At 59.3% G+C, this 49,440-nt stretch carries 57 protein-coding genes and 7 pseudogenes; 32 read left to right on the top strand and 32 right to left on the bottom strand.

What is annotated here, in order from left to right; all coding sequences use genetic code 11:
- Positions 1–225: 225 nt before the first annotated feature.
- The 10 genes and pseudogenes from NUV89_RS29810 to NUV89_RS05845 all read right to left on the bottom strand — a co-directional run.
- Positions 226–438 (bottom strand): annotated as a pseudogene (locus tag NUV89_RS29810) (DUF3330 domain-containing protein); the annotation flags it as partial.
- Positions 439–572: 134 nt separating this feature from the next.
- Positions 573–809, bottom strand: coding sequence for a broad-spectrum mercury transporter MerE (gene merE, locus NUV89_RS05880; protein WP_017849613.1), 237 nt, complete (start codon positions 807–809; stop codon positions 573–575).
- Positions 802–1,128 (bottom strand): annotated as a pseudogene (gene merD, locus NUV89_RS05875) (mercuric resistance transcriptional repressor MerD); the annotation flags it as partial. The gene merE and the pseudogene merD, both read right to left, overlap by 8 nt.
- 151 nt (positions 1,129–1,279) lie before the next feature.
- Positions 1,280–2,149, bottom strand: coding sequence for an HD-GYP domain-containing protein (locus tag NUV89_RS05870; RefSeq protein ID WP_223198360.1), 870 nt, complete (start codon positions 2,147–2,149; stop codon positions 1,280–1,282).
- Between the two features lie 91 nt (positions 2,150–2,240).
- Positions 2,241–2,507 carry a DUF3391 domain-containing protein gene (locus tag NUV89_RS29805; protein ID WP_306419109.1) on the bottom strand — a complete coding sequence of 89 codons (267 nt, stop codon included), beginning with the start codon at positions 2,505–2,507 and terminating at the stop codon, positions 2,241–2,243.
- Positions 2,508–2,663: 156 nt separating this feature from the next.
- Positions 2,664–3,044, bottom strand: coding sequence for a hypothetical protein (locus NUV89_RS05865; RefSeq protein ID WP_001054412.1), 381 nt, complete (start codon positions 3,042–3,044; stop codon positions 2,664–2,666).
- A complete protein-coding gene (locus NUV89_RS05860) occupies positions 3,041–3,367 on the bottom strand; it encodes a hypothetical protein (protein WP_000091614.1) in 327 nt (108 codons plus the stop codon). Before NUV89_RS05860 ends, NUV89_RS05865 begins: the two co-directional genes overlap by 4 nt.
- 23 nt (positions 3,368–3,390) lie before the next feature.
- Positions 3,391–3,726, bottom strand: coding sequence for a hypothetical protein (locus NUV89_RS05855; protein ID WP_000741275.1), 336 nt, complete (start codon positions 3,724–3,726; stop codon positions 3,391–3,393).
- A 14-nt stretch (positions 3,727–3,740) separates the two neighbouring features.
- Entirely contained in the window at positions 3,741–4,076 is a 336-nt protein-coding gene (locus NUV89_RS05850) for a helix-turn-helix domain-containing protein (RefSeq protein ID WP_001172026.1), read from the bottom strand.
- Positions 4,057–4,434 carry a type II toxin-antitoxin system RelE/ParE family toxin gene (locus tag NUV89_RS05845; RefSeq protein ID WP_003151133.1) on the bottom strand — a complete coding sequence of 126 codons (378 nt, stop codon included), beginning with the start codon at positions 4,432–4,434 and terminating at the stop codon, positions 4,057–4,059. Before NUV89_RS05845 ends, NUV89_RS05850 begins: the two co-directional genes overlap by 20 nt.
- 191 nt (positions 4,435–4,625) lie before the next feature.
- Here NUV89_RS05845 and NUV89_RS05840 point away from each other — a divergent pair, with 191 nt between their 5' ends.
- The 6 genes from NUV89_RS05840 to NUV89_RS05815 all read left to right on the top strand — a co-directional run bounded on the left by NUV89_RS05840 (position 4,626) and on the right by NUV89_RS05815 (position 11,347).
- Positions 4,626–5,228: a recombinase family protein gene (locus NUV89_RS05840; protein ID WP_010465829.1), complete on the top strand. Its 603-nt coding sequence runs from the start codon at positions 4,626–4,628 to the stop codon at positions 5,226–5,228.
- Complete coding sequence (locus tag NUV89_RS05835; protein ID WP_065761565.1) at positions 5,212–8,241, top strand: Tn3 family transposase; 3,030 nt, start codon at positions 5,212–5,214, stop codon at positions 8,239–8,241. Before NUV89_RS05840 ends, NUV89_RS05835 begins: the two co-directional genes overlap by 17 nt.
- Before the next feature lie 311 nt (positions 8,242–8,552).
- Positions 8,553–8,996: a peptide-methionine (R)-S-oxide reductase MsrB gene (msrB, locus tag NUV89_RS05830; RefSeq protein WP_003464965.1), complete on the top strand. Its 444-nt coding sequence runs from the start codon at positions 8,553–8,555 to the stop codon at positions 8,994–8,996.
- Between the two features lies 1 nt (position 8,997).
- Positions 8,998–9,537, top strand: a complete 540-nt coding sequence (gene msrA / locus NUV89_RS05825; RefSeq protein ID WP_003464967.1) for a peptide-methionine (S)-S-oxide reductase MsrA — start codon at positions 8,998–9,000, stop codon at positions 9,535–9,537.
- Between the two features lie 140 nt (positions 9,538–9,677).
- A complete protein-coding gene (locus tag NUV89_RS05820; protein ID WP_003464969.1) occupies positions 9,678–10,382 on the top strand; it encodes a glutathione S-transferase N-terminal domain-containing protein in 705 nt (234 codons plus the stop codon).
- On the top strand, positions 10,379–11,347 hold the full coding sequence (locus tag NUV89_RS05815; protein ID WP_003464971.1) for a magnesium and cobalt transport protein CorA: 969 nt from the start codon (positions 10,379–10,381) through the stop codon (positions 11,345–11,347). Before NUV89_RS05820 ends, NUV89_RS05815 begins: the two co-directional genes overlap by 4 nt.
- A 354-nt stretch (positions 11,348–11,701) precedes the next feature.
- On the opposite strand, the pseudogene NUV89_RS29885 reads toward NUV89_RS05815, so the two are convergent.
- A pseudogene (locus tag NUV89_RS29885) lies at positions 11,702–14,838 on the bottom strand (Tn3 family transposase).
- Positions 14,839–14,996: 158 nt separating this feature from the next.
- Here NUV89_RS29885 and NUV89_RS05795 point away from each other — a divergent pair.
- The 10 genes from NUV89_RS05795 (at position 14,997) to NUV89_RS05750 (ending at position 20,294) form a co-directional block, all read left to right on the top strand.
- Positions 14,997–15,287, top strand: coding sequence for a nucleotidyltransferase family protein (locus NUV89_RS05795; protein WP_001247892.1), 291 nt, complete (start codon positions 14,997–14,999; stop codon positions 15,285–15,287).
- Positions 15,284–15,670 (top strand): DUF86 domain-containing protein, encoded by a 387-nt coding sequence (locus tag NUV89_RS05790; RefSeq protein ID WP_003100872.1) that lies wholly within the window; start codon positions 15,284–15,286, stop codon positions 15,668–15,670. Before NUV89_RS05795 ends, NUV89_RS05790 begins: the two co-directional genes overlap by 4 nt.
- A 236-nt stretch (positions 15,671–15,906) precedes the next feature.
- Positions 15,907–16,263 (top strand): cupin domain-containing protein, encoded by a 357-nt coding sequence (locus NUV89_RS05785; protein ID WP_003465043.1) that lies wholly within the window; start codon positions 15,907–15,909, stop codon positions 16,261–16,263.
- A gap of 254 nt (positions 16,264–16,517) precedes the next feature.
- Positions 16,518–16,844 carry a hypothetical protein gene (locus tag NUV89_RS05780; protein ID WP_003100858.1) on the top strand — a complete coding sequence of 109 codons (327 nt, stop codon included), beginning with the start codon at positions 16,518–16,520 and terminating at the stop codon, positions 16,842–16,844.
- Positions 16,841–17,341 carry a hypothetical protein gene (locus tag NUV89_RS05775; protein ID WP_003100856.1) on the top strand — a complete coding sequence of 167 codons (501 nt, stop codon included), beginning with the start codon at positions 16,841–16,843 and terminating at the stop codon, positions 17,339–17,341. Before NUV89_RS05780 ends, NUV89_RS05775 begins: the two co-directional genes overlap by 4 nt.
- Entirely contained in the window at positions 17,338–17,709 is a 372-nt protein-coding gene (locus NUV89_RS05770; RefSeq protein ID WP_003100853.1) for a hypothetical protein, read from the top strand. Before NUV89_RS05775 ends, NUV89_RS05770 begins: the two co-directional genes overlap by 4 nt.
- Positions 17,703–18,260 carry a recombinase family protein gene (locus NUV89_RS05765; protein ID WP_003100847.1) on the top strand — a complete coding sequence of 186 codons (558 nt, stop codon included), beginning with the start codon at positions 17,703–17,705 and terminating at the stop codon, positions 18,258–18,260. The genes NUV89_RS05770 and NUV89_RS05765 overlap by 7 nt, the downstream gene beginning before the upstream one ends.
- Before the next feature lie 164 nt (positions 18,261–18,424).
- Entirely contained in the window at positions 18,425–19,438 is a 1,014-nt protein-coding gene (locus NUV89_RS05760) for a zinc-binding alcohol dehydrogenase family protein (RefSeq protein ID WP_002118279.1), read from the top strand.
- A 72-nt stretch (positions 19,439–19,510) separates the two neighbouring features.
- A complete protein-coding gene (locus NUV89_RS05755) occupies positions 19,511–19,942 on the top strand; it encodes a heme-binding protein (protein WP_005006001.1) in 432 nt (143 codons plus the stop codon).
- A gap of 58 nt (positions 19,943–20,000) precedes the next feature.
- The gene (locus NUV89_RS05750; protein WP_010591688.1) at positions 20,001–20,294 is read left to right on the top strand and encodes a DUF1330 domain-containing protein; all 294 of its coding nucleotides are present in this window, start codon (positions 20,001–20,003) and stop codon (positions 20,292–20,294) included.
- A gap of 325 nt (positions 20,295–20,619) precedes the next feature.
- Here the strand turns inward: NUV89_RS05750 and NUV89_RS05745 are convergent, their stop codons facing one another.
- Entirely contained in the window at positions 20,620–21,090 is a 471-nt protein-coding gene (locus NUV89_RS05745; protein ID WP_003464979.1) for a hypothetical protein, read from the bottom strand.
- Between the two features lie 467 nt (positions 21,091–21,557).
- Between NUV89_RS05745 and NUV89_RS05740 the strand changes: the two genes are divergently transcribed.
- The 5 genes from NUV89_RS05740 (at position 21,558) to NUV89_RS05720 (ending at position 24,410) form a co-directional block, all read left to right on the top strand.
- A complete protein-coding gene (locus NUV89_RS05740; protein WP_003464980.1) occupies positions 21,558–22,160 on the top strand; it encodes a sulfite oxidase-like oxidoreductase in 603 nt (200 codons plus the stop codon).
- Positions 22,153–22,899 (top strand): ferredoxin reductase, encoded by a 747-nt coding sequence (locus NUV89_RS05735; RefSeq protein ID WP_002118292.1) that lies wholly within the window; start codon positions 22,153–22,155, stop codon positions 22,897–22,899. Before NUV89_RS05740 ends, NUV89_RS05735 begins: the two co-directional genes overlap by 8 nt.
- Before the next feature lie 453 nt (positions 22,900–23,352).
- The gene (grxC, locus tag NUV89_RS05730; protein ID WP_005005995.1) at positions 23,353–23,625 is read left to right on the top strand and encodes a glutaredoxin 3; all 273 of its coding nucleotides are present in this window, start codon (positions 23,353–23,355) and stop codon (positions 23,623–23,625) included.
- Between the two features lie 67 nt (positions 23,626–23,692).
- Positions 23,693–23,974, top strand: a complete 282-nt coding sequence (locus tag NUV89_RS05725) for a DUF427 domain-containing protein (protein WP_003464986.1) — start codon at positions 23,693–23,695, stop codon at positions 23,972–23,974.
- A 169-nt stretch (positions 23,975–24,143) separates the two neighbouring features.
- Positions 24,144–24,410, top strand: a complete 267-nt coding sequence (locus NUV89_RS05720; protein WP_003464988.1) for a hypothetical protein — start codon at positions 24,144–24,146, stop codon at positions 24,408–24,410.
- A gap of 860 nt (positions 24,411–25,270) precedes the next feature.
- Here the strand turns inward: NUV89_RS05720 and sdhC are convergent.
- A complete protein-coding gene (sdhC, locus tag NUV89_RS05715; RefSeq protein WP_005005993.1) occupies positions 25,271–25,645 on the bottom strand; it encodes a succinate dehydrogenase, cytochrome b556 subunit in 375 nt (124 codons plus the stop codon).
- A gap of 730 nt (positions 25,646–26,375) precedes the next feature.
- Between sdhC and NUV89_RS05710 the strand changes: the two genes are divergently transcribed.
- Positions 26,376–26,894 (top strand): YkgB family protein, encoded by a 519-nt coding sequence (locus tag NUV89_RS05710; protein ID WP_003464991.1) that lies wholly within the window; start codon positions 26,376–26,378, stop codon positions 26,892–26,894.
- Positions 26,895–26,923: 29 nt separating this feature from the next.
- On the opposite strand, the gene NUV89_RS05705 is transcribed toward NUV89_RS05710, so the two are convergent.
- From NUV89_RS05705 to NUV89_RS05685, 5 genes are all read right to left on the bottom strand, one after another.
- Positions 26,924–27,769 carry an AraC family transcriptional regulator gene (locus tag NUV89_RS05705; RefSeq protein ID WP_003464995.1) on the bottom strand — a complete coding sequence of 282 codons (846 nt, stop codon included), beginning with the start codon at positions 27,767–27,769 and terminating at the stop codon, positions 26,924–26,926.
- A gap of 314 nt (positions 27,770–28,083) precedes the next feature.
- On the bottom strand, positions 28,084–29,355 hold the full coding sequence (locus NUV89_RS05700) for an IS4-like element ISPa1635 family transposase (protein WP_023082049.1): 1,272 nt from the start codon (positions 29,353–29,355) through the stop codon (positions 28,084–28,086).
- Positions 29,356–29,654: 299 nt separating this feature from the next.
- The gene (ccmI, locus tag NUV89_RS05695; protein ID WP_012080656.1) at positions 29,655–30,866 is read right to left on the bottom strand and encodes a c-type cytochrome biogenesis protein CcmI; all 1,212 of its coding nucleotides are present in this window, start codon (positions 30,864–30,866) and stop codon (positions 29,655–29,657) included.
- Positions 30,859–31,332: a cytochrome c-type biogenesis protein gene (locus NUV89_RS05690; RefSeq protein ID WP_012080655.1), complete on the bottom strand. Its 474-nt coding sequence runs from the start codon at positions 31,330–31,332 to the stop codon at positions 30,859–30,861. The genes ccmI and NUV89_RS05690 overlap by 8 nt, the downstream gene beginning before the upstream one ends.
- Entirely contained in the window at positions 31,329–31,838 is a 510-nt protein-coding gene (locus NUV89_RS05685; RefSeq protein ID WP_255260239.1) for a DsbE family thiol:disulfide interchange protein, read from the bottom strand. The genes NUV89_RS05690 and NUV89_RS05685 overlap by 4 nt, the downstream gene beginning before the upstream one ends.
- A gap of 118 nt (positions 31,839–31,956) precedes the next feature.
- Here NUV89_RS05685 and istA point away from each other — a divergent pair, with 118 nt between their 5' ends.
- The 3 genes and pseudogenes from istA to NUV89_RS05670 all read left to right on the top strand — a co-directional run.
- Positions 31,957–33,456 carry an IS21 family transposase gene (gene istA, locus NUV89_RS05680; RefSeq protein WP_101509640.1) on the top strand — a complete coding sequence of 500 codons (1,500 nt, stop codon included), beginning with the start codon at positions 31,957–31,959 and terminating at the stop codon, positions 33,454–33,456.
- Complete coding sequence (istB, locus tag NUV89_RS05675; protein WP_054882055.1) at positions 33,449–34,252, top strand: IS21-like element ISPst3 family helper ATPase IstB; 804 nt, start codon at positions 33,449–33,451, stop codon at positions 34,250–34,252. Before istA ends, istB begins: the two co-directional genes overlap by 8 nt.
- Positions 34,253–34,441: 189 nt before the next feature.
- A pseudogene (locus NUV89_RS05670) lies at positions 34,442–34,690 on the top strand (Tn3 family transposase); the annotation flags it as partial.
- Here NUV89_RS05670 and NUV89_RS05665 read toward each other — a convergent pair.
- The 7 genes and pseudogenes from NUV89_RS05665 to merR all read right to left on the bottom strand — a co-directional run bounded on the left by NUV89_RS05665 (position 34,687) and on the right by merR (position 38,894).
- On the bottom strand, positions 34,687–35,436 hold the full coding sequence (locus NUV89_RS05665) for an ABC transporter substrate-binding protein (RefSeq protein ID WP_134612791.1): 750 nt from the start codon (positions 35,434–35,436) through the stop codon (positions 34,687–34,689). The pseudogene NUV89_RS05670 and the gene NUV89_RS05665 sit on opposite strands and share 4 nt — an antisense overlap.
- 280 nt (positions 35,437–35,716) lie before the next feature.
- The gene (locus NUV89_RS05660; RefSeq protein ID WP_003465037.1) at positions 35,717–35,941 is read right to left on the bottom strand and encodes a DUF2798 domain-containing protein; all 225 of its coding nucleotides are present in this window, start codon (positions 35,939–35,941) and stop codon (positions 35,717–35,719) included.
- Positions 35,942–35,995: 54 nt separating this feature from the next.
- Entirely contained in the window at positions 35,996–36,697 is a 702-nt protein-coding gene (locus tag NUV89_RS05655; RefSeq protein ID WP_003465039.1) for a cysteine hydrolase family protein, read from the bottom strand.
- Positions 36,698–36,787: 90 nt separating this feature from the next.
- Entirely contained in the window at positions 36,788–37,378 is a 591-nt protein-coding gene (locus NUV89_RS05650; protein WP_003465041.1) for a TetR/AcrR family transcriptional regulator, read from the bottom strand.
- Positions 37,379–37,459: 81 nt separating this feature from the next.
- The gene (locus tag NUV89_RS05645) at positions 37,460–38,137 is read right to left on the bottom strand and encodes a GntR family transcriptional regulator (protein WP_016487046.1); all 678 of its coding nucleotides are present in this window, start codon (positions 38,135–38,137) and stop codon (positions 37,460–37,462) included.
- A 69-nt stretch (positions 38,138–38,206) separates the two neighbouring features.
- Positions 38,207–38,404: pseudogene (locus tag NUV89_RS05640) on the bottom strand (SDR family oxidoreductase); the annotation flags it as partial.
- A gap of 91 nt (positions 38,405–38,495) precedes the next feature.
- Positions 38,496–38,894 (bottom strand): Hg(II)-responsive transcriptional regulator, encoded by a 399-nt coding sequence (gene merR, locus NUV89_RS05635; protein ID WP_003089120.1) that lies wholly within the window; start codon positions 38,892–38,894, stop codon positions 38,496–38,498.
- A 74-nt stretch (positions 38,895–38,968) separates the two neighbouring features.
- Between merR and NUV89_RS05630 the strand changes: the two genes are divergently transcribed.
- Genes NUV89_RS05630 through NUV89_RS05620 form a run of 3 tightly spaced genes read left to right on the top strand, consistent with a single transcriptional unit; the run spans position 38,969 to position 39,827 of the window.
- On the top strand, positions 38,969–39,319 hold the full coding sequence (locus tag NUV89_RS05630) for a mercuric transporter MerT family protein (RefSeq protein WP_003089115.1): 351 nt from the start codon (positions 38,969–38,971) through the stop codon (positions 39,317–39,319).
- A gap of 12 nt (positions 39,320–39,331) precedes the next feature.
- Positions 39,332–39,607, top strand: coding sequence for a mercury resistance system periplasmic binding protein MerP (gene merP, locus NUV89_RS05625; RefSeq protein WP_003150552.1), 276 nt, complete (start codon positions 39,332–39,334; stop codon positions 39,605–39,607).
- 7 nt (positions 39,608–39,614) lie between these two features.
- Positions 39,615–39,827 carry a GDCCVxC domain-containing (seleno)protein gene (locus NUV89_RS05620; protein ID WP_003089113.1) on the top strand — a complete coding sequence of 71 codons (213 nt, stop codon included), beginning with the start codon at positions 39,615–39,617 and terminating at the stop codon, positions 39,825–39,827.
- Between the two features lie 12 nt (positions 39,828–39,839).
- Here the strand turns inward: NUV89_RS05620 and NUV89_RS05615 are convergent, their stop codons facing one another.
- The 3 genes from NUV89_RS05615 to NUV89_RS05605 are packed head-to-tail and all read right to left on the bottom strand — an operon-like array spanning position 39,840 to position 43,486.
- A complete protein-coding gene (locus NUV89_RS05615; RefSeq protein ID WP_257780593.1) occupies positions 39,840–42,833 on the bottom strand; it encodes a Tn3 family transposase in 2,994 nt (997 codons plus the stop codon).
- Positions 42,834–42,836: 3 nt separating this feature from the next.
- Positions 42,837–43,247, bottom strand: a complete 411-nt coding sequence (locus tag NUV89_RS05610) for a putative toxin-antitoxin system toxin component, PIN family (RefSeq protein WP_003150546.1) — start codon at positions 43,245–43,247, stop codon at positions 42,837–42,839.
- A complete protein-coding gene (locus NUV89_RS05605) occupies positions 43,247–43,486 on the bottom strand; it encodes a ribbon-helix-helix domain-containing protein (protein ID WP_003089107.1) in 240 nt (79 codons plus the stop codon). Before NUV89_RS05605 ends, NUV89_RS05610 begins: the two co-directional genes overlap by 1 nt.
- 201 nt (positions 43,487–43,687) lie before the next feature.
- On the opposite strand from NUV89_RS05605, the gene NUV89_RS05600 reads away from it, so the two are divergent.
- Positions 43,688–44,617: a recombinase family protein gene (locus NUV89_RS05600; RefSeq protein WP_003150544.1), complete on the top strand. Its 930-nt coding sequence runs from the start codon at positions 43,688–43,690 to the stop codon at positions 44,615–44,617.
- Between the two features lie 39 nt (positions 44,618–44,656).
- Here the strand turns inward: NUV89_RS05600 and NUV89_RS05595 are convergent.
- Positions 44,657–45,151, bottom strand: a pseudogene (locus tag NUV89_RS05595) (DUF4158 domain-containing protein); the annotation flags it as partial.
- A 350-nt stretch (positions 45,152–45,501) separates the two neighbouring features.
- Positions 45,502–46,344 (bottom strand): AraC family transcriptional regulator, encoded by an 843-nt coding sequence (locus NUV89_RS05590; protein ID WP_047306875.1) that lies wholly within the window; start codon positions 46,342–46,344, stop codon positions 45,502–45,504.
- A 117-nt stretch (positions 46,345–46,461) separates the two neighbouring features.
- On the opposite strand from NUV89_RS05590, the gene NUV89_RS05585 reads away from it, so the two are divergent.
- The 3 genes from NUV89_RS05585 (at position 46,462) to NUV89_RS05575 (ending at position 48,012) form a co-directional block, all read left to right on the top strand.
- Positions 46,462–46,995, top strand: a complete 534-nt coding sequence (locus NUV89_RS05585) for a carboxymuconolactone decarboxylase family protein (RefSeq protein WP_020309197.1) — start codon at positions 46,462–46,464, stop codon at positions 46,993–46,995.
- 27 nt (positions 46,996–47,022) lie between these two features.
- Entirely contained in the window at positions 47,023–47,145 is a 123-nt protein-coding gene (locus NUV89_RS05580; protein ID WP_256213827.1) for a hypothetical protein, read from the top strand.
- 58 nt (positions 47,146–47,203) lie between these two features.
- Positions 47,204–48,012 (top strand): IS5 family transposase gene (locus tag NUV89_RS05575; RefSeq protein ID WP_099421609.1). Its coding sequence is split into 2 segments (ribosomal slippage): positions 47,204–47,534 and positions 47,534–48,012, totalling 810 coding nucleotides; the frame shifts between segments, so codons are not numbered across the junction.
- Positions 48,013–48,049: 37 nt separating this feature from the next.
- Here NUV89_RS05575 and NUV89_RS05570 read toward each other — a convergent pair.
- Positions 48,050–48,664, bottom strand: a complete 615-nt coding sequence (locus NUV89_RS05570) for a recombinase family protein (RefSeq protein ID WP_047306878.1) — start codon at positions 48,662–48,664, stop codon at positions 48,050–48,052.
- A gap of 605 nt (positions 48,665–49,269) precedes the next feature.
- Positions 49,270–49,386: pseudogene (locus tag NUV89_RS05565) on the bottom strand (type II toxin-antitoxin system RelE/ParE family toxin); the annotation flags it as partial.
- Between the last annotated feature and the right edge of the window lie 54 nt (positions 49,387–49,440).

Raw genomic sequence — 49,440 nt, 5'->3', positions numbered from 1 at the left:
GGGGGTTGGGGAGCAATGGAACTGAAAACCAACGTAAGCCGAATTAGAGTTCGTTTTACTCGTCAGCGACTGCGAATTAACGAACTTTGATTCGTGAGAAAGGTTTATTGCACTGATTTTCGGGTGTTGGTGACCTTTCCTCGCGATAGCGGAAACGGTTTCATAAAACGGTCGTTTTTCGAAACTATCCAGACGTTGCAAGGGTTTGCGGGGCAGCGACTGAGCTTAAGTGCACTTTCTGTTCCGTTGCTCCCCCAACCCCTTATCCGCGCGCGATATGAAGCGCTGATAGCATTCAAGGCCACAGAAGTGCACGACGTACTCGGTACCTTCCGGCGTCAGTGCGGCGTCAAGGGAAATTTCCTTGCAACATTCGCAGCAACTGATAGTGGGGGTGTCGTTTGCGTTCATGATGGGGTTTCTCCATCGTCCAAGAAAACCTAGTAACTCTTCCACACCTGCGATCGAACCTGCGCGCAGATCGACCTGCGGCTGGCAGTGCAGCAACAATTCCCAACGCTCCCAAGCCTGCCGCAACTCGGCAGCGGAGACCGCGCCGTGCTCCGAGCGGGTCACGCCCGCTTCCGAAAGGCCCGTAGAGCCGCTCTCAGGAAGAGGACGAAGAGAACCGTCAGCACGAGCGTCGCGAGGCTCCAATGCTCGCTGACGAAGGCCCCGGCCGCAGTCCCCGAGAGCAGTAATGCCAGCACCGGCAGATGGCAGGGGCAAGTGAGCGCGGCGAGCACACCCCACGTGTAGGCGTGCCAGCGGGGCATCTTGATTGATTCGGATTGGTTGGTATTACGCATGGGTGTGACCTTCGATGGCACGATGAGTCAGCCCGGCCAACTCCGTTTTCACTGCGTCTAAAGCTGCCAGCCGGGTCGCGATTTGCCCAAGCAAGCGGTCGATACACCCGATCACATCGGTACTATCGTCTGCATCGAGCGCTCGACAGAGCCGCGCCAATTCGTCGAGCCCGATACCGGACTCAAAGGCGGCACGTACGAAGCACAGCCGCGCCAGGGACCGCTCATCGAAAATGCCGTAACCGCTTTCCGTGCGCCGCGCGGGGTGCAGCAAGCCGCGCAGCATATAATCTCGGACTATATGGGGATGTAAGCCGGAACCCCAGAAATTTCCGTCACCCTAGTTGGGTGGGCTCAACACTCGTGTCACCAGCTACCTTCTGGAGAATCGAGCTCGGCCATCCCTCCCTGGACGGGCATCGCTCGACGATGTTCAACGGCTCCCTCACGGGGCCGTCGTTTTGTGGGGGCTATTCCATCCACAAGTCGTCGAGGTTCTTGAAGTTCCAGAGCGTCGGGTCTTCGGGGCCAGTGATACTGTCCTTGCAACTCGTGGCCGCCAGGTCGATGGTCTGCATCGGGATCGGCTCTCTCGAGCGTAGCGAGAAGAACACGCGAACCTTGGGAGTCAGCAGTGATTCCATTCCCGGCTCAACGACAACGGCCAGACGCTGAGAGGACAGGCGAACCAAGGAGCCGACGGGGTAGATGCCCACGGCCTTGACGAAGGCGTGGAAGATGCGTTTGTCGAAATGGCCCTCCCACTTGGCCATCTGCCGCATCGCCGCGGACGGGTCCCACGGCTTTTTGTAGGCTCGCTCCGACGTCACGGCATCATAGACGTCGCAGATTGCGCCCATGCGGGCCAGGAGTGAAATGGCGTCACCGGCCAAGCGATCCGGGTAGCCGGTTCCGTCGATCTTCTCGTGATGGTGCAGGGCAATGTCCACCACCCCGGGCTCGGCCCCGCCTGCGCGCAGCATCTTTGCGCCCTCCACAGGGTGGCGCTTCATGATGGCGAACTCGGCATCGGTGAGCTTGCCTGGTTTGTTAAGCACTTCCAGCGGCATCGCGGCCTTGCCTAGGTCGTGCATCAGTCCGCCGATGCCAGCCAGGCGCGTTTGCTCCTCGTCTAGATCGAGATGCCGGGCCAGCGATAGCATCAGGGCGCAGACGGCAACCGAGTGCAGGTAGGTGTAATCGTCGTGCGTTTTGATGCGTGCGACGCTGATGAGGGCATGAGGTTGGCGCAGCACCGAGGCAGCGATTTCTCCGACCAGCGGCAACGTCGTGCTTGGGTCGACGGCCTTGCCAAGCCGGGCTTCCTGGAACATGTCCATGACTTGGGACTTGGCCGCAAGACAGAGTTTCCGTGCATAACACATTTCGCTCTCCATTGAGGTTGCGCCGTCACTTTTCTTGCTTAGTGGACTAGACGGCAGAGATTGCTCCTCCGACAATTCTCTGGGCTCTGGGCTCTGGGCTCTGGGCTCTGGGCTCTGGGCTCTGGGCTCTGGGCTCTGGGCTCTCTGGGCTCTCTGGGCTCTCTGGGTCGACTTGGCTTTTGGCCAAGTCGACCCAGACCTCCCCGACGCCACATTCTCGAATGGCAGAGAGATCCTGAGGCTCGGTCAGCAGGAAGCTGCCGCGCCAGAATGGGTGTCGAACCCAAGAGCCGGCGAGCTTGTGGATGTACATGCCGAGACGAAGCTCGGATACGGGAATGCGTTTTACCAACTTATTTTCCTTTCTGAGTTGGGTGGTTAGGCGTGCGCCGAGGCTGGCACCCAGCGGTAGAGCGGAGGTAAGGTCACGCCAAGATTCTTGGATCAGCCGGAACCGCCGAAATTTCCGTCAGCCGATCAACATGGCTTTGTCTCGCGCTCGGTCGATGCGTTCCTGCATCGCCTGCATGACTTCTTCGTGGGTGTACGACTTGGCGTTGGGGTCGTCGGCCTCTCGGAGAGCTTCCTCGACCTCGCGGGTCATCCGCGCATATTCTTCCGGCCACAGCGCTTGCTCCATGCGCAGCGACGCCTGCCCAAGCAGGTGCAGCAGGCCGAACAGCCGCATGTCATTGGTGGCGACGACGTGCTCTCGAATCCGCTCCTGGATCACCTCGCAGGCCCGATGCGCCTCTGGCGTCGCCGTGCCCTCGTAGCCGGCTGGGAGTTCTGCTTCTTCAGCGATTCGCGCCCAAGCGATAGCCAGCGCCTCGATGGTGGACAGGTTCATTTGCTCATCCACTTGCGCAGCAGACGCTTTTTCAGGGAGGCGCGCTCTTGCGGATTGCGTCCCTTGTGGTTGGCAATGCGATCCGCCGTGGCGGCCTGGCGCTTGATGGGCCAGTAGGAGCGGCCATCCTTACCCATCGACCAGACGTTGCTGACCTGGTTTTCCAGTAGAGGCAGATGGGCGCATAGAGCTTCCGGCGACGCGCTGGCCAGCGCGGTGCGCTCGTGGGTTCGCCAGCGCTGATGCCAGAGTTTCTTGTCCTCGCGCTCGCTACGGCAGGTCGTGTGCCCAACGATGGGCGTTTTGCGGCGGCTGCGGCTCATGATGTGGTTGTCTCCAAGAACATTCAGGACAGGCTTTCTGGGTAGAGCGCCGTCAACCGGGACAGGGTTTCTTGCACTTGTTCCAGCGAGGTCATCAGATGATCAACCTGATCCTGAAGATCCACGGCGAGATCAAATAGCTCAGCCACTCGGCTGCGTGATCCCTCGTTGAACGCGGCCATTGCCAGTTGATGCAGCTTCAACAGGTCGGTGCGCAGTTGCGGAGGTGCGCCGTCTGCGCTGTCATTCAAATCGCCGCGCAGCACGTCCACGGCATCGACTGCACGCAGCAGTGCCGTGGTATCGAAATTCTCGGGAGTCAGTTCGTCCCATTCGTCGTCGGTGATGCGGGCTGCCATCAGGAGAGCTCCGATTAAGCGGTTGCGAGCGTTAGATGCCCGATCGGCTCGGCTGCTGGCCGTACCTTGATTTCGATGTCGTAGCCGAGGCGATTCAGACAATCCATCAGCTTGCGTTCGGATAGATTGGTGAAGTCGCCGCGCATCATGCCCGACACCTTCGGTTGCGGGATGCCCATGCGTTTGGCCGCCGCTTGTTGAGTCAGCCCAAGGGCGCGCATGGCCCTCCTGATCTCGACCACCAGGCCGGTCTTGATCTTGAGCTTTTCAGCGTCAGGCAGTCCAAGGTCGGCAAAGACGTTGCCCGAGCTGCGCTGAACCTCGACGCCTTCAATGATTCGTTTTTGCATTTCGTAGCTCCTGTGCCAATACCTCGGCCACCTTCAGCCGAGCGCGGATGATGTCCATGTCGGCCTTTGGCGTGGCGATTCCGCTCTTGCTCTTCTTCTGGAAGCAGTGCAGGACGAACACCGCTTCCGCAAACTTGACCGTGTATACCGCTCGATAGGTGCCGCCGGCATCGTCTTCGACGACCTCCAGCACGCCGGCACCACCGAACCCCTTGAGCACCTTTGCTGCGTCATCCTGATCGCCTATCTGCGCCAACGAGAGCGCGTAACCGAAACGGCGACGCACGTCGGACGGCAACGCCATCAAATCCTTGTGGCTGCTCGCGATCCATTCGAGCGGTTTTTCTTTGTTTGTCATGACGGAATTTTATACCTGTTCAGGTAATGATGTAAACGCGGCAACCTCAAGGAGGTGTCGTAAAACATTTGTTTTGCGACAGGCTGTCAGCCGCCGCTGTGCTACCTGTGCAACACCCCCTCAAAAATGTACGGAAAACTCTATCGCTATTCACTATTATGCGGAAACCTGTTTTTGATGGTTATCCGCCTATGTTGGTTGGCTACATGCGCGTGTCGTCGGACTCCGACCGCCAGAGCACGGACTTGCAGCGCGACGCGCTGCTCGCCGCCGGCGTCGATCCGCGTCACCTGTTTGAGGATCGTGCCTCTGGCGCGAAGGATGACCGTGCCGGCTTGGCGCGGGCGCTTGAGTTCGTTCGAGCCGGCGATGTGCTGGTGGTGTGGAAACTCGACCGGCTCGGTCGCTCGCTGTCGCACCTGCTCGCCATTGTGACTTCGCTCAAGGACAAGCGGGTGGCGTTCCGCTCGCTGACAGAGAACCTGGACACTACGACGCCCTCGGGCGAATTCCTGTTCCAGGTGTTCGGTGCGCTCGCGCAGTACGAGCGCGCCTTGATTCAGGAGCGCGTCGTCGCGGGCTTGGCCGCCGCACGCAAACGCGGCCGGATCGGCGGCCGGCCGCAGGCGATCACTGGTGAGAAGCTGGACGCCATCGTCGCCGCGCTCGATGGCGGCATGTCTAAGGCGGCGGTGTGCCGCAACTTCAATGTCAAGCGCACTACGTTGATCGAAACATTGACGCGAGCAGGTTGGCGTGGTGCGGGAAGGACGGTCGATGAGCAACAAGAATAAGCTACTCACCGTCTTTTCTGACGCAGAGCAGGAAGCCTTGTACGGCCTACCGGACTTCGACGATGCTCAGCGGCTGGAATACCTGGCGTTGGCCGAATCTGAACTGGCGTTCGCCAGCAGCCGGCCTAGCCTGCAGGCCCAAGTCTATTGCGTCTTGCAGATCGGCTACTTCAAGGCCAAGCATGCTTTCTTCCGCTTCGATTGGCATGAGGTCGAGGACGATTGCGCCTTCGTGCTGAGTCGCTATTTCCACGGCGAAGCGTTCGAACGCAAGGCGATCACCAAGCATGAGCACTACAGCCAGAGGGGTCAGATCGCCGAACTGTTCGGCTACCGGTCGTGGGCGGCTAGCTTCCTGCCGCAACTGGCACAGCAGGCTGAACAGATCGTGCGGCGCGACGTAATGCCAGGATTCGTGGCCGCCGAACTGATCGTTTGGCTCAGCGAGCACAAAATCATCCGGCCCGGCCACACCACCTTACAAGAGCTGGTCAGTGAAGCCCTGTCCACCGAACGCAGGCGCTTGGGCGGCTTGCTGGCAGAAGTGTTGGACGAATCGGCCAAAGCTGCGCTGGGCCAGCTCCTGGTGCGTGACGACACCCTGTCTCAACTGGCAGCGCTCAAGCAGGACGCTAAAGATTTCGGCTGGCGTCAGATGGCAGGGGAGCGCGAGAAGCGCGCCACGCTGAAGTCCTTGCACGGGATCGCCAAGGCGCTGCTGCCCAAGCTCGGCATCTCGCAGCAGAACCTGCTGTACTACGCGAGCCTGGCGAACTTCTATACCGTCCATGACCTGCGCCACCTGAAGGCGGAGCAGACCCGGCTCTACCTGCTGTGCTATGCCTGGGTACGTTACCGGCAGCTCACCGACAACCTGGTCGACGCGATGGCCTTCCACATGAAAAAACTTGAGGACGAGAGCCGCACGGGTGCGAAACAGTCCTTTGTCGCCGAACAGCTGCGACGCCATCAGGAAACGCCGCAGGTTGGCCGCCTGCTGTCGCTGTACGTGGACGACAGCGTGGCCGATCCGACGCCGTTCGGCGAGGTGCGCCAACGCGCCTACAAAATCATGTCCAGGGAATTGCTGCAAAACACGGCGCAGCGCATGAGCGTCAAGCCACTGAACAAACTGGCGCTGCACTGGCAGGCGGTGGACGGCCTGGCCGAACGCATTCGACGCCATCTACGGCCGCTGTACGTCGCGCTCGACTTCGCCGGCACGGCCCCCGATAACCCATGGCTCGCGGCGCTGACTTGGGCCAAGAGCGTGTTCGCCAAGCAGCAGCGCCTATCACAACGGCCACTCGACGAATGTCCGGCGGCAACGCTGCCGAAACGCTTGCGTCCGTACCTGCTGATGTTCGATGCCGAAGGCACGCCGACAGGCCTGCATGCCGATCGTTACGAATTCTGGCTTTACCGTCAGGTCAGGAAACGCTTCCAGGCGGGCGAGCTCTACATTGACGATAGCTTGCAGCACCGGCATTTGTCCGACGAGTTGGTTTCGATGGACGAGAAAGCCGCCGTGCTCGCGCAGATGGACATCCCCTTCCTGCGGCAGCCGGTCAGTGCCCAGCTCGATGCACTGGCGGCCGAGTTGCGTGCGCAATGGGTGGCGTTCAATCGCGAGCTGAAACAGGGCAAGCTGACGCACCTGGAATACGACAAGGACACGCAGAGACTGACCTGGCGCAAGCCCAAGGGGGAGAACCAGAAGGCGCGCGAGCAAGCTCTCTACGAGCAACTGCCATACTGCGATGTCGCCGACGTGTTTCGCTTCGTCAACGGCCAGTGCCAGTTCCTGTCGGCGCTGACACCATTGCAGCCACGCTATGCGAAGAAGGTAGCCGACGCCGACAGTCTGATGGCGGTGATCATTGCCCAAGCCATGAACCACGGCAACCAGGTTATGGCACGTACCAGCGACATCCCGTACCACGTCCTGGAGAGTACCTACCAGCAGTACCTGCGCCAGGCGACGCTACATGTGGCCAACGATTGCATCAGCAACGCCATCGCCGCACTGCCGATCTTCCCGCATTACTCGTTCGACCTCGATTCGTTGTACGGTGCCGTTGATGGGCAGAAATTCGGCGTCGAGCGACCAACTGTGAAGGCGCGCTACTCGCGCAAATATTTCGGCCGCGGCAAGGGCGTCGTCGCCTACACGCTGCTGTGCAATCACGTGCCGTTGAACGGCTACCTGATAGGCGCACACGAGTACGAGGCTCACCACGTGTTCGACATCTGGTACCGCAACACGTCGGACATCGTGCCGAGCGCGATCACCGGCGACATGCACAGCATCAACAAGGCCAACTTCGCCATCCTGCACTGGTTCGGACTTCGTTTCGAGCCGCGCTTCACCGACCTCGACGACCAGTTGCAGGAGCTGTATTGCGCCGATGATCTGGCATTGTACGAGAAATGCCTGATCCGGCCGGCTGGCCAGATCGACCGGCAACTCATCGTCGGTGAGAAGGCGAACATCGACCGAATCGTCGCCACACTGGGCCTGAAGGAAATGACGCAGGGCACGCTGATCCGCAAGCTGTGCACCTATACGGCGCCGAACCCGACGCGGCGCGCAATCTTCGAGTTCGACAAGCTCATCCGCAGTATCTACACACTGCGCTACCTGCGCGACCCGCAACTGGAGCGTAATGTTCACCGCTCGCAGAACCGCATTGAGTCCTATCACCAGCTACGCTCGACCATCGCCCAAGTCGGTGGGAAGAAGGAATTGACCGGCCGCACCGACATCGAAATCGAGATCAGCAACCAGTGCGCCAGGCTGATCGGCAACGCGATCATCTTCTACAACTCGGCGATCCTGTCCCTGCTGCTGACGAAGTACGAGGCAGCTGGCAATGCCAAGGCGCTGGCGTTGATCACGCAGATGTCGCCAGCGGCCTGGCGGCACATCCTGCTGAACGGGCATTACACCTTCCAGACTGACGGCAAGTTCATCGACCTGGATGCGCTCGTGGCGGGACTGGAGCTGGGCTGACGGAAATTTCTGGGATTCCGGCGTACAACCCCATCTACCAGCATCTAAACAGGCGTTGTTGATTATCATAAAACACTGACACTGTATTATATAATCGTGCTTTTGTGTTATTTTTTTAATATTTACTGATTACGTACTTGCTTAACCACTCAGTTGCGCTAGAACTAATAGACGCGAAATTTAAATCTCTAATTTTCCAACACTTAGTAAAACCTCGTTTGCCATCCCACTACCATTGTAGGAGCAAATCAGGAGACATAAAAAATTAGCGGTAGCGTGCCTGGCCCTCTAGATAAGTATTGGAGACTGTAATGAAGTTTGAAAAGTCACAGACAGCAATCGACCACCTGACTCCCGAGCAACACCGAATTACCCAGGAGGCGGGCACCGAAAGGCCCTTCACGGGCGAGTACAACGACAACAAGGAGCCTGGCATCTACGTCGACATAGTGTCGGGAGAGCCACTGTTCGCTTCGACGGACAAGTTCGATTCGGGTACTGGCTGGCCCAGCTTCACCAAGCCGATCGTTTCGGCAAACGTGAACGAGGTGCGGGACAGCGCACACGGCATGGTCCGGACGGAGGTCAGGTCAGTACACGCAGACAGTCATCTCGGCCATGTGTTCCCCGATGGTCCTTCCGACCGCGGCGGTCTGCGGTACTGCATCAACTCAGCGTCCCTTCGCTTCATCCCGCGCGACGAGATGGAGTCCGAGGGATACGGTGAATATCTCGATCAAGTAGAGGAGGCTTAACATGCATCAGCGCGCTGTTCTCGCAGGAGGATGTTTCTGGGGCATGCAGGATCTGATCCGCAAGCGGCCCGGCATCATCTCGACCCGTGTGGGTTACACGGGCGGCGATATTCCGAACGCCACGTATCGTAATCACGGCACGCATGCCGAGGGGATCGAGATTGTCTTCGACCCGACAGTGACGAGCTACCGGAACATCCTGGAATTCTTCTTCCAGATCCACGATCCGACGACGCTGAACCGCCAGGGCAATGATCGTGGGCTCTCCTACCGGTCGGGCATCTATTATGTCGACGAGGAGCAGAAGCGCGTCGCCGAGGATACGATCGCCGATGTGGATGCCTCGGGGCTGTGGGATGGCAAAGTGGTGACCGAGGTCCAGCCGGTCGGCGAGTTCTGGGAGGCCGAGCCCGATCACCAGGATTATCTGGAGAAGCGCCCGGGCGGCTACACCTGCCACTTCGTCCGTCCCGGCTGGGTGCTTCCGAAGCGCCAAAAGGTTGACGACGTACAGCCAGCGGCCGGGACCGCGGCGGAATAGGCTTCACTGCCGTTGCCACTGCGCCGATCCGGTCCGCAATCTTCGTGACCGCGTCGTTCAGCGACGCGGTCATCGAACCCTACTTCAGAGTGACGGCTCGTTCCAGTCAGTCGCCATCGCAACACCAGGATCGCAGATTTATGCCAGACCTCTCGTCCTTTCCGATCACGCAGCGCTGGCCGGCATCTCATCCCGATCGCCTGCAACTCTACGCAGCCCCTACGCCCAATGGCGTCAAGGTCTCGATCATGCTTGAGGAGACTGGCCTGGCGTACGAGCCCCACCTGATCGACATCTCGAACAACGAGTCGAAGGATCCGGCGTTCGTGTCGCTGAACCCGAACGGACGCATACCGGCGATCATCGATCCGGCTGGCCCTGACGGTAGACCCATCGCCTTATGGGAATCCGGTGCGATCCTCCTCTATCTGGCCGACAAGACGGGTCAGTTCATCTCCACCGAACCAGGCCAGCGTTACGAGACCCTAGCGTGGGTGTTCTTTCAGATGTCGGCCATCGGGCCGATGTTCGGTCAGCTCGGCTTCTTCCTGCGATTTGGCGGCAAGGACTATGAGGACAAGCGGCCGCAACAGCGCTTTATCGACGAATCCACGCGTCTGCTGGGGATTCTGGATCGCCGGCTGGAAGGCCGCGACTGGATCGTCGACGACTATTCGATCGCGGACATCGCGACGCTCGGCTGGGTGAATGCGCTGGTGGAATTCTACGCTGCGGGTGACATCCTTGGCCTCAGCAGCTTTTCGAACGTCCGCGCATGGCTTGGACGCGGGCTGGCTCGACCGGCCGTCCAGCGTGGCCTCCACATTCCCGCGAGGCCAGCATGAGCATCATCGCCGCCTATTATTACAACGAAGGCAAGCGAGTTCGCGAAATCGCGCTCGATGAGCACGTCAAGTTGGGCGAGAGTCGCTCGGGCTTCTGCTGGATCGCGCTTAGCGAACCCACCCCCGAGGAACTACTCGCGATCCAAAGGACATATAATCTTCATCCGTTGGCGATCGACAACGCGATGCACCCGCTGTGCCCGCCCAAGCTCGAGGTCTACAACGATGAGTTGTACGTCGTCGCGCAGACCGCCGAGCTGGTCGGCGACCGGATCAGCTACGGCAAGATGGCGATCTTCACCGGTCACAATCACCTTATCACCGTGCGGCACGGCAATGCCGGAGCGCTGGGCAAACTTCGGGAGCAACTCGAGGCATCGCCGACGCAGTTCGGCAAGGGTGTCGACTATGTGCTGCACGCGATCTTGCATCGCGTGGTCGACCAGTATCTGCCCATCTTCGAAATGATCGAGGACGACGTCCTGGCGATGGAGCGACGGTCGCTGCACGATTTCCTCGGGCCAGAAGAGGTGGCGCGAATCTTCGAACTAAGGTCCGAACTCACGCGGTTCCAGCGCACGCTCGGGGCTATGGCCGAGCTGGTGCGAAAGCTCGTTCGCGGCCACTTTCCCTGCATCAGCGCCGAAATGACACCATATTTCCACGACGTCGCGGACCATGTCCACCGCGTGCAGTCCATGGTCGACGGCCTCCTGCTTGTCCTGTCCACGGTCTTTGAGGCCAGCAGCCTTCTTGAAGCGCAAAGGACGGGGGTGATCACCCGCCAGCTGGCGGCTTGGGCGGCAATACTGGCAGTCCCGACGGCGATCGCTGGAATATACGGCATGAACTTTAAGCACATGCCGGAGCTGGACACGGCCTACGGATACTTTGTCGTGCTCGGAGTGATAGCGATATCGTGCGTTTTCCTATTTGTGCGCTTCAAGAAGGCTAAGTGGCTGTGAATACTGCCCATCGTTTTCTTCGCCGTCATCTGACGGTTACAGCGGGCCTTATACGGAAGCTTGTCCAATCCAACTCAAGATGAAGGTGCGTCCATGACATAGCAGCTGACCGACGCTCTACAAGCAGTTCAGTCCTTCATCGCCAAGGGCTAAGACCGCGAATAGCGCGTCAAGGACAGCAATCTCGTCGATCTCGAGCCAGGATCAACCATCGGTCCGTGCGGCATCTGCGTCGACGCGGCGTTTCGCCTCGGAAGCGGTGATGATGGCGATAACGCCTCCACCCTCTACGCGATCACCGATCCGGCGACCGAGCATAAGGGGGTCGTCTCAGAAAACGGAAAATAAAGCACGCTAAGCCGGTTGCAGCGGCCGTAGCGGCCTGAACTTGCCCGCGCCGATCTTGGCGCTGCTGCGCCAGAGGTAATCGCCGGTCAGGTTGATGTGCTCCCAGCCGAGCGGCGACAGGTACTGCAACAGGCCGTCATCGACGGCTTGACCGTGGCCACGCAAGGCGTTCGCGGCCCGCTCCAGATAGACCGTGTTCCATAGCACGATGGCCGCCGTCACCAGGTTGAGGCCGCTGGCCCGGTAGCGCTGCTGCTCGAAGCTGCGGTCGCGGATTTCCCCCAGGCGGTTGAAGAACACGGCGCGGGCCAGCGCGTTGCGCGCCTCGCCTTTGTTCAGCCCGGCATGCACGCGGCGGCGCAGCTCGACGCTTTGCAGCCAGTCCAGGATGAACAGTGTGCGCTCGATGCGTCCCAGCTCACGCAGGGCGACGGCCAGGCCGTTCTGGCGCGGGTAGCTGCCAAGCTTCCTGAGCATCAGCGAGGCCGTCGCCGTGCCCTGCTTGATCGAGGTGGCCATCCGCAGGATTTCATCCCAATGGGCGCGGACGTGCTTGATGTTGAGCGTGCCGCCGATCATCGGTTTCAACGCCTCGTAGGTGGCATCGCCCTTCGGGATGTAGAGCTTGGTGTCGCCCAGGTCACGAATGCGCGGGGCGAAGCGGAAGCCCAGCAGGTGCATCAACGCGAAGACGTGGTCCGTGAACCCTGCCGTGTCGGTGTAGTGCTCCTCGATCCGCAGGTCGGATTCGTGATACAGCAGGCCGTCGAGCACGTAGGTCGAGTCGCGCACGCCGACGTTCACGACCTTGGTGTGGAACGGCGCGTACTGGTCGGAGATATGGGTGTAGAACGTCCGCCCTGGGCTGCTGCCGTATTTCGGATTGATGTGGCCGGTGCTCTCGGCCTTGCTGCCGGTGCGGAAGTTCTGGCCGTCCGACGATGACGTGGTGCCGTCGCCCCAATGCTCGGCGAAGGGATGTCGGAACTGCGCGTTGACCAGCTCGGCCAGTGCCGCCCCGTAGGTTTCGTCGCGGATGTGCCAGGCTTGCAGCCAGGCCAGCTTGGCGTAGGTCGTGCCGGGGCACGATTCCGCCATCTTGGTCAGGCCCAGGTTGATCGCGTCGGCGAGGATCGTGGTCAGCAACAGGTTTTTGTCCTTGGCCAGGTCGCCTGACTTCAGGTGGGCGAAGTGCCGGGTGAAGCCCGTCCATTCGTCTACCTCCAGCAGCAATTCGGTGATCTTGACGTGCGGTAGGATCATCGCCGTCTGGTCGATCAGGGCCTGTGCGGTATCGGGCACCGCCGCATCGAGCGGCGTGATCTTCAGGCCCGACTCCGTGATGATGGCGTCCGGCAGCTCGTTGGCCAGCGCCATGCGGTTGACGGTGGCGAGCTGCGTTTCCAGCAGCGTCAGCCGGTCATGCAGGTACTGGTCGCAATCGGTGGCCACGGCCAGCGGCAATTCGCTGGCCTGCTTGAGGCTGGCGAATTTCGCGGGCGGCACCAGGTAGTTGTAGCGGCTCGCGTTTGAAAACGGGCGTGCTCGCATTCGACGCCGCTTTCGGCTCGAATTAACTGCAACTGACGGCGCGCTGATGCTCACGCTATCTGCAAACGAGCTTGCAATCGACGGCGGCGGCTCGCATTTCATGGCGGCGTGCTCGAATTAATTGCAAGTGAAATGCCGGGTTCCAAGCTATCCAAAATCAATAGATGCAGTGCCGGCTGCCCGCTAACGCCTCTGAGCGGTCAGACGGGGATTGACCTACGCCGCCTCTCGCACGAGACGGATATCGACTTCTCTGTCAACGTACTTCCATTCCTCTGTTGCACGCAGTTCGGAAAGCAATGCGTTGAACTCAGCCTCATGGGTTGGCGCGAACTCGAACCAATTGAGAAAATCGAACGGTTCATTTTCAGAGAGGTCGCGGCAGTGGTGGAGCTTGCGCGCTACTGCAGGCAAGTAGTTGAGCCCGATTTGGATGTGCTTTGACTTTTCGAAAACGCTCCGGCGCTCGTCTTGCGTGAATTCCCACCAAGCTGCGTTTTTTCGGATCGGTATCAACGCAGCGCAAGTTGCTTCTGGGCGCGCTAGCCCTTGCTGCTTCACCACAATTTCGTTCTTCTCTTCGCGCATGACATACCGTTCATTGCTTGTTATTCCGCGAAGTACCCAGGGTGCATTGGTTTCGGGCTGCAACTCTGAGGCAGATATTACGTTGAGCCTTTTGGCTTCAGGCAGTGACTTGCCAACTATGGTTTCGGTTCCAACGATCCGCCAAAGACCGCTGTCTCCGCCGACGAATGCAAATAATCGTGTATCCATTTCACCCCCTTCATGTGAGTGTGTTAACTTTTTTACAGCCTCAAAAAACCTATCTGCCCATCCCATGCTTGTGCATCATCGTCTCGCCTCGCTTAGCGTAGTATTGCATTACGCTTACCAGCGCCCCCAGTTAAATTGTAAATATAGCATCGAATTGGTCTGTGATACAACCGCCAGAAAATAGCCGTTTGTCGCCATTTCAAAAATTAATTGTACCGTATCGGTACGCCCTAACTAGGCGTCAGGCCGGAACCTTGGGCCGCGTCAGGATAGGGCCGATTCCAGCATTTTCTGACGCCTCGCCGGCAACCTCTAGGGCCTCAACCTGACAGGCCGTACGCTTAACGTACGATTTTTTCCGTTTTCTCTATCGTCCCCATCAAGGCTCTGGCCAGCACGATGCCCTTGTCGGTTTGCATGGCCAGCTCGGTCAGCAACTGGACAGCCTGCCGGTAGTGGCCAATCGTGAACGGCTGGAAGCCGAACACCGTTTGCAGCTCGACCAGGTGCTCGCGTCGGGTCTGCTCACGCTGCCCGTACTCGTCCCAGCTTTCGATGCCGACCTTGAGCTGGTTGGCGACCAGTCTCAGCAATGGCGGGAACGGTGGCTCATCAGCGCCAAGGATGACGCCGGGAAAGCGCAGGTAGCAGAGCTGCACCGCGAAGCCCAGCCGATTGGCCGGGCCGCGCCGCTGCCGGATGATGGAGAGGTCGCTTTCGCTGAACGTGTAGTGACGGATCAACTCATCCTTGGTGTCCGGCAACGCCAGCAGGCTTTCGCGCTCGGCGGCGGAGAGGATCGAACGGCGGGGCATGCGGTTTCCTTCTTCTTGAAAACGTAGGTTTGTGACAAGCCCGCCAAGGCAACCGGCGCGGCACGGGAATCAAGGCATTGCGATTCTCGAAAATAGTTCTTGAAATTCTATTCTTGATTGCATATCATCTCAACGAGTTTCGATAAGAAAGGATGCGCATGCGACCGTCTGTTGTGCTTGACATGAAGCGAAGCGCAGTGCGTGAAGCGGTAGGCCGCTTTCGCGCCGCGAACCCGCGCGTCTTCGGCTCGGTGCTGCATGGCACCGACCGGGATGGCAGCGACCTCGACCTGTTGGTCGATGCGCTGCCCGGTGCCACGTTGTTGGACTTGGGCGATTTGGAAGAAGAACTGAAATCGCTGCTCGGCGTTGACGTCGATCTGCTGACTCCCGGCGACCTGCCGCCGAAGTTCCGGGCCAAGGTGCTCGCGGAGGCGCAACCGATATGAGCGAGAACCGCCTGCCCGATTACCTCGACCACATTCAGCAGGCCGCAACCGATGCGCGCAGCTTCGTGGAAGGGATGGCCAAGGACGACTTCTTGGCCGACAAGCGCACCCAGCAGGCCGTCATCATGAGCCTGATCGTCATCGGCGAGGCGGCCACAAAGGTGATGGATGGCTACGTCGAGTTCACCCAGGCGCATGCCGACGTGCCGTGGCGCAGCATGCGCAATATGCGTAATCGCATGGCTCACGGCTATTTCGACATCAACCTCGATGTGGTGTGGGAGACGGTACAGGAATGGCTGCCGGCGTTGCTCCAGCAATTGCCCGCCGTGCGTCAGGATGCCGACGATGAAGACCGTAACGACAAAGGCATGGAGCCATGACCAATCAAGCCGCCGATGTTCGGCCCCTCTGGCGTGTTCGATCCCGCGACCTATGAGCCGCGCTCGGGCAAGACCTTCTGGATGGCCGCAACGGACGTGAGTTCGCTGGTGGGCAAGGAGGCAGCAGCCGACACGCTCATCGGCAACTGCACGACCGCACGACCAGCCTCCCGTTCAAATTCGAGTTAGAACTCATATCCAGCCTGTCTGGGGGCACTGTGAAAGAGGGATCTCCGATGACTGTTGAATCGAGAATATTTTCTGTAGCCGAGTATGTTCAGCCGTCCGAAGGCGAGCCTATTCGTTCCGTTGTGCTTGAAACCCGAGACTCAATTATCGTGGTTTGGCATGTCCATCCCGGGCAGGAAATTGCGGCTCACATTCATCCTCACGGCCAAGACACGTGGACTGTTTTGTCGGGAATGGCTGATTACTTTCAGGGCAATGGGATTGTTCGTGCCCTCAGGGAAGGTGAGATAGCCGTGGCAAGACCGGGCCAAGTGCACGGGGCGCGAAATACAGGTACCGAGCCATTTGTGTTCGTCTCGGTTGTGGCATCAGCCAATGCCGGTTTCGTATTGGCTGAGCGATAGAGCCCAATCTCTGGAGTTGGTCCAATGAGCGGTCGGGGAGATAGGTAACAGACATGCAGCGGACACGGCTGCTAAACCAGGTCGCAAACCTCCTTGCGTCGCAGCGTGCCGCAAGCGACGCGATCAATCGAATGGGGTCGGCATGAGACTGAACACCATCCAGTTCCCGACCGCGTAGCCGCCTGTCCTGCCGATCAGGTCTTGACCATCGACGCCTGGGATCAGTCCTGAATGTTCTTGGAGACCACTACGTTATGAGCCGCAGCCGCCGCAAAACACCCATCGTCGGGCACACGACCTGCGGCAGCGAGCGCGAGGACAAGAAGCTCTGGCATCAGCGCTGGCGCACCCGTGAGCGCACGGCGCTGACCAGCGCGTCGCCCGAAGCCCTGAGCGCCCATCTGCCCCTGCTGGAAAACCAGGCCAGCAGCGTCTGGTCGATGGGCAAGGATGGCCGCTCCTACTGGCCCGTCAAGCGCCAGGCCGCCACGGCGGATCGCATCGCCAATCACAAGGGACGCAACCCGCAAGAACGCGCCTCCCTGAAAAAGCGCCTGCTGCGCAAGTGGATGAGCAAATGAAGCTCTCCTTCCATCAGCACATTGCGCTGTTCTGGATGATCGGTGCTCCGGGCGTCTTCGCGCCCGTGATCGAGAACGCCAAGCGGCCCGATGCCGGCGCCGTCATGGCGTGGGGTGTCGCGATCGTGGCGGTGATGATCCTCTTCACCCCTTTGCTGCTGCGCTGTCCACCATTCCGGCGCTGGTATGGCCGGACGGATGCGCTGTCGGAGCGGCAGCGCCAGGCGCTTGCCGAGCGCGGCCTGCGCCGCTACTACCAGACCGCTTTCGATGACGGCTACGTGCCCCGCGTGATGCCCTACGTGTGGCGCATCATCTGGACGGTCGGCGGGTTGATGGCTGTGACCGCCGTACTGCCTACCAACACCGGACGGCCAGCCTTCGATGCCTTGGTGGTCTTCTCGACCTGGTATCCGATAGGCGTGATGCTGCTGGTTTTCGCGTCGAGGCCCCTTGGCCGGTTGATTCGCCAAAGAGCACAGGAGCGGCGGAAATGAGCACGTCAACCATCGAGGCGCTGGCCAGCGCCTGGGCAAGGATTGCCGAGGAAGCGGAATTCCCCGCTGACTACGAGGGGACTGCCACACCACAAGCGCATCGGGCTAGCGAAGCTATTCAGGAGCAGATTCGGGAGCGCATCGTCGCCACCAACGACATGCGGCTGTTCAGCCTGCTGCACCTGCTGGGTCAGGCGTCGCTGCGCATGGAGCAAGCGCTGTGGCCGGAGGATTACGAGCGGATGACGCGCGAGGTTGAGGAAGCCCTGCGGCAAGCCACCGACGCCAACGCCAGATCGTACACCCACGAAGAAGTGATGCAGGCGATGCAGGAACGCATCGACCGGGCGCGAGACAAGCCATGTTGATTGGCTATGCGCGCGTCTCGACGCAGGATCAGAACCTGGAGCTGCAACGCGAAGCCTTGAGCAAGGCCGGATGTAAAAAGGTCTTCGAGGACAAGGTGAGTGGCACGCGGGCAGACCGGCCTGGCTTGGCCAAGACGCTCGAAATGCTGCGCGAAGGCGATACTTTGGTCGTCTGGAAGCTCGACCGGCTGGGCCGGTCGGTCAAGCAACTGGTCGATCTGGTCGGCGATCTGCACAAGCACGGTGTCCAGTTCAGGAGCCTCACCGACTCCATCGACACCGGCACACCATCCGGGCGGTTCTTCTTCCACGTCATGGCGAGCCTTGCCGAAATGGAGCGCGAGCTGACCGTCGAGCGCACCCGCGCCGGGCTGGAAGTCGCCAAGCAGCTCGGCCGCAAAGGCGGCCGCAAGCCGAAGATGACCGACAGCAAGATCGAGTCGGCCAAGAAGCTGCTGGCCAGCGGGGTGCCGCCCAAGGACGTGGCCAAGAACCTCGGCGTGTCCATTCCGACGCTGTACCGCTGGGTGCCAGCCTCCACGCACGCTTAGCGTGCTTTATTTTCCGTTTTCTGAGACGACCCCATAAGGGCCTGTTGATCGACGTGTTCGATGAAATCTGCTACCGCGACCCAGTTCAAGAGTCGGGACCTCAATGTAGAAGAAGTTGACTAACGAGCATTCGCGTCATCCGATCAAGCAAGCTGGAGACATTTATGAAAGCCATTGGTTACAAGGTTCCGGGACCCATCGCCGCGGATGCCGCGCTGGTCGACATCAATCTGCCTCGGCCTGTCGCTGCAGGATACGATATCCTGGTTGAGGTGAAGGCCGTCTCGGTCAACCCGGTCGACTACAAGGTCCGCAACAGCACGCCGCCGGCAGATGGCGATTGGAAGGTGCTGGGATGGGATGCCGCCGGGATTGTGCGCGAGGTCGGCCCCGACGTCACGCAGTTCGAGTTAGGCGACGAGGTCTATTATGCCGGATCGATCACACGGCCCGGTACCAATGCGGAGTTCCATCTCGTCGACGCCCGGATTGTCGGTCACAAACCTGCGTCGCTCTCCTGGGCGGAAGCGGCGGCGCTGCCGCTGACGACGTTGACGGCCTGGGAGGCGATGTTCGACCGCCTGGACGTGGCGAAGCCCGTACCCGGTGCGGCGGAGGCGATCCTCATCATCGGTGGCGCGGGCGGGGTTGGGTCGATCGCCGTCCAGATCGCGCGACAGCGCACGGACCTCACCGTCATCGCCACAGCCTCTCGACCGGAAACCCAAGAGTGGGTAAGAGGGCTTGGAGCTCACCACGTCATCGACCATTCTCGTCCGCTCGCGCCACAGATCGCCGAACTCGGCATCGGTGCTCCCGCTTTCGTCTTTTCGACCACACATACCGAGCAACATGTCGCCGACATCGCCGAACTGATCGCCCCACAAGGACGGTTCGGACTGATCGACGATCCCAAGGCATTCGATATCATGGTTTTCAAGCGCAAGGCGGTGTCGATCCACCACGAGCTGATGTTCACGCGGTCGATCTACGGCACGCCCGACATGAATGAGCAGGGCGAGATTCTGGATGCGATGGCAGCGCTGGTTGACGACGGCAAAATCCGCACGACGCTGACCCGGCGACTGTCGCCGATCAATGCCGCCAATCTGAAGACGGTGCATGCACTGATCGAAAGTGGCGCGGCTAAAGGCAAGATCGTCCTCGAAGGCTTCTAACGACCGCGATCGCCAAACATCTTGTCCAACCTCAAAAAGCCGAACGGGTTATGCCCCAGCGATGAGAATCCCATGACCAAATCTATTGCCACCGCCTCGATCAACCGCGAAACCGCAGTCGCCCTCATCGACGCGGCGCTCGCTGCGGCCCGTGCCATCGGCATCCCGGCTGCCGTCGCCGTCGTCGACGCCACCGGTAACCTGCGCGCGTTCGAGCGCACCGACGATGCGCCGTTCCTTACCGTCGATGTTGCCATCGACAAGGCCTGGAGTTCCGCCTCGTTTGGGTTCCCGACCCATGTCTGGAACGACTATGTGACCAACGATCCAAAAGTGGCGCCGCTAGCCTATCGCCCTCGGATGGTCGCTGTCGGCGGCGGTTATCCGATTCTGGAGGATGGGAAGTTGATCGGCGGCATAGGCATCTCCGGAGGCAACTATCAGCAGGATCAGGATGCGTGCGTCGAGGCACTCATGAAAATCGGGTTCCAGTTGCCAGCCTGACGACTGTGAGGCCATCACCGGTGGTAATGGCCAACAGATCCAACCTTTGAGAGGCCTAATGATGGAAGCGTTCGTCGTCTTTACGCGGGAAGAAACCAGCGACCCACATGCACTCGCAACCTATTCTGCAGGCGTCGGACCATCGTTCGATGGTCACGACGTTACCTTTCTCGCCGCTTATGGCGCGATCCAGCATTTGGAGGGGCCGCCCATCGAAGGGGCCGTAATCTTGCGTTTCCCGACGATGCAGGCCGCTCGCGACTGGTATGACAGTCCCGCCTACCAAACCATCGCTGCTCAACGCTTTGCCGGTTCCCGTTACCGCGCCTTTATCATTGAAGGGCGGCGGTGACATACCGACAGAAGCACTTCGGCGCTGACCACGAGGTATCGGCGTGTGAACTCGCATCTTGGGAATCTGTGGGGGGGACCAAGACAGCGGCGCTAGGGGCTCATATCGTCGATCGGATCAGAGAGTTGCTCGGCGAGAATGGGTTATCTATTGCCGAGCTGACGGAGCGGAGCCGCCCTCTCCCAACGGATTGATTCAATCGTTGACGCTCCTCCTATCCGGATCCGGGTTTTCGCACGCTGATCAACAGAGTTACAGCGCGCAACGCCTGTAGTGGGCATCAGGGGATGGGTGGCAATCAGGATGATTGCCCACCTTCCAACGATTAACCTTGCTCAAGTTGCTTCACTAGTCGCTCCGCGTCGAGATGGAAGTCCGAGAAAACAATGCTACCGCCAGCGTCGATAACCGTAAACCACGGAGTTCCTCGTGTGCGGTAGTCTTCCATGAAGGTTGGAAACGGCGAGCCGGTCGGTTGCTCGTCGTGACCGAAAACGATAGGAAGCTCATACTTGAGCTGGTTCACGCGCAACTTCTCGAAGGTATTCTCATGCGTTCCTTCGAAGACGGTCTGGATCACTGCGAACCCCACGTCTTTTGAGCTCAACGCTGCATGCAACTTTTGTAGCGTCGGAAACCCATGCAAATGGCAACCTTGGCACCAATGCTGGAAGGCAAACAAGATTTTCGGGCCGGGCCCGATATCTGACAGTTTGAACGGCGCGATACTTTCCCCATCTTTGCCAATCCATTTTTGCACCCGCAGCTCAGGCGCTTGTCGTTCGATCTCGTTCATCTGATCCTCCAACCCCGATACAGAAGCTTAGTGGATGATCGCGCGTCGCGACGGTGCGCGAACGTCCGACCTTATTTTCCCTATTTCCTGAAGCCAGAATAGATCAGATCGACATTTCGTCCTTAATATACTCAAGCTGCCGGCGAGCGCGAACTGGGCAACCATGCGCTGGTGAGCCTTGAGCTTTGCACGCTGCCCATCCGTTTGAGAGCGAACCTGCAACTTCCGCTCCGCATACCGCAGATCAGCGTACGCAGCCTTGGGGTTATCTACCCTATAGCCATTGGGTATTGGGAATCATGCTGGCCTGACGCTATGTTCGATACGCGATTTTTTACGATGATAGAGCATCTGTATCTGATTTTTAGTCGATTGGCTTATTCGGCGGATGTGCGGGCAAATGCTTTACGCAGAGTACTGAAATGAAGGCCGGCTTCGGTCTGCCGTATCGAGCAAGAGGGGTCACTATGGTCACCAGAGGTTTCACCGGTCGCGGTTCAGGCGACCAGTCCGATCGGATTCCGCCAGGTCAGCATCTGGTGGAGGATTTCCCTGTTCTGTCGGCCGGCCCTACGCCGAGGGTAGAGCCCTCCGACTGGAAATTCACAGTCAAAATTGGTCCGAAGCCCGTCAAAACGTGGAATTGGGGCGAATTCAACACTCTACCAAAGACCCAGGTGACAAAGGATATTCACTGCGTCACCTCTTGGTCCAAACTGGATACCGTTTGGGAGGGTGTACTCATTGAAGACATCCTTGCAGATGCAGAGCTTGATCGGCCTACCGATTTCGTCTTGGCGCACTGCTACGATAATTATTCGACAAACGTCCCTCTGACGGATCTGCTTTCCGGGAAAGCGATGGTCGCCCTCAGTTATGCGGGCAAGCCACTTTCCCGCGATCATGGGGGGCCGGCGCGTCTTCTAGTGCCGCACCTTTACTTCTGGAAATCCGCCAAATGGGTGAATGCGCTGCAATTCACGACGCGTGACGAGGCCGGCTTTTGGGAGCTGCACGGCTATCACATCTACGGCGATCCGTGGCGCGAACAACGATACACCCATGACTGAAAACGAAGCGCAAGTCCGTTCGTGGCAATCATGCGTGATCGACGACATCATCCAGCAAACACCGAGTATCAAGAGCTTCTTCCTTCGGTTGAGCAAGCCGTTCGCGCACACCGCAGGTCAGCACGTCGATATCCGGCTGACCGCGCCCGACGGCTACAGTGCAATGCGCAGCTACTCGATCGCGTCATCGGCAGTTTCGACCCCGATCGTCGAGATAGCTATCGAGCGCATGCCGGATGCCGAAGTTTCGCCGTTTTTTCACGACATCGCGGCGATTGGTGACGAAATCGAAGTTCGCGGTCCGCTCGGTGGCCATTTCCTTTGGCCTGAGCCTGCCATAGATCCGGTTCTGTTGATCGGGGGAGGCTCCGGCCTCGTGCCGTTGATGGCAATGATCCGGCAGCGCCGCGCATTGGCCCAAGCCGTTCCGACAGCGTTGCTCCTGTCCGCACGAACCGCCGAGGACGTTCTCTTCTCAGAAGAACTTCATTGCATCGAAATCAGCGATCCGGCGTTCGTCCTGGCGCTCGCGATTACGCGCGAGAAACCGGTTCGCGCATCGGACTTTGCGCGACGGATCGACGGCATGATGGTCCAAGAAATTCTAACCAGGCTTCAGGGAAAGCCGACGCAAGTGTTCGTCTGCGGGTCTAACGGATTCGTCAACATCGCAACCGATAGCGCGCTGCTGGCGGGCTTGGACGCCTCCATCATCAAGACGGAGCGCTACGGGGGCTAGCGGCGCGAGCTATCTCACGTCGCGCCGATCGTAGACGTGCGCCCTGGGAAGCTTTGGCGATCAACGTGAACCGTTTTGCCGAACACAGTCTTCGTACCCCCCGGCCTCTAGAACGCCTTCGCTCGCGATACCTGGCTCGACATCAAGCTCAATTTGAAAGTTCCTGCACTATCCGTCGTCCTGATATGCTCGACCAGCATGATGGGCGATTCGAGCGGGACCGCTTCCGTCCCAATCGAGGCTCGGTTACCTTAGAGCATCGGCTCGGCGCTACAGGAGGCGCGTGCGGCCTCTGCCTGGCGGTGAAAGCACTTTGGGCCATGTCGCCTGGATAGCGGCCAATCGTCAGCATCTGCTCCGATGTCGGCCAAGGTGCAGTCGCCATCTTTGAACGCCGCGAATTGGAGATCAACGCCATGACAGCGATCCGCGTGCAACTGCCGGAGATGCAATATGACAACTGATGTATTGCTGTACACCACGAATTGGTGCCCGTTCTGCCGCCGAGCGAAGGCGCTCCTCAAGGAAAAGGGCGTGCGATGGAAGGAGCTCGATATTGAGGCGGATCCGGCTCACCGGCAGGCCATGGCGGAAGCGTCGGGGCGAAGCTCCGTGCCGCAGATCTTCATCAATGGCACCCTTATCGGTGGCTCCGATGAGCTATTCGCGCTCGATGTCAGAGGCGAGCTCGACAAACTTCTCGGGCGCAACCCGCCTGCCACCTGAGGAGGTGCGGCTTGGGGCAGCCAGCCCGCGAGCCTTCGCCGGTTGATGAATACAAAAGGAGAGTCCGTTGGTCTCAGCCATCTGGAAAGACACTACTATCGCCACAAGCGACGAAACAGTCATCGTCGAGGGAAATCACTACTTCCCACCGTCAGGAGTCGACCTGAGCCTGCTTGAGATGAGCCCGCACACATCTGTCTGTCCGATCAAAGGCGCCGCGCGCTTCTTTCATGTTCGCGCGGGTGACGCGCTCAACGTGAACGCCGCTTGGACCTATCCCGCCCCCACTCCGGATGCCGAGGGTATCCGGGATTACATCGCTTTCTGGAAAGGCGTGGACGTTGCCTAGCAGACTGGACGGACGACTTCGCTGATAGCCATGCGGGCGCCGACATCTCAATTATCCTGCCCACCCCGGGCCTCGTCGGCTGCAGGAATCTGCCCGGCACCTTAGCGCGACCCGGCACTGGCGGTCTCGCACCCGCCGCGCCTCTGTTCTATCAATAAGGATGGATGACATGGAGCATTCCGAGTTCGATGCCGCTTTCGCGAAGCTTGCGGAGGGATACAGAGAAGGGACTTATGAAGGCCGGCGTTTCAGCTTGATCGTCCGGCGATCTGGGGACGGACGTCGCAACAGTCTGTTCGCCAGGGAGTTGGACGGGACTGACATTGTCAGCTTCAACCTCTTCCGCGTTACATCAGATAGGACATTGTTGAAGCCGTGCGAAATGTCCGCCGAAAAGGTCGTAGCGTTCGTGCTGGAGTTCCGACCGGACACCTGACGGGCAGAAGAAGATCCCGGCCAACCGGCGCGCCTGCGACGGCCGGCTATCTAAGGCTGCGCAAGCCTATAGCCGCAGCTCATTGCACTTCGTCTGGCGAGGAATTCAACATCGATACGTCGCCATCCGCGGGGATATCGGTACAGGCGCCCGTGTAAGCCAGATTGAGAAATCCTAAGCGATGACTAACACCAATGACGCCACCCTTCCGACACATTCTATTCTTGAGGAATGCACAGCGATGGCTGTCGTCAACGCTCTGAAGATTATTCTGAAGAACAGCTACGCGATCTACCTTAAGACAAAAAATGCCACTCGGGCGCATCCCGCCCCTACTTCAGGGACTTTCACTTGCTTCTCGCTCTGTCACTCACAGCATCGGCACGCCCATGACGCATGGTATCCAGGCCTCATAATTTTCCCATATAACCTTCTTGTCTTTTGCGCACCCAGAAAGACTCGAGGCTTTAACTGGACAGATGAGCCCTCGAGGGTAGTGTTCACCTGATTGGCTTTCTCATATCTGATGTTGATTCGCACAGTGTGCCAACCAGGTGATAGTTTCAAAAAACCTGCGCTTCAGAGCGAATTAGACGATCTTCGATAAGAGCGATCCGCCTCAAAATCCAAAACATCTAACATTGTCCTAGAGCCATATTTGTACCTAGTACTATGGCGCTCCCATTAACACATTTGATGATGCACAGAAAACTTAGCTCATGATAGCTTTCAGCTAACAGCTATTCGGAAGCCCGAAAGGATTCAACCGTTTAAGCGTGAACCGTCGATTATAAATACTTTCGTAAGTTAGCTTTAAAGGACGCTTTTAGTCCTTGTAAATACGCATTACGACTCCACAGCTACCAAATCCATACGGCGCCAGCAACCATTAAAACACCCGACACTACTAAAACAATAGTAGAGGCGCGATTGCTGCCTTTCAAAGTATGACCAACACCCACATCCATAACTAGGTGTCGAATTCCGGCTACGAGATGATAAATAAATGAAGAGTATACCAACCAGAAACTAACTTTGCCGAAAGGTGAAGAAAAAATCTCCTTGACTTCATTAAAACCCTTTTCTGACTCCAACGATTTGCTCAGCATATACAGTATCAGTCCCAGAAAAATAAAGAGCATAATTCCTGAAATCCGGTGCAGAATCGATGTAAGCGCCGTGAGAGGAAGCTGAATGGTTCGAATATCAAGATTAACCGGCCGCTTTTTATTCATTTTGACTCCAGTCAACAATTCTAGTGGGGGATTTCAGTTTTCGATCTCATTCATCATAGCAGCTGTAACTAAGGCTGGCGGCGACAATAATGGAGATATTCGGGGCTTACGTTGCATTTTGAGGTCGCAAGTGCATGTGCGTAAATTGAAGCAAATTGCAAGGTTATGCCCAATAGGTAGCTAGCTTATTAATTTAACAAAAGTGACGTGTGTCGTTCTGCAGGGCATGCTGTTCCCCAACCCTGGAAAACCTATCCTCTTTAACACGTCAAAGTCGATTGATAGGCTTGCTGCAACAGCTATCTGCCCGGTTGAAGTCGAAGATCGATGTATCTGTAGGGTTTGGAAATAAATGCGGGCGCCCACCGCACTCACGGCTCAGTTACCATTCTTTGTGCATCGCGGCCGCGCGGCTAGTTGGTAGCTGTTCTAAGCCTAGTCAGTGCCGCCCTTCGCCCCAAGCCCCATAGTCAGATTTGAGAAATGACAGTAGGCGATGCCGCAACGCGCTTCATCGACCTATGTAAAACGACTCCTTTATCGAAATAGTGCACTCATCGCTCTCCACGGCGATCCCTTCATCGCGAATTGCACCGCCCAAGACGATCTGCACTGAAATCAATACTTTCTGATGCCTCTTGATTAGAGATGCCAGCCATAATAATCTCATCGCCAACGCATACGGCGTTCGGCAGCCAACACACTCTCACTCACTACTGGAAGCTCAGACATGAAAACCATAGGCATTGAAAACTCGAAGTCCAGCGTACAGGCCCACTTAACGCTTGGAACCAAAACTATGGGGCTAGGTATCTATGGCGCGTACTTGGCTCTCGCTATTATTTACTTCTGGTTCGGCGGCATGAAATTTACCCACTACGAGGCCGAGGGCCTGGTTCCACTGGTGAGCAACAGCCCGCTTTTGGGATGGGTGTATAGCATTTTTTCGGTCGACATGTTCTCCAGCCTGCTCGGCATACTAGAGATTTCGATCGGCACTCTGATCGCAGGCCGCATGCTGTCGCCCAAACTATCCGTGGTAGGAGGCGCTCTGTCTGCAGGCCTGTTCTTCACAACCCTTAGCTTTATGTTTTCCACTCCGGGCGTCATTGAGCCTAGTTTAGGGTTTCCGGCGATTTCCGTTGCGCCAGGTCAGTTTCTGCTTAAAGACTTAGGGTTGCTTGCTGTTTCGATATTTGTGGCAGGCCATTCGCTGGTTGAACTGGAAAAACGTAAAATTAATGCATAATTTTTTCAATGGCTTAAGGCAGTAATGCCTTAGGCCTTTTTGCCATCATTTTCCCCCGCCAGATCTTTCAACCAGTCACGAGGGCTCAACCCCGTCTTGCGTCTAAATGCGCGAGACAGCGCCGAAGGACTTTCGTAGCCGACTTGAGCTGCAATCAGCGTAATCGAGCGCCCTTCTCGCATCAGCTTCTGAGCCAGGCTAACTCGCCAACTCAACAAATAATCAGCAGGCGTCTGTCCGATGACACTCTTGAAATGCACGGCATACGCAGCGCGTGACATATTTGACTCACTGGCCAGCTCTGCTATTGACCAGGCATGTTCCGGGGAGTTGTGCATCTGTAAAAGCGATCGGGCAAGCCGCATGTCGGCCAGTCCAGCCATCATTCCGGTGCGCAACTGGTGATGATCGAGCAGGTAACGGAGCAACAGAATGATTAGGAGCTCAAATAAGCGCTCAAGCGCGGCTTCCCTTCCACAATGCACATTTGCCGCCTCGGCAAACATCCACTCCAACGTGTCTGCCAGCATGGGCAGATCATCGAGTGCGAGCACCAAACAGTCCGGTAATGAAGCCGACAAAGGATTATCAATTCCGCCCTCAAACTCCATGGAAGCACACAACAACTTTGCGCCATCGGACTCACCCGCAAACAATTGATGCTTGGCGGGGCGTGGCATAAAAATCAAGCTAGGGCGAGTGAGCTGCAAATCCTTGCGATCGGGACCAAGCAACGTCACGCTGCCGGCCTGAAGCAGATGGATATAACCTCGCCGCTCGGCGCCATCGTAAGATGCAGAGCCGCATAGGTCGCCGTCATAGAACAGATTGGCCCGCACGCCGAACCGCGAGAGCAAATTAGACAAACGATCCATTGGCCGATCCTTGACGAGTCAGAACGCACAGACCATACCATCTGCGTTGTCGTTCAGTGCCTGTAGCGAACACAATGTCATCAACCTAAGCTGCAGCCCTGCCCAAGGCAAGCCCCCCGAAGCAGCCAGCCGCCATGGCCGTCGGGCGATGACCAGGCCTCTGCCGCTCAATCAGGCGGTCTAACTGGGCTGGCGGTGATGTGATCATCGTCTGTTCCGGCTGTCTAGGCGAGATTTCTCGTTCTCCGGACGAGCCTATGCCGACCGCTTGTGGCCAGCTTTTTTTTGCACGGAGGTTGGGCGGTGGTGTTTCTTCAGCGCGTCGGTTTGTAGCCCTCACAACCTCGGCTGGCTGCGCGTTTGCGTTGGCGCGCAAAGCTACGGCCTGAGCGTACGGCACTGAGGCTTTTAGCCATCAAGGCCAGCACATTGCTCAGCCCCTGAGCACAGTGCCGCACCAGCAGCTCGACCAGGGTATTTTTGAGCCGTGACACGCCTTGGGTGAAGTTGACTTTCCATCGCAGCTTGCGACCTTTGTGGCGCTGTTCGATGACCGGCTGTAGCAGGTGCTGCATCAACAGCGCCAGGTTCTTCAACAGTTGAGCGGCATGAAAGTCCTGCTTTACAGCAGTCACGCTGCGGCCGCTGAAGTTGTCCAGCGTCAGGGTTTGTTTGAGGCGACGGAAGTCGGTTTCGATGCCCCAGCGGCGGTGGTAAAGCTCGGCAAACACCTCAGCGGGAAAGGCTTCTCGATCCAGCAACGAGGTCAGCAATACCTCGCTTTCGCCGTTGGCCAACTCGACCCGGATCAGTCTCAGCTCGATCTGGCTGGCAGGATCAACGCCAGCCTCGGAGCAGAACAGACGTGCTTCAGGATGGTTGGCCACGAAAAGCTGTGTGTCTTCAACTTGGCCAGAGTATAGAAACGCTTTGACCTGGGCGTTATAGCCACAGGGCAGGCGCATCAGAAAGTGCCGCTGTTGCTGCGCGAACAGCGCGAATAACCAGTGCCCAGGGTAACCACGGTCAAACAGCGTCAGGCTGTCAGCCGGCAGGTGCTCAAGGTGCAGATGGGCACAGTCGCGCTCGCCGACGGTCAGGGGCACGATCAGGCTATGCAGGGTTTGACCGTCAGCGACTTCGTAGAGTGTGGACAAGCGAGCCATGGGAAAGCCAGAGTGACTGCCAAAGAAGGTCGCCATGGTCGACTCCAGGGGTAAATGCACGGTCGAGCCATCCACCGCGAGCACCCTCAGCCCACGCCACTTCTGACGCAGCCCGAAGCAGTCAATTTGTTGCTGCAGGAGGTGATTGAGACTTTCAAATACCTCGGGGTTGAGCTTTTTGCGCGCTTTGCAGAAGGCCTGCGCAGTGACCATTTGCGTCTCAGTCGACGCCTGATTGAGTACGCGATAGAACTGATCGAGTTCGGTTTGCAGGGCCGTGCGCGGCTGATTGAGCAGGAACAGGACGAGGTTCTTGAAGGTGAGCTGGCGTCGGCGGGTAAAGTCTTGAGGATTCTGGCGGTGGGCGGCGATGAAGGCGGGACAATCGAGCGGACTGGTTATTTTTTGTACAATTTTCAAACCAGGGCTTGGCTGGCGGTGTCAAGCGATGCGGTATAGGTAGTCAAAAGGGCTTCTCCCATGCACTGATTTGAGCGCTAATTATATGATATTTATGGATAATTTCCAAAGTTGATGACATTGGTAGCGAACATGCCGGCGTAAATCAGCCAACGGATAAAGTGATCACTGAGCAGCTCAGCCTCCCTTTCCAGTTCGGCTGTTAAAAAAACAACACCGTTGTTTGAAAGCACCAGCAAATCAAGTGCTCACTCTTCTATTTTACAGTACCTGGCAACAGCACTTTGCGGTGCAGTCGATCAGATATCCGGAAGGTTGATCGTAAGCTTCAGCCTAGCGCTCTTCGAATTTAATGTCGTCGAGCTTCGGCCCAACCATTCCCCCGACCTACTCTTCCCTCCCCTAGAGACCCTAGCAGTCACTTGAATCGCGGCTGTCTGCGATAAGGTGTTGCTGGTAACTATTGCATCAGCGCCTGAAAACTCCACCTCGGCCGGCAGACTTGAGACCTTAAGTCGTATGGTAGCGAGAGGTACCTTGGAGCCCGATAGCGTCTGTACGAAAACGAACACACTGTCATCCAAAGCGACCTTTTCGAAAATTTCCGGGGAAATGTCCACCCGTACCTTGAGCGGTGTTGGTGGCAAGCCAGCAACATGGTTAATCGTCAAATTGTTGTTTTTTTCATCCGCTGAAAGACCGTTTCTTGCCTTTCCAATGGCCTGTACTAAAGCAGCGTGTGACGGATGGTCGGAACCCATCTCTGCTAATGCGTGATGCCAATATTTTAAAGCATCTTGGTAACGATGCTCTTCAAACGCAGCCAGACCTATGAGACTCAAGCTCTGGAGCTCACCCGGATTTCCATTTAAAGCTTCATCTGTCAGCGCCTTGATTGGCGGAGACCACATTTTGTTGTTAGAGAAATACAATGCTTTAGCCCACTCGCCTAATAACTCCGGTCGGCGACCGGCCAGTGACACCGTTCGTTCGAACATTCTAGCGGCATCGTCGGGCCTCCCTTGAGCCATGTAGTTTTGGGCCAGGTTATAAGCGTTCTCAGCTGACTCCGGTTGGGCGTTAACCGCGCGTTCCAGACGGTCGTTCATTTGCGCGAGTGAACCGGGAGGCTGGGCGAACTCACGAACCAGCTCGACTTTGTCGCTGGCGCCAAAATGCAGGTACAGCGCGAGCCCCAGCGCCGGTATCAAGAAAGCCACGAATACTGGTAGCGGCTTGCCTGTAGTCGAAAAACGTTCGAGGCCAGCTCCTTCGGTGTCCGCCAGCAATTCGCGGTCCGCCTCAGAGCGGGCACTGTTTTTTTGCGCAGGAGACATCACTCCGTCCCCTTGCTGAAGCTGTAGCTCCGCCAGGCGTTCCTGATACAGCGCCACGTAAAAAGCGGTGCGATCTTCTTCGCTTTGGGCACGACGTACAAACAACACAGGGATTAGCACGAAACTGAGGGCAACCAGCAACAGCAGGCCGACCCATAGCCAGAAATCAATCATTAGATTCTTTACCCAATAGGAGGAGGAGCCGTTGACGCTCTTGGTCAGAAAACACCTCAACATCATCGCCATGCCGACCACGATGACGTGCAACGATCAAGTAAATCACCCACACACCGCCCAACAACAAACCGCCAGGCCCAAACCAGAGCAACCAGGTGTGGCTGTTCAGCTCAGGTTTGTAGCGCACGAATTCGCCATAGCGATCGACCATGAAGTCGATGATCTGCTGATTACTCTGACCTTCATCGAGCATGCGAAAGATCTCTTTTCGCAGATCGGCGGCGATGGGGGCATTGGAGTCTGCGATATCCTGGTTCTGACATTTCGGACAACGCAGTTCCCGGGTCAACTCGGTGTACCGGGCGCGTTCGACCTCATCCTTGAACGCGTAAGCATCGATGGCAGCTTGGGCGGCACTAGCGGAACACAACACTAAGAGAGTTCCACATAGAAACCGGCTCATTGCGTGCCCTCCTGCACCAGACCTTGATAAAGATCTGCAAGCTGTTCACGCCACACCGTCTCATCTATAACGCCGACGTGCTTGTAGCGAATGATGCCCTTACTGTCGACCAGGAAGGTTTCCGGCGCGCCGTACACGCCCAGATTCAATCCGAGGCTGCCGGCTTCATCGCGAATATTCAGCTGATAAGGGTCGTGAAAATCCTTCAGCCAGTTCAGAGCATCGAAATTAACGTCTTTGTAATTGACTCCATGAATCACCACCCCCTGCTGGGCCAGTTTGTTCAGCACTGGGTGTTCTGCCCGACAAGCGACGCACCAGGTACCCCAAACGTTTACCAGCGCCGGTTTGCCCAGCAAATCGGCACGGGTCAGGGACCTATTGTCTTGCACGGATTGCAGGGAGAAATTGGGGAACGGCTTGTCAATCAACGCTGAGGGCAACGCCGAGGGATCGAGGTACAACCCTTTACAGAGAAATGCTGCCATGCCAAGAAAAAGCACCAGCGGTGTTGCCGCTGACCGAAAACTGACCCAGTAGAGGCTGTTCTGCCGACTGAAAACTGACCCAGGTGTTCAACTGCTTCTGCTCAATTTTTGAGCAGGAGAACACAGGGTGATCAGTATGGAAATGATGGGCAAAATTCGCCGGATGTATTTCCGCGACAAGCTGTCGCTGCATGAGATAGCCAAGCGCACCGGGTTGGCGCGCAACACGATTCGCAAGTGGGTCAGAGCACCTGAGGCCAAGCCGCCGGTCTACCAACGCCGCGCGATCTTCAACAAACTCAGCCCTTTTCACGCCACGCTGGAGCAGGCGCTAAAAGCCGATTCGCTGCGGCCCAAGCAACAGCGGCGCAGTGCCAAGGCGCTGTTGGCGCAAATCAAAGCCGAAGGTTATGACGGTGGCTACAGCCAGCTCACCGCGTTTATCCGTGCCTGGCGAGGGGGACAGGGCAAGGCGTCGCAGGCCTTTGTGCCGCTGACCTTTGCTTTTGGCGAGGCGTTTCAGTTTGACTGGAGCGAGGAAGGCTTGCTGGTCGGCGGCATTTACCGGCGTATGCAGGTGGCACATCTGAAGCTGTGTGCCAGCCGTGCGTTCTGGCTGGTGGCGTATCCGAGCCAGGGCCATGAGATGTTATTCGACGCCCATACACGCTCGTTCGGCGCCTTTGGCGGCGTGCCGCGCCGAGGCATCTACGACAACATGAAGACCGCCGTCGACAGGGTCAATAAGGGCAAAGGCCGCACGGTGAATGCGCGTTTTGCGGTGATGTGCGCGCACTACCTGTTCGATCCAGACTTCTGCAACGTCGCCGCTGGTTGGGAAAAGGGCATCGTTGAAAAGAACGTGCAAGACAGCCGCAGGCGCATCTGGCTAGACGCCCAGGACTGCCATTTTCACTCCTTCGAGGAACTCAATGCCTGGCTGGGCCAGCGCTGCCGCGCGCTTTGGAACGAGCTGACGCACCCGCAATACAGCGGGCTCAGTGTGGCCGAGGTGCTGGAGTTGGAGCGCGCCGAACTGATGCCTATGCCCGCGGCCTTCGACGGTTACGTCGAACGGCCTGCGCGGGTTTCCAGTACCTGCCTGGTCAGCGTCGGGCGTAACCGCTACTCGGTGCCTTGTGAGTACGCCGGTAAGTGGGTCAGCAGCCGTTTGTATCCGACCCGCATCGAGGTGGTGGCCGATGATGCGCTGATTGCCAGCCATGCGCGTTTGCTGGATCGCGACCAGGTCAGCTACGACTGGCAGCACTACATCCCGCTGATTGAGCGCAAGCCCGGCGCGCTGCGCAACGGAGCGCCCTTTGCTGATCTGCCAGCGCCGCTGCGTCAGCTCAAGCACGGACTGAAACGTCATGCCGGCGGTGATCGGATCATGGTGCAAGTCTTGGCTGCCGCACCAGTGGCTGGGCTCGATGCCGTGCTGGTAGCCGTTGAGCTGGTACTGGAGAGCGGCAGCCTGAGCGCCGAACACATCCTCAATGTCGTGGCACGGCTGACAGCATCCGAACCGCCGCCCAGCGTCGAAACCCACTTGTCGCTCAAGGAAGCCCCCGTCGCCAACACGGCGCGCTACGACCGCCTGCGTGGCCAGACCGAGGAGATCGGTCATGCGTGATTTGATGGCGGAACTCAAGGAACTGCGCCTGCACGGCATGGCCACTGCCTGGGCGGAGTTAACTGTGCAGGGTGAGTCGAACACAGCCTCGTCCAAGTGGTTGCTTGAACACCTGCTGGAACAGGAGCACACGGATCGTGCCATGCGCTCGGTGAGCCACCAGATGAACATGGCCAAGCTGCCGATGCACCGCGATCTGGCCGGCTTCGACTTCAGCGCCTCCAGCGCCGACGCTCGCTTGATCAGCGAGCTGGCCAATCTGAGCTTTACCGACACCGCGCAGAACGTGGTGCTGATCGGCGGCCCAGGCACCGGCAAAACCCACCTGGCCACCGCACTGGCCGTGTCCGGCATCACCCGGCATGGCAAGCGCGTGCGCTTCTACTCCACGGTCGATCTGGTCAATCTGCTGGAGCGCGAAAAACACGACGGCAAAGCCGGGCGGATCGCTCAGGCACTGCTGCGCATGGATCTGGTCATCCTCGACGAGCTGGGGTATCTGCCCTTCAGTCAGGCCGGTGGCGCGCTGTTATTTCACCTGCTGTCCAAACTGTACGAGCACACCAGCGTGGTGATCACCACCAACCTGAGCTTCGCCGAATGGTCGAGCGTGTTCGGCGACGCCAAGATGACCACCGCCCTGCTGGATCGGCTGACCCACCACTGCCACATCGTCGAAACCGGTAACGAGTCCTATCGCCTGCAACACAGCAGCTTGGCGGCCCAGGCCAAGATCAAATCACGGGAGCGAAAGCGTAAGGGCGGCCAGGAACCGGAGGACGATGAGCCGTTCTGATTTCATGGCGACGACGGCCTGCTACATGGCTGCGTGTGGCAGGTCTTAAACAACTGAACTGGGCTAGCGAAGGAGTGGGGGCAACAGCAGCTGCGCTGGTAGACTTATCCACAGTTGCTGGTAACAAAATCAGCAATCCGCCCTGGGTCAAATTTCAATCGGCAGGGTGGGTCAATTTTCCATCAGCGCCAACAGCGCTACCGGGCTAGCGGCCTCAATCTGGTAACGGCTGCCGTCGTGTTGTGGAACACGGTCTATCTGGAACGGGCTGCGCACGCGCTGCGTGGCAACGGCCATGCCGTTGATGACGCGCTGTTGCAGTACCTGTCGCCGCTCGGTTGGGAGCACATCAACCTCACCGGCGATTACCTCTGGCGCAGCAGCGCCAAGATCGGCGCGGGCAAGTTCAGGCCGCTACGACCGCTGCAACCGGCTTAGCGTGCTTTATTTTCCGTTTTCTGAGGCGACCCCTGTACGGCGGTGATACGGCCGTTCCAGGCCTGGATCATGTCCACTTCGCCGTCGCTGATCAGCTGCGCCGACTGCCCGCCGGACGTCCACCAGGTGGCGATGTCGGGCTTGATCTGCTCAAGCTTGCGGAAGGCGCGATCGACGTCCAGCGGATAGAGCTTGTCCATCGGCACGCCATCGGCCAGCAGCGCGATTTCCAGGGTTGGACGTGGCAGGTTACGTAGGGAGCGCTGGCCCGGGTATTTTTTGGTGTCCCAGAAGTCGGCCCAGGTCTTGGGTACGTCCGCGCCTTTGAACGCGTCCGTGCGATACGCCAGCACCGTGGAGTAGCTGATGTAGCCGACGCTGTATTCGTCCTTGAGGCTGTCGGGTATTTGCGCGGCATTGGGAATCAGCGCAAGGTCGAGCTTCTCGAACAGCCCTTCGGCTTCGCCACGGATGCAGTCGCCAGTGGGCAGGTCCACCACGTCCCAGGTGACCTTGCCGCTCTCGACCTGGGTCTTGATGATCGGGTAGGCCTTGGGCGAGCTGTCCTGTTTGAGCGTCAGACCGAGCTTTTTCGCCGCAGGCTCCAGGATCGCCTTGCTCTGGGCTTCCTGATAAGCACCGCCCTGGGATACGAACGTGATGTCCTCGGCCATGGCCTGGGTGGCGCTACCGATGAACAGGGCCAGACTCGCGAGTTGGAAAGCTGTAGTGCGCAATGTGCTCATGGAAAGACTCCGAATGGTTGGCAGATTTTCTTGGGCGAGCTGTAGGTTTTGTTGTCGGTCGCTCTGCGGGACCATGGAGGTCTAATGTACCGGCTTGTCCGTGAACGAAGCGGCTACAAATGCGCGGATGAAAAGTGGTTTATTGCGAAAATGCGAACGGGCACAGTATTTCGTGCGTCGGGTGCGGGCTTGCGCGCCTGTCGCGAGCAGCCCCGAAGCCCCCGGTAGGAGCGAGCATGCTCGCGATGGCGGTGTGTTGGGTGAGTCATAGCCAAGTCATTCAGCCCACCGTCATCCGCCTCACCACGCGCCGAATCATCGGCGCCGCCAGCACCACCACCGGCAACATCGATACCCACGACAGCGCCCACGCGTTCAACCAGCGGCCGGCAAAGGCCAGGTCGAGCGCATGGGGTGTGGTGGCGATGGCGGCCGCGACCGCGCAGGTCAGGCCGGATTGAACGACGCCGAAAACGAAATGCTCATAACGGGCGGGGATTTTCATCGGGGGTTCTCGAGAAAGAGCGGGGGGGCGCGATGCCCGGCCGCTCGGGCACGATCAAGCCGGTTGCAGTTGCGCGATAGTCTCTTCGGTGGTCCACAGCCCGTGGGCGAGGAAGCGGTAATTGATGATGGCCGCCAGGTAGCCGTCGCCATCCGGCAGGCGCGGGCCGGCGGTGGCGTCGCGTACCACGACTATTTCAAAGCCCTGTTCGAGCAGTTCGCGCAGGTGTGATTCCACGCAAAGGTTGGCCGCCATGCCGGCGAGGATGATCTGCGACACGCCTTTCTTGCGCAATTGCAGCGCCAGGTCGTTGGTTTCCGGGCCGTAGACCTTGTGCGGCGAGGCGATGATGGTCTCGCCGTCGAGAATGTACGGCTTGTAGATCTCGAGGAAATCGGCGCCGGAGCCTTCGAAGTTTTCCAGGGTGTTCGGTCCCTTGCGATCGAACATGCAGATGCTGTGCATGACCTTTTCCAGCGGACCGCCAAAATGCCAGTCGTGGTCGTGCGGGTAGTAATAGTGTGGCGACACGGCCACGGGCAGGTCGTGAGCCTTGAAGGCCTTGAACAGTTTTTCCAGGTTTTCGACGGTGTTGTTCTCGACGATGCTCTCACCGAACACCGCCCAACTGGCGCCGGCAGGGCTGAGGAAGTCGTTCTGTGGGTCGATGACCACCAGGGCGGCTTTGCTCAGGTCGAGCTTGAAACCAGTGGCAGGCAGTGCGGGTTCGGCGGGGTCGGCGTACAGATGGCTCATGACGATTTACCTCTTGGGTGCTTGCGTGGATGAGACGTGAATGTTGCTTTATATAAATGACCAGTCGTCTTATTAATGAGGAAAAAAAACTCACTCCAATAGCCGAGGCAAGACCATCGATACGAAACGCTGCAGAGGTGCACCGTCGCGCAGGACCTTGCCGCGCATGACCGCACCTTCCCAGCCTTCGACGATGACACTGGCCAGCGCTTCGGCGTCGTGAGTTTCAGAGAGTTCGCGGCGCTGCTGCGCTTCACGCAGGCAGCTCGCGAGCAAACCTTCCCAGCGCGCCAGCACATCGGCCAGACGCTTGCGGGTTTGTTCGCTGCCATTGGACATTTCCAGGGACAGGTTGCCAATCAGGCAACCCAGGCTGTATTCATGCTCGCCGTGCTCGAGCACCAGGGCCTGGAAGAACTGGCCGATGCGCTCCAGCGGCTTGACCCGGGCGTCGTAGAAGATCGGCCCGTGGCGGGTTTCGATCGAGGTCCAGTATTCCTCGAGGATCTCTGCCGCGAAGTCTTCCTTGCTGGCGAAGTAGTTGTAGAAAGAGCCCTTGGGAATCTCGGCAGCGGCGGTGATGTCCTGGACGCCGCAGCCGTTGAAGCCACGGTTGTGAACCACCTGGCGGCCAATCGACAGCAAACGGGATCTGACTTCGAGGTTGACCGGGCGAGCCATGACAGAGACATCCAGTGATGAGAAAGTTTTAATAAACTAACTGGTCATCTATGTTTCGTCAACAGTCGAATTGACTGCCAATCAGTCCGCCTGCGCCATCTCGATGTACTCGAGCATCTTCTCGTTGCCATCGAGAATGTCACGGCAGATGGCCGCCCGTGCCGCCGCGCCATCGCGGCGCTTGAGTGCGTCGAGCACTTCCCAGTGATGGTCGATGGCCATGCGCTCGTTGAAGTTGCCATAGGCACGGGCGATCAGTGGGCCGGTGCGCATCCACAGGCTATCGAGCAAACCCGCCAGCACCGGCATGCGCGCGATGGTGGTCAGCGCGTAGTGAAATTGCTGATTGCACTTGAGAGCGGCTTGCAAGTCCTGGGCGTTGATCGCGGCGATGTTGTTTTCGATGCAGGCTTGCAGGTCTGCGAGTTCGCTGTCGGTCACCAGCGCGGCGGCCGTCTCCGCAGCCAGGCCTTCAAGCGCCAGGCGGATGCTGCGGATCTCGCCGTATTGCGCGGCGGTGAGGATGGGTACGCGGATGTCACGCGGGGTCTTGAGGATCAGCGCCTGTTCCTTGGCCAGTTGCAGGATCGCGTCGCGCACCGGTGTGACGCTGGTGCCCAGTTGTTCGGCCAGGTCGCGGATGCGCAGGCGGTCATCGGGCTGGAAACGCCCGGTGATCAGTGCCTCGCGCAGCAACTCGTAGATGCCACTGCCCAGGTAAGAGTGATTGAGGGTTTGAATAGGGTAGGGGTTGCTCATTGATCGCTCATCTGCGGCGGATGCCCGGCCCGAATGATGGAAGTTTCCGGCCGGGATTTCCAGATTATTTCAGACGTGCTGACCACCGTTGACATGAATCTCCGAACCGTTGATGTACGACGCGCCTCGGGTGCAGAGGAAATGCACCAGGGATGCGACTTCTTCCGGCTTGCCCAAGCGGTGCATGGGGATCTGCTGATCGACGATCAGTTCGGTCCCGGCAGACAGGATCGACGTCTCGATCTCACCCGGTGCAATCGCATTGACGGGGTTTGGGGAGCAATGGAACCAAAAACCAACGTAAGCTCTGAATCCCACCGTAAAGGGGCTTTCCGATCTCCAGCTCACCCGCCAGGCATTACTCTCTGATCAGTGCCTCGATGATCGGGCAGATCGTTCCGCCGTCTCCCGCATCACATTGCTGCACCAGTTCGCCTAACAGTTGCTGCATGACGACCAAGTCGGCCATCTTCTGCTCGATCAACGCGAGCTTGCGTGCAGCCCGTGCTCGCGTTTCGGCACAGGCGCACGACTCATCCAGCGTCAGCAGTCCACCGACTTCCGAGAGCGTGAAACCCAGCGCCTGAGCCCGCTTGATGAAACGCAGTCGCTTCACCATGTCCACCGGATAGCGCCGATGGCCACCCAAGGGTTTGGCTGGTTCATCCAGCAGCCCGCGTCGCTGGTAGTAGCGGATCGTCTCGACGTTCACCCCGGCGGCGTCTGCCAGCTTGCCAATGGTCAGCTCTGTGGCCATCACTTTCTCCTTGATTCCGTACTTTGGTACGGAGTTTAGAATAGCACCTAGGCAATCAGGCTCAGGAGATGGGAATGGGGATGCAACTCACCGGGAAAGGCTCGCTGGTCGCGAGTTCGCTGACCGCCATCGGTGCGTCGGTGTGCTGTGTCGGGCCACTGGTGCTGTTGGCACTCGGTGTCGGCGGTACGTGGGTGGGCGCTCTGACCATGATGGAGCCACTACGCCCCCTCTTCATCGGGTTGACTCTACTGTTCCTGGGATTGGCATTCCGCAAGCTCTACCTGGTGCCACAGGTTTGTACGCCAGGTACACCCTGCGCCGATCCGCGCACGCTCGTGCGACAGCGACTCGTGTTCTGGATCGTCAGCGTGCTGCTGCTCGGCCTATTGGCCGTGCCGTGGCTCGCCCCGCTGTTCTACTGAAGGAGATTAACCATGCGCAAACTGCTGATCGCCGTGCTTTTCGCCTTGCCCTTCGTGGCGCTGGCGGCTCCCCCGAAAACCGTCACGCTCGACGTGCAGAACATGACGTGCGGACTCTGTCCGATCACGGTCAAGAAGTCGCTGGAGAAGGTGTCCGGCGTGAGTGACGTCCAGGTCAATTTCGACCAGAAGACGGCGACCGTCACCTACGATCCCGATAAGGCCCAGCCCGAGGCACTGACTGAGGCGACCGCGAACGCGGGATACCCCTCCACAGTGCAGAAGTGAGGTCACGATGAGCGCCATTGTCCTTGAGTCCGTGCTGACTTGCCCGCGCTGCGGCTTCGCCAAGCCGGAAACCATGCCCACGGACGCCTGCCAGTTCTATTACGAGTGCAGCAACTGCAAGGCGCTGCTGCGCCCCAACCCAGGGGATTGCTGCGTTTTCTGTTCGTTCGGCTCGGTGAAGTGCCCGCCGATCCAGCAGCAGCTTGGGTGTTGCTCATAGCGTTTAGGGGGATCACAGGTCGTCGTCTGGATTACGCAGTGGCCGCAGCTCGCCGCGCGCAACTTCTTCCGGTACCGCAAAGGAATACCGCCCGAGCATGTTGATGTGCTCGTAGATCAGCGGCGATAGCCGGGCCAAATCCTCTTCCAGCACTGGATAGCCGTGCTGCTTGAGCCGTTCCACGGCCGCCGTCATGTAGAGGGTGTTCCACAGCACGATGATGTTCACCACCAGGCCCAGAGCACCGAGCTGGTCTTCCTGGCCTTCGCGGTAGCGCTGGCGGAGCTCGCCGCGTTTGCCGTGGAACACGGCGCGGGCCAGGCTGTGCCGGCCTTCGCCTCGGTTCAACTGGGTCAGGGTGGCGCGGCGCTTGGACTCGTCGTCGATATAGGTCAACGTGTGCAGAGTCTTTTCGATCCGCCCGAATTCGGCCAGCGCCTGGGCCAGCCGGGTGGGTCTATCTCCCGTTTGCAGCGTGCGCATGATGCCAGTCGCCGGCACCCGGCCGAGTTTGAGCGAGCCGGCCAGGCGCAGCAGGTCGTCCCAGTGCTCGGCGATCAGGTCGAGTTTGACCGACTGGCGGGCCAGCCCGTTGAGCTTGCCGTAGTCCGCGTCCGGGCGCGTGCGCCAGAAGCGGGTACCGCCGACATCGGCCAGCCGCGGACTGAAGTGGTAGCCAAGTAGGCGGAAGAGCCCGAACACCACATCGCTGTAGGCCCCGGTGTCGGTCATGATTTGCGTCGGCTGCAACTCGGTCTGCTGTTCCAGCACGACCGCCAGCAACACCAGGCTGTCGCGCAGCGTGCCGGGCACGGTGATGGCGTTGAGGCCGGAGAATTGGTCGGAAATCAGGTTGTACCAGGTGACACCCCGGCCGGTGCCGAAATACTTCGGATTGGGGCCGGCATGCACGGTGCGCACCGGTACGACGAAGCGCATGCCATCGGCGGAGGCGACCTCGCCGCCACCCCAGACTTGGGCCAGTTCCAGTTGGCTTTGCGCTCCGACCAGGATGGCGTTAGCCGCTGACAGGGTGTCGTCGCGGATATAATTCTGGCTGACCCAGGGCAGCCGGTCACGGCGCAGCGCCGGGTTGTCGGTGCGGATCAAGGGCTCCAGGCCGGTGTTGCAGGCCCCGCCCAACAGCACCGCGCAGAGGCTGGTGACCAGGTTGTCGGCGCGTGCATTGCGTTCGGAGACATGGGTGAAGGCCTCGGAAAAGCCAGTGCGGGCGGCGATTTCCAAGAGGATTTCCGGCAGATCGACACGCGGCATCAGGTCAGACACGGCCGCCCGCAGTTGCAGCAACGAGCAGGGCTCGTCCAGCTTGTCCAGCGCCCCGAGCGACAGTTCGGTCTTGCCCTCGGTGTTCTCGCTCAGTTGAATCGCCGGGTTGTCGGGCAGGCGCGCGGCTACTGCCAGCCAGGTTGCATCCAGCTCGACGGACAAGGCGTCCAGGGTGGTTTTGGCGTCGATGGTCAGGCCCAGTGACCGGCAGATGATCGGTCGCGCCGCCAGCCATTCGGCACCGTCGAGCAGGCCAAGACGCGGGTCGGCATAGCGCCAACTGGGCGAGACGAAGACATCGCGGCGGCGCAGGGCCGTGCGCAGCGCATCGAGCGTGCAGAACACATAGGCACCCATGTCGAGGGAGCCATCTTCGCGGGTGATGTGCTTCTGCCAAGCCTTGGCCACGATCTCCTGCGGCGCGTCATCCTCTGGCTTCCGGCGCGGCAGGTTCAGTTGCAGCCACTCCAGACTAGCCGCCACGCCCTTGCCGGCCGGGCTGAAGCCGAAGCGGATGTGCTTGAGCAGGTCGGGCAGGAAGCGGCGCACGCTGCGGTAGCGCGCTTCCAATGCAAGAAAATAGACGTCATCTACCGGGCGGATCAGCGCGTTGACCTCTTCCAGGGCCTTTTCCAGGGTGGTCCTCGGCAGGTCGTTGAACAGCCGGGCGCGCACGTTGTCATCGCTGATCGAGCTGTCCAGCACGACCTTGCACGCGGCGGCGAGCGTCGCGGCCGACCGATCCAGGTCTTTCAGGCTGCGCATGCGGGCTTTCTTGTCGGCCTTCTCCGCGTTGCTGAACAGGTCGCGCAGCAAGGCCTCCAGGACTTCCAGTGCGTCGTCGTGCGCAGTCGCCTCCAGGCAGAGTGCGAAGGCCACCAGTGTCGCCATCCGCCGCGACGCCGGCAGCCGATTAATCGCGGTGACCTTGGCCGTGTTGGCGAAGCGGGCCAGGGCGGCGATACGGCTGGGAGGGATGTGCGCCGCCGCCGGCAAGGTGATGCCGATGCCGCGCACGTCATCGAGCCGGCGCAGTGCCCGAATCAACGCGGGGCCACTGACCATGACCGGGCCGGAGCGCAATTGATCCAGCCGGGAGCTGCGGTTGCCTTCGGCCACCGTCAGCAAGTCTTGCAGTTGCAATCGCTGTTCCTCAGTCACGCTGCGGCCCAGCGTAAACCAGAGGCGTTCTTCGACCCGACTGCGCAACTGGGCGATAAAGCGCTCTAGTTGAGACACACCAGGCAGGAGGACTTTCTGTGTGAACAGCCACGAGGTGGCTCGCTCAAACAGCACTCCCGGCCGGTCGGTGCCCGTCCAGCAGAGGGCATACAGCCAGCGGCTCAAGCGAAAGCCGATGCCCGGATCGGTGAAATGACGATAGCCAAAGCGGTTCTGAATATCGGTGGCATGTATCCAGCGGCGATGATCGCTATAGCGCTGGAGGCAGTCGGGGTCTGGAATCGCCAGTTGTCGGCAAAGCACCTGCAGGACTTCCACCGGCACGGCGGCGGGCTTGTCCGGCAGAACGCCAACGAAGCGGACGGTGGTCAGCAGAACGGCATAACCCAGACGGTTATGGTTACCCCGCAGCACCTGGATGGCTTCACGGTCTTCATCGCTCAGGTGGAAGTAACGTTCCAGCTCTTCACGGCTGGGCGAATCAACATAGCGGCCAAAACCGTCGCGTTGCTCTTGAGTCAGAAAACCGACCGGCATTGATCACAGCACCTCGACGCAGAACACGGCGGGCGTGACGATCCGCGTGCGTTCGATGTGCCCGCGTTGCAGCAGGCCGGCGCGGCGATCACCGGTTACCAGGTAGTCCGCATCGCCCGCCAAGGCCATGGCCAGCAAAAACGAGTCATCCGGATCATCGGCTTCGACCTCGATGGTCAGGCGCTCCAGTACCACAGCCCGTTGCAGGTTATTGATCATGGCGCCCACCTTGGCGGGCTGTAGGATGGCCTGAAGCTTGGGATAGCGGCTGGCTCGACGAATTTCATCGAGTTGCATCCGCGAGGTCACCACCTCGAAACGCGCCGCCCGCCAGGCACGGTAGATCGCATCGGGCGCGCCATGTGGCGAGATCAGGGCGCTGAACAGGATGTTGGTATCCAACACGACCCGCATCAGCGCTTACGTGCCCAGTCGAGCGCTTCGTCAACCGCGTTGGTCAATTCTGCCTCACTCAGATGGGCGTTAGCGGCCTTGGCCTGCTCAGCGCTCAGCTCCAGGATGTGTGCCCGTACCGCTTCTTCGATGAAGCGCGACAGGTCGCCCTTACGGCCGCCGCCCTGGCTGGCCAGAAACATCCGAAGCGACTGGTCGGTGTCGGCCGAGACGGCGACATTCCAGCGAATGGTATTCATAGCGTTCTCCGCTAATAGGTGTTTGTGTGTTTATACGCCAATCACAAAGGGCGATGCAATGGTTCGACAAAACGAAGGTTTTGCCGAACTCTATCGAGGAATGGCTCGGTTCGTTAAGCTCCCCGCGCTACGGTTCAAATAACTGGTACGCTTAATCAAAGTTCAACTATTACTAACGTAGTCGAGTAAACAGTACTTTTGATGAAGATCGGTTATGCGCGAGTGAGCACTCGGGATCAGAAAGCCGACCTACAAGTCGATGCCCTGAAACAGGCCGGGTGCGAACGCATCTACCAAGACATCGCCAGCGGCGCGAAAAGCGCCCGGCCGGAGTTGGACAAACTGCTGGCCAACGTGCGGCCGGGTGATGCCGTGGTGATCTGGAAGCTGGATCGCCTTGGGCGTTCCCTCAAGCACCTGGTCGAGTTGGTCGGCGAGCTGGCAGAGCGCAAGGTCGGCTTACAGAGCCTGAATGACCCCATCGACACCACCCACGCCCAAGGCCGCCTGGTGTTCAACCTGTTCGCCTCGCTGGCGGAGTTCGAGCGCGAGCTGATCCGCGAGCGGACTCAGGCGGGTCTGTCGGCCGCACGGGCGCGTGGCCGGATCGGTGGCCGTCCCAAGGGCCTGCCAGCCAAGGCTGAGGCCACCGCCATGGCGGCCGAAACCCTCTACCGCGAAGGTCGCCTGAGCGTCAGCGCGATCGGCGAGAAGCTGCACATCTCCAAGAGCACGCTGTACAGCTACCTGCGCCACCGTGGTGTCGAGATCGGCGCGTACCAGAAGAGCGCCAGGTCACGCGACCAGCAGCCTTCGGCCGCGTCGCCGGCAGAGCCGCCCGCCGCCGAGCGGGTGGCCACCGTCACCCTGCGCCTCGCGGTGGTGAATAACAGCAAGTTCGTGCGCGGCCGGAAGCGGGCCACGGAGAACATTGAGCGCTACTGCCTGGAGCCCTATGGCATGAAGCGGCTGGATGCCGGCCACTATGAGTTGACCATTCCGTATCGGAGCGACGATGAGCTGGACAAGAGCGTGCATGACCTGCTGACCGAGATCAGCCAGGAGGCCGACATGCGCAACTGTTTTGTCGAGATGGGCGCCTGGGAAGAAGACACCGAAAAGCGTTGGTAGGGCTTACGTTGGTTTTTGGTTCCATTGCTCCCCAAACCCCATCTGCCCCCCTTCGCGGGCCAGCTTGAGCAGGCGGTTCTGGTGGATGTGCCGGCCCAGCCCTTCGGGCAAGTCCACCAGCTGAAATGTCTTCAGCCGCTCGATGTGCTTAAGCATGTGCCGAGAGTTGGGTTTCAGCGGTGCCTGGCGCAGCCAGGTCAACCAGGTGATGCTGCTGCCGGCCTTGAGCTTCAGCAGTTCGTCCAGCTTGGCACGGTGCGAGTCCGTGAGTGGTTCGACCAGGGCGCGGTAGACCCGCCGATTAGCCCGCGCAATGGCCTCCGAGCAGGCCCGATCAATTACGCTCAGCGCCGGCAGGATGCGCCGCTTCTGCCGCAGGCTCTCCAGAGCCTGGCTGGCCAGCAGCAAGCCCTTGTCGGTCTGCTGGGCCAACTCGGTCAGCTCGCGCACGAGGTTGCGGAAGTCGGACAGGCCAAACGGGGCCAGTTGCAGGTAGGTGCGCAGTTCATGGGCGTGCTCGCGGCGGGTCACTGTCGTTTTCAGAAGACGGCTGCACTGAACGTCAGAAGCCGACTGCACTATAGCAGCGGAGGGGTTGGATCCATCAGGCAACGACGGGCTGCTGCCGGCCAATAGCCGACAATGACGACACTGGAAATCCCCGCCTGTGAGCGTCGGCTCAGGGCGGGACAGCGTCATCCAGCTACCTGCGCCACTGACTCAGCCTTGTCCAGCCGGCCGCGCCGCACGAACAGACTGACCAGCCGTTGACGGATCGCCACCTGGAGTTCCGCCAGTTGTTCCGGCGTGATGCGAATTTCACCCGCTCGACGAGCGCAACACCGGCGCCGCCTACGCCAAGAACCGGCGAATCGAACTCAAACTCACGAACCGCTGAGCGCCGCGTCACCGCGCTGCTGCGCCAGCCAGTCGCGCGGGGCGCAGCCCATGCGCACGCGGAAGGCGCGCGCCAGAGCGTTCGGGCTGCCGTAGCCGACGCGGTCGGCCACCACCGCCACCGGCCGCCCCTGCTTGAGCAGGGTGCAACTGACGTTCATCCGCCAGTCGGCCAGATAGTCGCCCGGCGTGACGCCCACCGCGTCCTTGAACGCGGCGGCGAAGCGCGCGCGTGACATGCCCGCCTTCGCCGCCAGCGCCTCGAGCGACCACGCGGTCTGCGGCGCATCGTGCATGGCGGTTATGGCGCGCGCGAGTTTCGGGTCGGCCAGGCCCGCCAGCAGTCCGGTGGCGCCAAGCCGCCCATCCATCAGATAACGCAGCAACTGGATCAGTAGCAACTCGTACAAGCGGTCGATGGCGGCCTGCCGACCGCACTGGTCGCGCTCGGCTTCGGCAAACAGCAACTCTAGCGTCGGCCCGAGGCCGGGCAAGTCCGCCAACGGAATCAGCAGCATCGACGGCAAGGCCATGGCCAACGGATTGCCCGTCGAAGCGCCCAGGTCGACCTCCGCACACAACAGCTCAGCGGTATCGCCGGGGGCGGCGACAAAACGATGCGACGCCACGCGCGGATAAAACAGCAGGCTCGGCTCGGTAACCAGCAGATCTTCATGCACGGGCGAACGCGCCGTAATCGGGCCGCGCCGCACCAGATGGATATAGCCATGCGGCGCCGCGTAATGATGCTGCCCACAGAAGGCGCCGCTGTGAAAAACGCGCGCCGAAAGCGAGTAGTGCCGGAGCAAGCCGGCCAGTCGATCCGCCATTCCACTCTCCATATAAGACGATAGGTTACGTATTTGATACTTTACGTGCCATATCGTACCAAACAAAGGGCGATCATGCCCACGTGCTCTTGCACCTCACCCACTACGGAGATAGACATGACCCAAATCGCCCCCCTGACCATCGACACCGCTGACGCCGCTACCGCTGCCACACTCAAGGCCGTCAAAGCCAAGCTTGGCATGGTGCCGAACCTGTTCGCCACGCTGGCCCACGCGCCGGCGGCGCTCAATGGCTACCTCGGCTTGTCCGAAACGCTGGGCACCGGCCGCCTGAATGCCTCCCAGCGCGAGATCGTTGCGCTCGCTGCCGGTCAAGCCAATCGCTGCCAGTATTGCCTGAGCGCACACACCCTGATCGGCAAAGGTGCCGGACTGTCGGCAGAGGCCATCGCCGCGGCCCGCACCGGCCAGGCGGCCAACGCACTTGACGATGCAATCGCCGGCTTTGCCCGCGCGCTGGTCGAGCAACGCGGCGTGGTGTCGGCCGACGCCATGGCCAACTACCGCCGCGCGGGGCTCGACGACGGCCTGATACTGGAAGTGATCGCCAACGTCGCGCTGAACACGCTCACCAACTACACCAACCACATCGCCGACACCACGGTGGATTTCCCCGTGGTCGCCGTCTGATCTCCATAGGCATATAAGGAGAACACGATGAAAATCGCACTCACCGGCGCTCTGCTCGCCAGCGCCCTCGTCCTGCCACTGGCCGTCACGGCCGGCGACTTTTCGCCCTATGTGGGGTCGTCTCAGAAAACGGAAAATAAAGCACTCTAAGAGTCGCTAACACCACTGCCCAAGAGACCCGCATGAAGCAGTTATGCTTCATGCCCTCATGGCAAGACAACCCGTTAGCAAAGAACTGTGGCTGCAGTTGCAGCCCCTGATCCCCACCTTCACTCCCTCCGCCAAAGGTGGCGCACGCAAGCTCGCAGTGAGCGATGAGGCCGCCCTCAACGGCATCTTGTTCGTGTTGCATACCGGCATTCCATGGGAAGACCTCCCACAATCCCTTGGCTATGGCAGCGGCATGACTTGCTGGCGGCGACTTCGGAATTGGAGCGCAGCAGGGGTTTGGCAGAGGTTGCACCAGGCCATGCTGATGCGTTTGCGTGAACACGACCAGATCGATTGGAGCCGGGCCAGTATTGATGGCTCTTCGGTACCAAGCCCCCGGGGGGCCAGGAAACAGGCCCGAACCCCACCGACAGAGGAAAACTCGGCTCCAAGCGGCACATCGTCGTAGACGCCAGAGGCATCCCGCTGGTGGTTCTTGTCAGCGGGGCGAACAGACATGACTCCATGATGTTCGAGCGGTGCTTGGATGCGATCCCTGGCGTTGCAGGCCTGCAGGGTCGACCTCGCAAGCGACCAGCGAAGCTGCATGCTGACAAAGGCTATGACTACAAACGCTGCCGTGCCCATCTGAGGCAGCGAGGCATATCCAGCCGCATTGCCAGGCGCGGCATTGAAAGCAGCGAAAGGCTGGGCAAACATCGCTGGGTAGTGGAGAGGACGCACGGATGGTTTGCTGGCTTTGGCAAACTGCGAATCCGCTTTGAAAGGCGCCTTGACATCCACGAAGCGCTTTTGAAGTTGGCAGCCGCGATCATCTGCGCACGCTTCGTGGATAGGTGGTGTTAGCGGCTCTAAGCCGATGGCGTAGGTGGCACTCATCGTGTCACGTGCGGGCAAGCAGCTTCTCGCCATCGGGGCGCAACTCGCCCTTGGGCGAAATGTGCCGGTACAGGGTCTGCCGTGTGATTCCAAGCTCCAGACACAGGTCACCCACCTTGGTTTCTGGCTGGCCCATCGCGGCCATGGCCAGCCGCAGCTTGGCTGCGGTCATCTTGAACGGACGCCCGCCCTTTCGACCGCGCGCCCGCGCCGACGCCAGGCCGGCAATGGTGCGCTCGGCAATCAGTTCGCGCTCGAACTCGGCTAGTGCCGCAAAGATGCCAAAGACCAGCTTGCCAGCTGCCGTCGTGGTGTCGATGGCAGCGCCATGTCCGGTCAGCACTTTTAGCCCGACACCGCGCCCGGTCATATCGTGCACGGTGTTGATGAGGTGACGCAGGTCCCGACCCAGCCGGTCGAGCTTCCAGACCACCAGCGTGTCACCTGGCCGTAGCGCTTTGAGGCATGCGACCAGACCGGGGCGGTCCTCGCGCTTGCCGGACACCTGATCATCATAGAGGTGGGCCGGATCGACGCCGGCAGCAACCAGCGCATCGCGCTGCAAGTCCGTCCCCTGGGTGCCGTCAGCCTTGGATACCCGCATGTAGCCAATTTGCATATTTTGTCCTGTCACATATACGTTCGATTATGTGACAGTTTGAGTCGGAAAGCTCTGGCCGTCAAAAATTGTCACTTAACCCGTTATTTAATTTAAGACATGCAAAGGATTCATCAAGCTCATAATGTGACAAAAATTCCGGGGAATCCGCTCGTTGGCAAACATGGTATTAAGTCTGCGTCGAAACCTGTGATCCCTACCCACAAGATCCTCTGACTTGCAGTTAATGCTGGTTGGCGACGATGGAATGCAGGTCGGTGTGGATCAATGCAGGTTCATTCGCAGCTAACGCTGGTTTGCCGGGCCGGACAGTCGCAGTTAATCCTGGTCGAAAACGGCGCTGATTGCAGGTCGGAACGTTTTCGTTTGCAGGTCGTTACAACTACCAGCAGCAGTCTTAGGTGTTTCATAACGGCGATCTCCTCTCGGGTTTTCGATCCACGATTCAACTCTACCTCCGTAGTTAAGTACGGAATCAAGGAGAGAGGAGATGAAGGTCCTGGATTATGGCGCTGAGAGGAAATGGCAGGGCTCCGCCATGAAGACGGCGATTGCTTCAGGGCCGTCTAGGGCTGCTGCTGGGTCGTAGTCGTAAATTTTTTCGCTCATTCTGACCTCCACTCGCTGGCGAGTTTTTTAGCCGCTTCAATATCACGGCTTTGGCTGCTTTTGTCGCCGCCGCACAACAGCAAAACGAATTCATCACCTCGCTGCTGGAAATAGGGGTTGGGGGAGCAACGGAACAGAAAGTGCACTTAAGCTCAGTCGCTGCCCCG

This window comes from Pseudomonas sp. 18.1.10 (assembly GCF_024655625.1).
Taxonomy (GTDB): Bacteria; Pseudomonadota; Gammaproteobacteria; order Pseudomonadales; family Pseudomonadaceae; genus Aquipseudomonas.
The sequence above is the reverse complement of the archived record's forward strand: the minus strand, read 5'-3'. Positions and strand labels throughout refer to the sequence as shown.

What these genes read in the sequence shown, in the direction of transcription:
- merE (WP_017849613.1), bottom strand. Translation starts at nt 809, where the DNA reads ATGCGTAATACCAACCAATCCGAATCAATCAAGATGCCCCGCTGGCAC.
- NUV89_RS05870 (WP_223198360.1), bottom strand. Translation starts at nt 2,149, where the DNA reads ATGGACATGTTCCAGGAAGCCCGGCTTGGCAAGGCCGTCGACCCAAGC.
- NUV89_RS29805 (WP_306419109.1), bottom strand. Translation starts at nt 2,507, where the DNA reads ATGTACATCCACAAGCTCGCCGGCTCTTGGGTTCGACACCCATTCTGG.
- NUV89_RS05865 (WP_001054412.1), bottom strand. Translation starts at nt 3,044, where the DNA reads ATGAACCTGTCCACCATCGAGGCGCTGGCTATCGCTTGGGCGCGAATC.
- NUV89_RS05860 (WP_000091614.1), bottom strand. Translation starts at nt 3,367, where the DNA reads ATGAGCCGCAGCCGCCGCAAAACGCCCATCGTTGGGCACACGACCTGC.
- NUV89_RS05855 (WP_000741275.1), bottom strand. Translation starts at nt 3,726, where the DNA reads ATGGCAGCCCGCATCACCGACGACGAATGGGACGAACTGACTCCCGAG.
- NUV89_RS05850 (WP_001172026.1), bottom strand. Translation starts at nt 4,076, where the DNA reads ATGCAAAAACGAATCATTGAAGGCGTCGAGGTTCAGCGCAGCTCGGGC.
- NUV89_RS05845 (WP_003151133.1), bottom strand. Translation starts at nt 4,434, where the DNA reads ATGACAAACAAAGAAAAACCGCTCGAATGGATCGCGAGCAGCCACAAG.
- NUV89_RS05840 (WP_010465829.1), top strand. Translation starts at nt 4,626, where the DNA reads ATGTTGGTTGGCTACATGCGCGTGTCGTCGGACTCCGACCGCCAGAGC.
- NUV89_RS05835 (WP_065761565.1), top strand. Translation starts at nt 5,212, where the DNA reads ATGAGCAACAAGAATAAGCTACTCACCGTCTTTTCTGACGCAGAGCAG.
- msrB (WP_003464965.1), top strand. Translation starts at nt 8,553, where the DNA reads ATGAAGTTTGAAAAGTCACAGACAGCAATCGACCACCTGACTCCCGAG.
- msrA (WP_003464967.1), top strand. Translation starts at nt 8,998, where the DNA reads ATGCATCAGCGCGCTGTTCTCGCAGGAGGATGTTTCTGGGGCATGCAG.
- NUV89_RS05820 (WP_003464969.1), top strand. Translation starts at nt 9,678, where the DNA reads ATGCCAGACCTCTCGTCCTTTCCGATCACGCAGCGCTGGCCGGCATCT.
- NUV89_RS05815 (WP_003464971.1), top strand. Translation starts at nt 10,379, where the DNA reads ATGAGCATCATCGCCGCCTATTATTACAACGAAGGCAAGCGAGTTCGC.
- NUV89_RS05795 (WP_001247892.1), top strand. Translation starts at nt 14,997, where the DNA reads ATGCGACCGTCTGTTGTGCTTGACATGAAGCGAAGCGCAGTGCGTGAA.
- NUV89_RS05790 (WP_003100872.1), top strand. Translation starts at nt 15,284, where the DNA reads ATGAGCGAGAACCGCCTGCCCGATTACCTCGACCACATTCAGCAGGCC.
- NUV89_RS05785 (WP_003465043.1), top strand. Translation starts at nt 15,907, where the DNA reads ATGACTGTTGAATCGAGAATATTTTCTGTAGCCGAGTATGTTCAGCCG.
- NUV89_RS05780 (WP_003100858.1), top strand. Translation starts at nt 16,518, where the DNA reads ATGAGCCGCAGCCGCCGCAAAACACCCATCGTCGGGCACACGACCTGC.
- NUV89_RS05775 (WP_003100856.1), top strand. Translation starts at nt 16,841, where the DNA reads ATGAAGCTCTCCTTCCATCAGCACATTGCGCTGTTCTGGATGATCGGT.
- NUV89_RS05770 (WP_003100853.1), top strand. Translation starts at nt 17,338, where the DNA reads ATGAGCACGTCAACCATCGAGGCGCTGGCCAGCGCCTGGGCAAGGATT.
- NUV89_RS05765 (WP_003100847.1), top strand. Translation starts at nt 17,703, where the DNA reads ATGTTGATTGGCTATGCGCGCGTCTCGACGCAGGATCAGAACCTGGAG.
- NUV89_RS05760 (WP_002118279.1), top strand. Translation starts at nt 18,425, where the DNA reads ATGAAAGCCATTGGTTACAAGGTTCCGGGACCCATCGCCGCGGATGCC.
- NUV89_RS05755 (WP_005006001.1), top strand. Translation starts at nt 19,511, where the DNA reads ATGACCAAATCTATTGCCACCGCCTCGATCAACCGCGAAACCGCAGTC.
- NUV89_RS05750 (WP_010591688.1), top strand. Translation starts at nt 20,001, where the DNA reads ATGATGGAAGCGTTCGTCGTCTTTACGCGGGAAGAAACCAGCGACCCA.
- NUV89_RS05745 (WP_003464979.1), bottom strand. Translation starts at nt 21,090, where the DNA reads ATGAACGAGATCGAACGACAAGCGCCTGAGCTGCGGGTGCAAAAATGG.
- NUV89_RS05740 (WP_003464980.1), top strand. Translation starts at nt 21,558, where the DNA reads ATGGTCACCAGAGGTTTCACCGGTCGCGGTTCAGGCGACCAGTCCGAT.
- NUV89_RS05735 (WP_002118292.1), top strand. Translation starts at nt 22,153, where the DNA reads ATGACTGAAAACGAAGCGCAAGTCCGTTCGTGGCAATCATGCGTGATC.
- grxC (WP_005005995.1), top strand. Translation starts at nt 23,353, where the DNA reads ATGACAACTGATGTATTGCTGTACACCACGAATTGGTGCCCGTTCTGC.
- NUV89_RS05720 (WP_003464988.1), top strand. Translation starts at nt 24,144, where the DNA reads ATGGAGCATTCCGAGTTCGATGCCGCTTTCGCGAAGCTTGCGGAGGGA.
- sdhC (WP_005005993.1), bottom strand. Translation starts at nt 25,645, where the DNA reads ATGAATAAAAAGCGGCCGGTTAATCTTGATATTCGAACCATTCAGCTT.
- NUV89_RS05710 (WP_003464991.1), top strand. Translation starts at nt 26,376, where the DNA reads ATGAAAACCATAGGCATTGAAAACTCGAAGTCCAGCGTACAGGCCCAC.
- NUV89_RS05705 (WP_003464995.1), bottom strand. Translation starts at nt 27,769, where the DNA reads ATGGATCGTTTGTCTAATTTGCTCTCGCGGTTCGGCGTGCGGGCCAAT.
- ccmI (WP_012080656.1), bottom strand. Translation starts at nt 30,866, where the DNA reads ATGATTGATTTCTGGCTATGGGTCGGCCTGCTGTTGCTGGTTGCCCTC.
- NUV89_RS05690 (WP_012080655.1), bottom strand. Translation starts at nt 31,332, where the DNA reads ATGAGCCGGTTTCTATGTGGAACTCTCTTAGTGTTGTGTTCCGCTAGT.
- istA (WP_101509640.1), top strand. Translation starts at nt 31,957, where the DNA reads ATGGAAATGATGGGCAAAATTCGCCGGATGTATTTCCGCGACAAGCTG.
- istB (WP_054882055.1), top strand. Translation starts at nt 33,449, where the DNA reads ATGCGTGATTTGATGGCGGAACTCAAGGAACTGCGCCTGCACGGCATG.
- NUV89_RS05665 (WP_134612791.1), bottom strand. Translation starts at nt 35,436, where the DNA reads ATGAGCACATTGCGCACTACAGCTTTCCAACTCGCGAGTCTGGCCCTG.
- NUV89_RS05660 (WP_003465037.1), bottom strand. Translation starts at nt 35,941, where the DNA reads ATGAAAATCCCCGCCCGTTATGAGCATTTCGTTTTCGGCGTCGTTCAA.
- NUV89_RS05655 (WP_003465039.1), bottom strand. Translation starts at nt 36,697, where the DNA reads ATGAGCCATCTGTACGCCGACCCCGCCGAACCCGCACTGCCTGCCACT.
- NUV89_RS05650 (WP_003465041.1), bottom strand. Translation starts at nt 37,378, where the DNA reads ATGGCTCGCCCGGTCAACCTCGAAGTCAGATCCCGTTTGCTGTCGATT.
- NUV89_RS05645 (WP_016487046.1), bottom strand. Translation starts at nt 38,137, where the DNA reads ATGAGCAACCCCTACCCTATTCAAACCCTCAATCACTCTTACCTGGGC.
- merR (WP_003089120.1), bottom strand. Translation starts at nt 38,894, where the DNA reads ATGGCCACAGAGCTGACCATTGGCAAGCTGGCAGACGCCGCCGGGGTG.
- NUV89_RS05630 (WP_003089115.1), top strand. Translation starts at nt 38,969, where the DNA reads ATGGGGATGCAACTCACCGGGAAAGGCTCGCTGGTCGCGAGTTCGCTG.
- merP (WP_003150552.1), top strand. Translation starts at nt 39,332, where the DNA reads ATGCGCAAACTGCTGATCGCCGTGCTTTTCGCCTTGCCCTTCGTGGCG.
- NUV89_RS05620 (WP_003089113.1), top strand. Translation starts at nt 39,615, where the DNA reads ATGAGCGCCATTGTCCTTGAGTCCGTGCTGACTTGCCCGCGCTGCGGC.
- NUV89_RS05615 (WP_257780593.1), bottom strand. Translation starts at nt 42,833, where the DNA reads ATGCCGGTCGGTTTTCTGACTCAAGAGCAACGCGACGGTTTTGGCCGC.
- NUV89_RS05610 (WP_003150546.1), bottom strand. Translation starts at nt 43,247, where the DNA reads ATGCGGGTCGTGTTGGATACCAACATCCTGTTCAGCGCCCTGATCTCG.
- NUV89_RS05605 (WP_003089107.1), bottom strand. Translation starts at nt 43,486, where the DNA reads ATGAATACCATTCGCTGGAATGTCGCCGTCTCGGCCGACACCGACCAG.
- NUV89_RS05600 (WP_003150544.1), top strand. Translation starts at nt 43,688, where the DNA reads ATGAAGATCGGTTATGCGCGAGTGAGCACTCGGGATCAGAAAGCCGAC.
- NUV89_RS05590 (WP_047306875.1), bottom strand. Translation starts at nt 46,344, where the DNA reads ATGGCGGATCGACTGGCCGGCTTGCTCCGGCACTACTCGCTTTCGGCG.
- NUV89_RS05585 (WP_020309197.1), top strand. Translation starts at nt 46,462, where the DNA reads ATGACCCAAATCGCCCCCCTGACCATCGACACCGCTGACGCCGCTACC.
- NUV89_RS05580 (WP_256213827.1), top strand. Translation starts at nt 47,023, where the DNA reads ATGAAAATCGCACTCACCGGCGCTCTGCTCGCCAGCGCCCTCGTCCTG.
- NUV89_RS05570 (WP_047306878.1), bottom strand. Translation starts at nt 48,664, where the DNA reads ATGCAAATTGGCTACATGCGGGTATCCAAGGCTGACGGCACCCAGGGG.